Genomic DNA, 57671 nt, shown 5'->3' with positions numbered 1-57671 from the left:
TCAGCGTCTCGCCTTTATGGCTGGTTAGCCATCCATGCCTTGAAGGCGGCTTTCTCTTCAGGTTTCGCTTTGCTGTACCACAATTTAAGTTGCGCCAGCGAATCACCGGTAATTTCCACTTTTCCGTCTTGCCCGACTGCCACAGCCGCTTGCTGTAGATCAACGGCATAGCCCTGTTCAAAGGTGATACCGTGCTGACGGTTATACTCAGACACCAAGGCTTCCATATCACTGAATGCCGCAACGCCATCGCCCTGTAATTCCACAAAAGGCAAAACACGTTTGTTGCCATCGGCCAGCACCAGGGTCCATTCCGGGCCGCGCTGGAAATAAGCCTGAGCCTGGCTGAGAGCAACCATAGCCGGCAGCTCAATGCGTGCATCCTGCGCCGGCATAGTTAACTCAAATAAATAAGGCCGGGTAGTATAAATGGTGTTCTTGCTGCCGTTTTTCAGTTCGGCATCGTAGCGCAACACCACCTGGTGCTTACCCGCAGGCAGCTCTACCTCTGTCGCACGTGACCACAGCGATGTACTCACTTCTTTGCCGTCCACCACCAACAGCTCAATACCGTTGCTTACCGACAGGGTTGCCGCCTGCACATGCGTCGCCAGCAGCGATGCAAATAATAGAATCTTTTTCATAGCCAATCAGTCTTATTGTGTTGTCAACCAAAACAAAAAGCCGCCCAAACGGCGGCTTTTGCAATATCTGTTGTATCAGGTAAGAACCGTTCTTAGAACAGTACTTCCATACCTGCTACGTAGCCCAGATCGTAATCAGTGTTGTCACCGTCAGCCCAACCCAGTTCTGCGTACAGCTTCACGTTGCTGTGCAGTTGGTGAGTTACGTTAGCATAAACGTTGTCAGTAGCTTCGCCACCATCAACATCGCCACGGTTGTAACCAAGTGCGAAGGTATTCTTACCCATAGTGTAAGAACCTGCCAGAGAAATTATGTCTGCGTCCAACGTTGTTTGACCAGCGGCATTCTCTACCTCGCCATTGCCGTACGAACCTGCAACTGCGAATGCACCAAATACATACTCAGCTTCCAAGTTGTAACCTGTGATCTCTTCACCAGCATTATTGACATCTTCAGAAATGTAATAATAACCGCGAACATCCAGACCGGCAAAACGGGCACCCAGACGTGCATCAGTGATGCCGCCATTGTCGTTTGCGTTCACATCGTGAGATGCGCCAAAGTAGAATTGACCGTTATCGTAAACATACTTGATAACTTCACTACCCTGAGTTGCATCAAAGCCCAACTCTTCAGTACCCATCTCGTAGTCTTTACCAATACCTGCATCATCAGAGATCAGGTACTGACGACCGAAAGTCAGAGTACCAAAGCTATTGCCCTGGAAACCAGCGTACAGTTCGTCATTGAAGAAATCAGAAGAGCTGCCGTCTGCATTAGTGTTAGACAGGTCAAAGCTCAGGCCTGCAACCACGTTCAGGTTGTTGTTAACCGGGATAGTGGTGTTCAGCGTGATGTCACCATCATCCAGACGGATGCTTGGATCAGAATCTACATTGTCAGCCACAATCTTTTGGATGAACTGAACTTCAGCAGAACCAGACAAATCGACGATAACGCCGTCTTGGTCCAACAGGTTTACAGAAGCGTTTGCAGAGCCTGCAGCCAGTACAGATAGTGCAATTAGCGTTTTTTTCATGATATCCACTGCCTTTTCTTTTGGATGGAATTCCTATTTCCAGAATCCCTATTGTTTTTTTATATCCCTTCCCGGCAGCCTGTGTTCGGTTCAGAAAAACCTGACCATGCAAAACCATGCCGGGATGGCGTAACTTGCGGAACTCATCCTGACAGAGAAATTATTACCATGTCAAATTCTCACTGTGTAACAATAAATTTTTCATACACCCTTTAATTTCAATAACTTAACAAGATTATTTAGCAGAAATTTAACAAAGACACACTTATCACATGGAATTTAATGGTTACTTAATAGCGTCAAATAAAAGAATTTATAGCCACAAAAGCATTTAAAAACCGATAAAAGCAGAATATTACACTTTATAAGCAAGAATTTTAAGCTAATTGAATTAATCAAGTAGTTAACGACACACCATTCAACTGGGGTTCAATCTTATTTCGTGAGGAGAATCCCATTTCAAGTTAAAAATGCGCGAGGATCAGCGAGAAGCTCCACGACCAGAGCTTCGTGTTATAATGACGGCCCCAATCCAGATTAAGTTTCAATCATGCTTCACAACCAGATAAAAAGTGATATTAAACAGTGCTATACCAACCTGAGTGCACAACTTGAGCATTTTATACCCCGTCGTGCGCAAAACTATCTGGTTGCTGAAATCGCTAAAACGCTATCGGGCGAATACCATGATAAACAGCGAATGCTGGTTGCGGAGGCGGGCACGGGCATCGGCAAGTCCCTGTCGTATCTGATGGGGTGTATCCCGTTTGCACTGTTCAATAACAAAAAAGTACTGATCGCGACGGCAACGGTTGCCTTACAAGAGCAGCTGGTTCATAAGGATTTACCGCTTTTCAGGCAAATTTTTCCGAAAGAATTTAGTTTTATCCTGGCGAAGGGCCGTCAGCGTTACTGTTGCAGTCATCGTCTTGAAGCCAGCAGTGCCGGTCAGGACGACAGTCAGCTGGCGCTCTGGCAGGAGAAGCCGAAAAAGTCTGACCTCAGTATGCTCAAACGCATGCTTGCCGCCTGGCAACAGGGAAAGTGGGATGGCGACAGAGACAGTTGGCCGACTGTGGTGCCGGATCGCGTCTGGCAACAAATCGTATCGGATAAGCACAGTTGCAATTCCGGCATGGCCAAACACCGCAGCTGCCCTTTTGCGAAAGCCAGAGAGCACATGGATAAAGCCGATGTGATTATTGCCAACCATGCGCTGCTGATGGCCGATCTGGAATTAGGCGGCGGCATCATATTGTCAGAGCCTGAACACACCATTTATGCCATTGACGAAGCGCACCACCTGCCACAAGTGGCGAGGGACTTTTCCGCCGCGGCCGCCAGCCTGAAAGGTGCCAGTAACTGGCTGGAAAAGCTCAATCAGTCGGTCAGTAAGCTGGCTGATCTGGCTGATGCCCAAAAGGCTGGCCGTTTTCAGAATACCTTGCAGGAATCCATCCAGCATTTAGTGCCGACGTTACGCCAGCTGGCCGGTCAGGTCGACCCTGCGATATTTAGCAAAGACGGCAGTTACCGTTTTCCGCACGGCGAACTGCCTGCCTGGCTGACAGAAGAGGCTCAGGGATGCCGGGATGCCAGCAAAAAAGCCAGGCAATCTCTGGCAAAAATGCATGACATGATCACTGAGCGCCTGAAAGATGACGAAGTACCGGCACGTAGCGCAGAACCGGCACTGGCAGAATCTGGCCACTATCTGCAGCGCCTTGAAAACCTTGAGAAAGTCTGGTCACTCATGGCGCAGCCCATCAAAGATCAGGGCGCCCCGTTAGCGCGCTGGCTGGAAAAAAATCCGGAACAGGACGGGGATTTTATCGTTCAGGTGTCACCGCTGGAAATCGGCTATCGTCTTGACCAGCTTTTGTGGAGCCGGGCAGCAGGTTCCATTTTAGTGTCGGCGACACTCAGGGCTTTGAATCAATTCAGCTACTTCTGCCGCCAGGCCGGGATCAGCGAGACGGAAGGGACACGCTTTCTTGCCCTCGCCTCCCCGTTTGATTACCAGAATAACGGCCGGTTGGTGATCCCGCAGATGAAATGTGAGCCGCAGGCAGAGCAGTTCACTGATTTGCTGATAGAAACCTTGCCTGAGTATTTTGAAGGCGAAACCGCCAGCCTGGTGCTGTTCTCTTCCTACTGGCAAATGAACAAGGTTGCCGAAGCCTTAAGGCCGCTGTGTCAAAAAAACAGCTGGGAACTGCTGGTACAGGGAGAAGAGTCACGTACAATCCTGCTGGATAAACACAAGAGCAATTGTGAACAAGGAAAAGCCAGCATTCTGTTCGGCACCGGCAGCTTTTCCGAAGGCCTCGATTTACCCGGGCATCTTCTGAGAAATCTGGTGATCACAAAAATACCGTTTGCGGTGCCTACCTCGCCGGTTGAAGAAGCGCATGCGGAATACATTGAAAGTCGGGGTGGTAATCCCTTTTTACAGATTGCCGTACCGGAAGCCAGTAAGAAGCTGATCCAGTCTGCAGGCCGACTGCTGCGCAAAGAGCAGGATTTTGGTAGAGTTGTGCTGCTCGACAGACGGATCATCACACGGCGCTACGGCAAAGCACTGCTCGATTCCTTGCCGCCATTTAAGCGCGTAATTGAACACACCATCAAAGAAAAATGAATAATTAATGATTGAAATGATAGATCCGGGCATGTGGCTCATTCTCGGTCTGGTAGCCCTGGCTGCCGGATTTATTGATGCGGTCGCCGGCGGCGGCGGCATGCTGACAGTCCCGGCCTTGTTGTCGTTAGGATTGCCACCGCACATCGCATTAGGGACCAACAAACTGGCGGCGACGTTTGCCTCCTCCACCGCTGCGCTGACTTACTATAAAAAACAGCTGTTTTCCCCGGCTTTCTGGAAAGCATCATTCGTCGCGACCCTGATTGGCGCCGTGACAGGTACGCTGGTTGTTAACATCATCAGTACCGGCTGGCTGGAGAAAGTGCTCCCGCTGATCATTCTTGCGGCGGCGATTTATACGATCTGGCATCCGCACCCCAAAGCTGACAGTCACAAGCTGCCTGAACCCAACGCCAGCCTGAAGCGTAAACAGTGGCTGCAGGGCACAGGGCTGGGCTTTTATGACGGCTTGGCCGGACCGGGAACCGGCGCGTTCTGGACAGTGTCGAGCATGGCGCTCTATAAACTGGACATTTTGCTGGCATCCGGCCTGGCCAAAGCCATGAACTTCACCAGTAACCTGACCTCACTGATAACCTTTGCCATACTGGGTCATATCAATGTTGCCCTCGGGCTGACCATGGGCGTCTGCCTGATGCTCGGCGCTTATATTGGCGCGCACTCTGCCATCCGCTTTGGCAGTCAGTTCATTCGCCCGGTGTTTGTGACCGTGGTGGTTATTCTGGCCATCCGGCTGGCCTGGCAAGCCTGGTTATAAACCGGTAAGAGGAAAAAACAGCTATGACAAACGACCTTCATCGCCTTTCTGATCTGGTCGACAAGCTGCTCTCTCCTGCCGAAGCGCTGGATCATCAGCGCAGGGAAAGCAGCAAACCCCTTTTTGACAAACAATTATTTCACGGCCAGTCACGCCTGCTGGTTCCCTGTATTCGCGAGATTCAGCAAGAGATAGCGGCACTGAAAAGCGAGCAGGCATCGGGCCGGTTACACGCCACCAGAGCCAGTTATGTCTGCGAAAAAATTCTGGCTCAGATCCAGGCGGTACAGCGGGAAATGGCCACCAAGCAAATTCGTGAGTCCGAGCCGAAATACCAGGTCAAACAACGTAAAAGCCTGCACGAGCTGTACGATGAACTGGCACAGCATCAGGACTGGGAAAGGCGGCTTGCCGCTATGGTGAAGGACAAGGCGTTTGCGCTGGAGCAGGCACCGCAGGCCAGTTCACGTCAGCCTTTGCAACAACAACTGCTCGCGCTGGAAGGCCGGCTTGCCCGCTGCCAGCAGGCAATGGCCCGCCTTGAAAAGGCGATCCTCCAGCTGGAGCGTAAAGGGTAACTATGCTGCCACTTGTCTATCACCCTGTCTACTCTGAGCTGGTTCTGCCAGCAAAGCACAGATACCCTATTACCAAATATCAGCGCTTGTTCCTGCACCTCACTCAGGAAAAACAGATTGAGACATGGGCCGATGTGGCTTTTTTCCAGCCGGAAGCTGTCACGCCCGACGCCCTCAAAACGCTGCATCAGGCCGACTATATTGACAATCTGATCAACAACACCTTACCCGCAGCGAAAATGCGCCGCATCGGCTTTCCCTGGAGTCCGCAGCTGATTGAGCGGACCCTGACATCGGCAGGCGGAACCAGAATGACTGTGGATTTGGCCTGTCAGTACGGTATCAGTCTGCATTTAAGTGGCGGTTATCACCATGCGCACTATGACTTCGGCAGCGGTTTCTGTCTGGTCAATGATCTGGCATTTGCGGCCCGCCATGCCCTGACGCTGCCTGGTATTGATAAAGTCATGATCATTGACTGCGATGTCCACCAGGGTGACGGCACCGCCACCTTGCTGGCCGATGACGACAACATACTGACCTTTTCTGTCCACTGCGACAAAAACTTTCCGGCGCGCAAGCCTGACTCTGACATTGATTTAGCCTTACCGCGCGAAACCGGCACCGATGACTATTTATCGGCCTTTAAGGCTGTGCTGACACTGGCGCTGGCCCAGCACCGGCCTGATCTGGTGATCTATGATGCCGGGGTGGATATCCACCAGCACGACGCACTCGGCTATTTTAACGTCACCACTGAGGGTATTTTTCAGCGGGATCATTTTGTCATCAGCCAGTGCCACGATAACAACATCCCGCTTGCCGCTGTGGTAGGAGGCGGATACCGCGACGATCACCAGCAATTGGTGAATATCCATGCCCAGCTCTTCTGGGCAGCACTGGCCGTCCATCAACCCGATAAACAATTCACCGCGCCAGCTAACACTGCCGACTTTCAGGATGCATGATGAGCAAAAAACAACCGACACCATCAACCGGACAACACACAGTGAAACATGCGCTCACCGACGCCCCGAAAGAAGTTCAGCTGGCAGTGGATTTGATCTATCTGCTGGAAACCAACAAGGTTGACCCCGAACTGGCACTGGCCGCGCTGGAAATAGTGAAAACCGATCTGCAGGCGAAATTGCAGCGAAAAAGCGATGAGCATGTTTGATTCGTCAAAATAATGGCGAATTATTAAATTAAACCCGACGTTTAATGATCCCGCTTTTTATTTATCCTAAAACGTAATATATCAATTCAGATTCATTCTGTTCTTCTCTAAAATACCCGTTCAGATTGATAAAAATAATGAATCAGCCAGTATCAGAACGGATACCTGATGGTGGTTTGCTTTTCCAGGGATAACTAAGAATGACCAAACGATGCAACCTGTCTATTGTTAATGGACTGAAACTCACCAGTATTGCCAGCCTGCTGCTATTAACCGGCTGCGCCTCAGATTCAGCCTCAGTGGCCAGCCCTAAAGCTGAAACCAATGCCAGCGCCACCAGCCTTGCGCCATTAAAAGACATACAAACAAAAATCAAAGCCGCCGAACAAACTTTTGCGCAAAGCCAGGCGCTCACCTGGTTTGCAACTGACGCTATGGAAGAGGCCAGACAAGCACTGGATGATGCCCTGGAATACTTCAGTGAATATGACTTGGATTCAGGTAAAGCAAACGACAGTATCGGGATTTTCTCATCGACAACCTACCTGCAGGCAACACAGGAAGCCTTAACCCAGTTCAATCAGCATATTGAAACCGCCAATCACACGCGTACTGAAGCGATGAAAATACTGAATGAAGCGTTCAGTAACCGCAGTGAGCTAAACAGCATCAATGCTGCTGCTTATTTCCCTCAGGCAATGGCACAAGCGGAGAAAGAGCTGAAAAAGCTCGTTGATGACATCGCTGATAATAACAATGACAGCGCCATTAGCGGTCAGGCGGATTTATTGCGAAAGCAACGCGCTTTAGAAGTTGATACAGTGACGACCATTTATCTGGCTGACAGCCAGAAAGAGCTCAAGCGCCTGCAGACCGAACAAGCCGGTCAACATGCCCCCGAAACACTGAGACATGCCGAGACGACGCTCAAAGCGACAGAAGCTTTCATTACCGCTGAGCCCCGCGCGAAAGACGTTATTCAGGAAAAAGCGGACGCGACAGCCTTTGCACTGGCACACGCCAGACATATCGCGCATGTTGTTAAGCAGCTCAAAGCCATGAAAACCAGTGATTACGAGCGCCACATTCTGAGCTATGAAAACATTCTGCTGGCGATCAGTCAGGAGCTGGGGACGGAAGATCTGCGTAATCAGCCCATTACAGAGCAAGGCAAAACACTGGTGTCCGCAATTCGTGAAACCCTGAATGAACAAGGCGATGAAGCCAGCCTCTTTGTGCAAACCAAAAACCAGTTGGCAGAGCAAACCCAGCGCGGTGATGAACTGGCTGTCTCACTGGTGGCAGCAAAACAGCAAATTGCAGCGCTTCAAAGCCAGCATGCTGTAGAAAAGAACCTGCTGATACAGCAAATTGCCCAATTGACCGTCAATAGCCTGCCGGCAGAAAAAACAGCCCAGACACCACAGTCTCCGGCCGCCGCTATTGCGCCCATTCAGCCGGTAAAACACGCTGAAGCCGCGCCAAATGTGCCGAGTGACACCCGCGCTGAGCCGTCCGCTGAACTTGCTTCGCCAGCAGCGCAACAAGAGCAGCCCGCCGCGTAATCCTTCAGGATTAACGGATAAAGCCGCTCAGCATGAGCGGCTTACCCACAACGAGATGATCGGCTAAGACTGAATAAACTTTTTGTAAATAAACAGGACAATAAATGCCCCTAAGGTCGCGGTGATCAGGCTGCCAATATTCACTCCGGTAACCGGCCCCAGGCCAATTAAGCTGCCCACCCAGCCTCCGACAAAAGCACCGACAATCCCCAGAGCCATAGTCACAATCCAGCCCCCGCCATCGTTACCCGGCATCAGCCATTTGGCCAGTGCACCTGCAATCAGGCCCAGAATAATCCAGGAAAAAATACCCATTTTTCACTCCTCTCGTCGGAATTGACCATATTCAAAAGAAGCTTAGTTGAGTTTGCAAAAGATGATGTATTGGAATTAATGCAGATTGCGAAACGATCCTTTGAACGAATAAAAGCCCGGCAATTTCTTACCGGGCTTTTTCGTTAGTCTCTCAAGGAATACGTTACTCGTAATCAATTACCGGTCAGTTACAAGGACCGAGCAATGTCCAGGGACCACCCTGATCCGGCTGATTATTATTCGTCCACCATTTGGCTTCATAAATATTGCCGCCATAAAGCGCCTGATCGCCTGCGGTATAAATCTGTCCATTAACCCAAGGTGCGGGGCAAGATGAACCTGGTTCAAAGCTCACTACCAGAGTCTGATTTGCCGTCACAGCCGTGAAGGTGTAACTGCTGCTCACAGGTTGTGCGACACCATTAACGACCACAGAGCTGACGGTATAACCGCTGTCAGGTACAAAGTTGACCGTGAAGTCATCGCCCCCTTTCGCTGACAGGACACCGGATGCATCAGGCGCTGGTGAAATCGTACCGCCAATGCCACTGACACTGACGCTGATGTCAAAGTAAACCGGGATATCAATGGTGGCCTCTGTATAACTGCCAGTGAAACCGGCGAAGTTGCTGGCAGACAGCGTAGTCACATCGGTATTGTTGAGCACCAGACGCTTCTGATTGCCCTGAGCAAAGGGATCCAGCAAAGTCATCACAGTATTTGCGCCTTCCTGAGTCAGCTTCACTGCACTGAACGGAATCGCTTCATTGCTGGGCGTAGTGATGACAGTTTTCGCCACATCAAAACTATTTACTACCAGCTCAACATTCCAGCCCCAGGTAACACTATTGATTGGCACAATGTAGCCCAGGCGGTCATAACCTCCTGTCACATTAACAAACATGTCCGGGTTTAGATCAGCCAGGGTCAGTCCCACCAGCTCATAAGAGGCATAAATACCGCCATCTTCGGCCTGAGGCCCGATAACGACAGAGGTTGTTGTCTCAAAAGCTTTCAGGTGCTTAAAGCCGATACCTGCTGTACCTTCAATCTTATCAACCGCCGGATCAAACCCGGTAACCACTTGCTTTCCTGAGTTCCAGGCCAGCGTATAGACATCCGATTTAACAATAACCTGCTCTGTATTGGCCTGCACGTCTGAAGCAGTTACACCATTCAGGATCACAGTCTGGCCGGAGAACTGTAACTCTGTGCCACCAGCAACGGAAGAAACCACCAGGCCAGCCAATGGATCCGCAGCTTGCCAGCCGCGCAGCACGATAATGTCATCACCAACGGTAAAATCGTTCACTGTAGTGACCGCACCAGTTTGCTCATTCAGCAGAATCTGATCTTTACCGCCACCGGTAATCACAGTGTCGTTACCTTCACCGGCAGTCAGAACTTCGTCGTAAGGTGAACCCTCGATGACATCGTTCCCCGGGGTATCAAAAATTGTGTTATAGCCGCCGAACTTATGGACATATTTGGTAATACAAGTCCCCAGCTCGTCACAGGTAATCTGATCATTAGTCAGCAATGCGGCAGTACCCCAGGCGCCACGTAAGTGGGCAGCGGCCAAAATACCGGACATTGTTGCCTGAACCTGAATCGGATTGCCGTCATCGTCTGTACCCGGCCAGCTTTTTGCCAGCGCCTGTCCCCAGGTCATGTTTGCGTCATCAAGTAACTTGCTGATCACTTTCACGTTAAAGTGCATTGCATCGCGCATTACCAATTCTTGCTTTTCAGGCAGACGCAAATCAGCCAGAGAGTTCACACCATTTTTACCAACAAATGTGCCTTCCCAGCGGTTATTGTCTGTCACATAAACCTGATTACCCCCTGAACCCTCGATTTCTGCTAAGGCTTCGGTTTTACAGCCAATCCAGGTTGAATCAGGGACAAACATATAAAAACTGTCGTAATCAGTACCATCAATGTTTACCACATTAGGACTGTAATAACCGGCATCAATCAGAACGGCCTCACCCAGTTGATATCCTATAAAGCCCCACGCATTCATAGAGTTATACTGCATCTGCCGGAACATTTCCGGATCATTCGGTGTGTTCGGGTTATAAATATTATCAATACCCAGTTTGGTAAAGAATTGGCTGATAGTCGTTGGCTCAGAGATCATCACACCTGTAGAGCAATCACGGACCAGACGGCCTGGTTCTGTCACTTGCGCATAGGTATACACAGGATTATCAAGGTTCTGAGCATAAAAATCTGCCAGAGCAGGATTAATACCCGACTCAAAATCACGTAATGAATCCAAGAACCCCTGAATACCGCTTGCTTGTGCCTGTCCACTTAATGCTGAAGCCACCAGCAGAGTGACGAGCCCGTATTTTGTCTTTAACATAATTTCCCTTTCTATTCTTTCCTATTGAGGGGAACCCTCTCCCAAATCTCCCAACCACAAAATACTGGGAGGCCACCCCGCTGGCGCACGCCAGCAGGAAACTTAATATGTGTAAATTCGATTAGACAGTGAGCCGTCAGCTCACCCGGCTCACAGCGCAGCCATGTCCGGCTGCGTGATCGCCTGCCAGTACCCTGGCTGCTGCGGCAGCACTTTCTGGGCGGGACGAGTGCGCACAGAGGTAGTGCGAAACTGTGGGATAACGCAGCAGGTCATAAGGGCTGCGCAGCGCCACAACGATCAGATTGCCAAAATCCTGGCTCAGTTGCTGAACCAGTTGCTGGGCCTGCACCTGATCAAAGTCTTCACCGGGCAGCGGATGGTTTTCTGTGACTACCACCAGGTAACCCTCGCTGCAGCTGTCGGGGAGCTGATCGACAGTGACTTCCTGCCACACGGCCTCGCTCTGGCGCAGGGTTTGAATGAAAGCCTCATAAGCAGGCTGAGACTGGTTAGGCCCGATCCCTCTGGGGTTGGTCAGATTATGATAGCTGGACTCGGGCGTGGCATTGATGACATACAGTTTCTGGCCACTGGTATCTGCACCGCCGCGCACCCAGGTCACCGCCGACTCTGCCGCCTGCCTGGCCACTATCTGACCGGCTGGCATCGAGACTTTGTGGAACAGCGGCATGGGCTGCAGCTTATCCAGTTTAAAGCGCACCACTTTTTGTAACGCGGTATCAATCACTTGCTCGGACAGTTCGCCAGATTTCACGGCATCTATCACACCATGAATCATCGCCAGCTGCTTATCCAGGTACGCCTCAGAGTGATCATAATGCTCTTCGGAGAGCATGATCATGGTAATCCCGGCCTGCATGGCTTTAACAGCGGCCTCAACCGGCGTGTAATGATGCTGGATGGCGCCCATGTTCATGCTGTCGGAAATAATAATGCCCTCAAAGCCCATATCTTTACGCAGCACCTGCTGCAAGATAGTCGCTGACAGTGTCGCCGGATAAGTGTCGTCGAGCTGCGGATAAAGAATGTGGCTGGTCATCACCAGATCCACCCCGGCATTGATTGCCGCCTGAAACGGCGCCAGATCATTGGCTTTCAGCTCATCGTAAGATTTATCGACGCGGGGGATATCCCTGTGGGTGTCTCCCTGCGTGTCACCATGGCCGGGAAAATGCTTGGCGCAGGCGATGATGTCGCCTTGGTGTAAACCGCGAACCGCAGCGGCAGAATGGGCACTGACTTTCTTTGGCTGATCGCCAAACGAGCGGGTATCAATGATCGGCGATTCAGGGTTGAAGTTCACATCACAGCAGGGGCCAAGGATGCAGTTAAAGCCGGCATACCGCATTTCATCACCGATCACTTTATACATGCGTTCCGTCCCCGTCACGGCGTCCGGCACCCCCAGAGCAAGATTACCCGGCCCGGTCGTCGACTCACCCACCAGAACCCCCCAGGCGCCTTCCTGATCCACACCCAGCAACAAAGGCAAACGGTGGTGATGTTTGACTATCACATCCAGCGACTGATTCAGCTGATGCGCTTCGGTGAAAGTTTCCGCGTTATCCTGGCTTAAGTAACAGCCGCCAAGGTTGTACTCTGCAATCATCTGACGCGCCGCCTCGGCAGATTTGCCGGGAAACGCCAGAATAAACAGCTGGCCCACTTTCTCCTTGAGTGTCCAGCCGGCAATCAGCTCTGCCACTTGTGTTTCTGCAGCCATGTTTCTCTCCCCATCATCCTTAATAAAAGTAAAATCGTTATTTCTTACGTAACTGACGAATCTGGCCCATGGTGAAAGTCACCGCCACAATCACAATAATGCCGCGCAGGATCAGCTGCTGATCGACATTCAGCCCCATCAAGATCAGGCCGTTATTCACCATTCCCATGATGAGCGCCCCGATCACCGAGCCGATAACCGCGCCTTTACCGCCAAACAAGTTGGTGCCGCCAATGATCACGGCGGCAATCACCAGCATCAGGTCGTTCTCACCTAAGGTGTAGCGGGCACTGTACAGACGGCCTGAGTACAAAATACCGGCCAGCGCCGCGAGAAAGCCGTTCAGCATCAGCACATACAGTTTGATGCGGTTAACATTGATCCCTGAATACATGGCAGAGACTTTATTGCCGCCGGTCGCCAGTACATGCTTACCAAAAGTGGTATTGCGCAGCACAAAGGCGCCGATGACGGTAACGATAATGGTCCAGATGAACAGGATGGAAAACGGGCCTATGTCGCCGGAGCCAAAGATGAAGGTATAGGTATCATTATCAATCGGAATTGACTGCAGCGAAGTAGACCAGCGGGCAATACCGGTAATGATGCCCGTGGTGCCGAGCGTCACCAGAAAAGAAGGGATACCCACCTGAGTGACAAAAATCCCGTTCACGAAACCTATCATGGTGCCCACCATCAGAGCGGCAGACACCGCGAGCAAAATACTGTCGGTTTCCTGCAGTGTCAGGGCCGACACTATGGCGGCCAGGGCAACCGTGGCGCCAAAAGACAGATCAATCTCGGCGGCACTCAGCACAAAGGTCATCCCCACCGCCATGATCGCGATAGTTGCCGTCTGGCGGGCAATGTTCATCAGGTTCACTGAGGTGAGAAATCCTTTGTCGTGCAGCATCACCGAAAAGAAGATGAAGATGCCGATAAAGACAAAGTAAATGATGTAATCGCGCCAGTTAATGCGGCTTGTACGTGGCGGCTGAAGTGTTTTCTCGTTCATTCGCAATTCCCTTATCCTTACTGCACTGCTGCCAGCAATGCGTCTTCCGTCATACGCTGGCCACTGAAATGGCGAACAATCCGCCCTTTGTTGACCACATAAATTACATCGCAGAAACTGCCGACTTCGGCATATTCACTGGACACAAAAATCACGCCATTACCCTGAGCGACATACTGATTCACAATTTTCATGATTTCGTATTTCGCATTGATATCAATGCCGAAGGTCGGATCATCAAGCAGCAGCACTTTGGCATCGGTTGACAGGCATTTGCCAATCACCACTTTCTGCTGATTACCGCCGGACAAAAACCGCACCGGCTGAGTCACGCCCGTCGTCTTCACCCCCAGTTTCTTAATGGTGGCTTCCACCATGGACTGGCCTTTGGCTTTATCCAGCACCATAGAGCGTGAAATCCGGTCAAACGAGGCCATCAATACGTTGTCTTCGACAGAAAAATCCAGCACCAACCCCTGTGAACGGCGCTCTTCCGGCACCATGTTGATCCCGTTTTCGATTGCCTGCCGGGGGGAGTGAATGTTCACTGCCCGGCCGTTCACCCGCACTTCGCCGCTCTGTATCGGCGTTAAGCCATAAATGGCTTCCAGAATTTCCGTTCTGCCGCTGCCCAGTAACCCTGCCAGGCCTACCACCTGGCCCGGCATCACCTTAAGCGATACCGCATCAAGATCGCAGGTCGTGACATTGCACAACTCTAATAAAGGCACAGTTTCTGCTGTGGATGTCGCCGGGCGGTCCCAGATAAAATCCGTGTCGGTTTTACTGCCCAGCATGGCTTCGACCAAGGCATCAACCGAGGTGTCTGCCGTTTGGGTTTCCAGTACGGTATAGCCATCCCGCAGCACAGTGACCGCATCACAGATACGCATAATGTCACTCATGTAATGCGTAATGTAGATAATTGAGATGCCTCTGCTTTTGAGTTTTTCTATCACAGCGAACAGTGCATTGATCTCATTGTTCGACAAGGAGGCGGTCGGCTCGTCCAGCACCAGAATGCGGGCGTCCATTGCCATGGCTTTGGCAATCTCAATAAACTGCTGCTCACCGACGCTCAAGGTCTCCACCTTCTGCCGGGGGTCTATATCTACCCCTAACGTCGCCAGAATCGGTTCGGCCAGGCGCACCCGTTCACGGTTGGAGATCAGTGCCGAACGCTGTTGCGAGTGAGTCAGAAAAATGTTGTCGGCCACACTCAGGCTGGGGATCAGGCTGAGATCCTGATAGACCATAGCAATCCCTTTCGCCTGCGCGTCTTTCGGGGTGGCGAAATAACTTTCTTCGCCAAAGAGACGGATCTCACCGCCATCGCGCTGATGAAAACCATTGATCAGTTTGACCAGAGTCGATTTACCGGCTCCGTTCTGACCAACCAGAGCATGTACCTCGCCGGTTTTCAGGGTGAAATTGACCTCTTTCAGCACCGGATTACCATCAAAGCCTTTTTTAAGGCGACGGGCTTCAATTGCATTCACTTCCATTGAATACCTCTTCATAGCGGTATGCCGACTGCACACTGGCATACCTGCAAACCGAAATTAATGTTGCAGTGCTTTTTGCACCGAAGCCGGTGCTTCGCGGCGTAGCGCCTGCTGCCAGGCATCAGCCAGATTGTCGCGGGTCACAGCACTGGCACTGACGGTGACAAAAGGTGGCGTGTATTCACCCAGTTTCGCCAGCGCGCCCATGCGCGCCAGTGTCTGTCCCAGGTCATAAGGCAAATCGGTGACTATACCGGCAACGTTTCGGCCTTTGGCCATATCCAGCGCATTGGCAGCGCCGAGATCCATGGTCACCACTTTGATGTCTTTACGTCCCGCGGCACGCGTTGCCGCGACGACACCTTCGGCAATACTGTCCCAGGGGGCATAAATGGCGGTCATGTCCGGGTACTGGGTAATCAGTGCCGAGGCAACCACCTCGCCGTCATTCGCATTGGCGATACCGCGTTTTGCCACAATCTCGATATCCGGGTAGTTTTTCTGCAGGTTGGTCAGGACCGCCTGATCACGCTGATTGGTGACGTAATAATTGGCTTCGTGATAAATAAACCCGACTTTGCCTGTGTTGCCCACTGCCTTGGCGATCATGTCCGCGGCCAGTTTACCCATCTGGAACAAGTCATCCGTCACGATACCGGCATAGTCTTTGCCATGTTCAAAACCACTGGGCAGGTTGCTGATCAGCACCAGTTTGCTGCCCTGCTGTACCGCAGGTTTAAACGCCGCGGCCCCAGACACAGGGTCGACCACCAGCGCAATCAGGATGTCAGGCTTCATGGCCATAGTGGTTTCGACATCGGTTTTTTGCTTATTGGCATCGAATTCCGCATCCGTCACGGCCACCACATCAATATTGAGTTCAGCAAACATGTCTTTTGCACCATCAATCAGCGCGTTTGACCAGTCTGATGTGCTGTGCATCAGAATCGCCGCGGTGTACTCCTTGGTTTTAATCGCATTTGCTTGTGATGCATTTAAAGTCACATCGGTATAAGGCGTTGCTGTTTCTCCGTTAGGCCCTTGTGTTGAAGTCACTTCCGCCATTGAAGGCATGGTCACTGCCAGTAGCGCAGTGAAACCTAAGGTTTGGCATGCCTGAGCGATTTTTTTCAATTTCATTCCCTGTCCCACCTGTTTGGTTAAGTATTACATGAGTATTAATATAGGTGTTTTTTGGGTATTTAATGCGATCAAGATCTCGACACATCATCATTACATAGTGATAACAATCACAACAACGGTTGAAAAAACAACGCGTCACTCATTGATCAGGCAAATAACACCGGTTAAATGCGTAACGAGATGAGATAAAACACCTAACAAATACCTATAAACAAAAAAGCAAGGTGATTGATAGGTAAAAGCTGGGTATCATGGCAGGGTAATACTGACCAAGGCCGCGGTCAGTAGAAAACGAGGTAATCAGGAAACATGAGTCAGCACACCGCCAATCAAAACAGCAGTTCTGCCAAAGTGACTGCCGGCATTTATCAGCAGATACTGGCGCACCACGATATCTACTTCATTGCATTTGATCAGCATGAGCAGGTGATTGCCAGTAACTACCCGGTTGCGACGCTCACTTTAAAGCAACTGGATGATCTTGTTTTCCTGGTCGGCCCGGCCAATATTGCGCAGATCAGATCAGTGCTGTTGCAGCAAACCGGGCAGTGCCGTTTCTCTGTCGCCAATCTGGCCTTCGAGACGCTGTGTCTGCAAGAGGGTAATGCGCCTGCTGTCTATTGCCTGCACATCAAAGCCAGGGACGACAATGCAGCCGAGCCTAAACTGTCTGCCATTGAACAGGATTATAAAATCATCAACGAGCTTGCCAGTTCCCTGAGTTTCCTCACGACGGCATCGGAGCATCATCTGCCTGATCATTTGCAGCAGGAAGTGCGCGATATCCATTTACCGGAAGTGGAAGCTCGCCTGAAACAGGTGCAGGATCCCGGACTGAAAATGTGCCTGGAGATTGTGAAATCCAATATGGACAGCCTGCTGAACGATGCGCCGGGGATGAACAGCCGTTTGCTGGAGGTGCTGACCCCGTCAGAACTGCAGGTTGCAGAATTCATTCGAGGCGGGATGTCGAGTAAAGAAATTGCGAGTACCCTGAATGTGGCGCGCAAGACAGTGGAAAACCACAGAAACAGCTTACGCAATAAACTGGGTATAACAAACAGAGGGGTAAATCTCAGGAATTACCTGTTGAGCCTGGAAAAGAAATAATCATCCCTGATATAGCGTTGTCTGTGTCAAACTTCTGACTTAACACCCGTTAGCGGTACGCAGGCGTTTCGGCCACTGAGCCGTACCGGACGACAACATGACAATCTTCCCTTCCCGTGCTTCCCCCGAATGATGGGAAAGCACATTACCCAGCAGCGGTTCTACTTTCATAGGACTGCGCGAAGCCGGAATCATGTCGATTAAACGGGAGAACTCTTCAAATCCCATTGGTTCCAGATGATTTGCTCGAATTTTCATGTTCATTGCGCTTCTACACTCCTTTCCTTGGCGGTCATCATCGCAACAAAATATGACAATAAAAAATCTCAATGTGACATTTATGTTAAACGTTAATTCCCTGTAAGAAATTGACATATCCCTCAATAATCTGGACGTACCACTTAAATCACCACGAGCAAGGTCACAAATATTAAAGATAGGAAACATAACTAAAATCAATGTATCACCTAATTGCGACTGAAAAGCCGTAAAGATTAGATGATTATTTTTATGTCTTAAGTCTGTCTTAAGTTTCCCTTTCTAAGGTGTGTATACATACCTTAAGGGGAAATATGCGATGGATCAGAATAATTCTAACAAATTAACCTTGGTGCATATTGATAAAGATCATCCTTTACGTGAGAAAACAGAATCTTATGTTGCCTCACGCTATGCTTCTGCCTTTCACGCACGCATCCACACCTTCATGCCCGACTTCCTGGCATTAGTCGATGACCAGAATCAACTCCTGTCCGTATGCGGTTTTCAATCTGCTGACGCCGGACCGCTGTTCCTGGAGCAGTATCTGGATCTGCCCGCTGACCACCTGATGTCTGAGCGATTTGGCCTGCCTGTCTCCCGCTGCGAATTGATTGAATTCGGCCAGCTTGCTGCATTTTCTAAAGGGATGTCATCTTTGCATTTCACCCTGATTGCCCGGCATATGGTCAATCAGGGCTACCACTGGTGCATTTTCACCGCTACCGGGCCATTGCAGGCCATGATGCGCCGGTTCGGATTAGCCCCTCACATACTGGCGGATGCATCAGCCGATCGTATTCCTGATGCTGAAAAAATCTGGGGCACCTATTATTGTCACCAGCCCAGAATCTCAGGAGGCAACCTGGCGGCCGGCCTGCAAACTCTGATGCAGCACCAGCAGACGTCACCGTTCGCGCTCAGCCTGACCCAGGGAGGACAGGCATGAGTAATCTGATCCTTGAGCGGCTGTTTCAGTTCGCGCAAACAGCCCCCCGGCTGACTGCCCTTCAGGGGCGCAATCCGGCTACCGGTGAAAGCATCAGCCTCAGTTTCCATCAACTGGCTGATGAGGTCATACGTGCTGCCGACACCCTTAACCAGCAAGACGTACATTGTCTGGCCCTCAAAGCAGATAACGGGCTGGCCTGGGCGATTGCCGATCTGGCCGCCATGCTCGCCGGAAAAGTGCTGATACCGGTGCCCGTTTTTTTCTCTGATCAACAAATCCGGCACCTGCTCACTGCATCGCAGGTTGATGCGCTGTGGGGAGACTGGTCGGTCGGTGAGCACGCAGGGTCAATGACGATTGCCGATCTGCCTTTCTATCGGTTGTCTTCTCGCAGCCAGCCCGGCCAGTTGCACCCTCAAACCTGTAAAGTCACCTTTACTTCAGGTTCCACCGCCCAGCCCAAAGGGGTATGTCTGAGTCAGCACCATCTGGCAACGACGAGCCAAGCGCTCGCTGAGGCGCTTTCACCTAAAGTCACCCCCGCAAAGCATCTGGTGATGTTGCCGCTTGCCACCTTGCTCGAGAACATCACCGGTCTGTATGTGCCGCTGCTGCTGGGGGCAACTGCGGTGATTTTGCCGGGAGACAATGTTGGCCTGACAGGCTCCAGTGCCTTTGATCCGCGGCGTTTCGCCCAGGCTCTGGCCGAACATCAGCCGGAGAGCCTGGTGCTGACGCCGGCCTTACTGATGGCGCTTTGTCAGATTGCCGCTCAACAGCCGGCACTGACCCGGTCGCTGCAATTTGTGGCGGTCGGTGGCGCACGGGTCGCTCCCGCCCTGCTGGCACAGGCGCATGCACTGAACATTCCCGCTTATGAAGGGTATGGTCTGTCAGAGTGTGGTTCTGTGGTCAGCCTCAATCTGCCCGGTGCCGACAAGCCCGGAAGCTGCGGTCGTCCCCTTTCCCATACCAAGATCAACGTCACGGCCGAGGGTGACATTCAAGTTACCGGAAACAGCATGCTGGGATATCTGGGGCAAGAGGCAAGCCCAGAGACAATACACACAGGTGACATCGGTTATCTGGATGACGACGGATTTCTCCATATTACCGGTCGGCGCAAGAATCAGCTGATCACCAGCTTTGGCCGCAATGTCTCACCCGAATGGATTGAATCAGAAGCCCAGGCGTTTCCCTCGCTGTGTGGCATGGTGGTTATTGGTGACTCACAACTCACACTGAGCGGCATTCTCTTTAGCCAGTCACCGGACTCGGTGCCGCCAGCCATGCAGGCCCTTAACCAACAACTGCCGGATTATGCCCGAATCGGCAATCTGATCATCACCGACCAGCCACTGTCGCATATTCCAGGCTTGATGACGGCCAATGGCCGCCCCAAACGCGATGCTTTGCATCGTTACTTTATGCCAGCCTTGCTCACCGCACAGACAGAGGCAAGTCCTTGGCACAGCAGCCAGACGTCGCTGTCGCTTTACACAGCCAAAACCTTCACTGACCAGCTTGCGCTCACACCTTATACCACTAAAGAGGACACCCCTATGAGTTCGGGATTTTTCCAGACCCTGAGAACAGAAACCGAAGCGGCCCGCAGCCGTATGGCGGACGCCCCCATTTTTACCGCCTGTCAGCAAGGCACGATTGATACTGCAACTTACCTGGCTTTTCTGACTCAGGCTTACCATCACGTTAAACATACTGTGCCCCTGCTGATGGCTTGTGGCAGCAAATTAAGCGAGGACTATGAATGGCTCCGTCAGGCGATCGGGCATTACATTGAAGAGGAAATGGGCCATCAGGCCTGGATACTGAACGACATCGCAGCCTGCGGAGGAAATCCCGCTCCGGTCCGCGACAACCAGGGACCAGGCAAAGTCGGCCTGCCCATAGAGCTGATGGTGTCCTATCTCTATCACCAGATTGACCGCCGTAACCCGATGGGACTGTTCGGCATGGTCTGGGTGCTGGAAGGGACCAGTGTCAGTATCGGCGGTCAGATCGCGCAGCGCATCCAGCAAGTACTCGGCCTGCCTGATAACGCCATGACCTATCTCAAGTCACACAGTGAGCTGGATCAGAGCCATATTCAGACCTTCGAAGGATTAATGAACCGCATTAACGATCCTGCCGATCAACGCGCCATCATAGAGAGTGCCAATACGGTCTACAGCCTTTATGGCCAGATGCTGGCCTCACTGCCGATACCCAGGCTGCACTAACCAGAACGAGCGATACATTTACGTGCACAGGAGATCTTGCATGGATATCAAAAATAAACGCCTGCTGCTGACCGGCGCTTGCGGGGGAATCGGCGCTGAGATTGCCGCAGTATTGGCCGACGCCGGAGCCAGCCTGATTCTGGTCGGCCGTAACGAGAGTAAACTCAGGGCGTTACAGCTTTCACTGAACCAGCCTGACTCACACCTGCTGATAGTGGCAGACCTGAGTACGCCACAAGGCATTGAGACCATTAATCTGGCCTGCCAGCAATGGAAGCAGGCAGGCACGCCCATTCACGGCCTGATCAACAATGCCGGCAGTAATTGCTTTGCCAGTCTGACGCAACGTGAACCGGCCAGTATCAGCAATGAGATTCATCTGAACCTGACAGTGCCGGTGCTCCTTTGTCAGCAGGCGCTGAGCTGGTTGTCCCGTCCGGCTCTGATCCTCAACATAGGCTCGACGTTTTCGGCTATCGGTTATCCCGGCTACACCACTTATTGCGCCAGCAAAGCCGGACTGCACAGATTCAGTGAAGCTCTGCACCGGGAGCTGGACGGAACCGGCGTCCAGGTGCTGTACCTCGCCCCGCGGGCCACGGACACAGCACTGAATTCAACTACAGTGACCGAACTCAATCAGCAACTGGGCAATCATATTGATGCTCCCCGCTGGGTGGCTGAGCAAGTCCTGCACAGCCTTATAAATGAAACACACATTCGCTGGCTGGGATGGCCGGAGAAACTCTGGGTTCGGGTAAACCAGATACTCCCCGGGTCGGTAGCCAGTGCTATCCGGAAACAAAGCAACACAATACGCCAGTACCTCACCAAAGCCGAAGTTATCTGATATTCATGGAGGCATTATGAAAACATTGACCTTTTCACCGGTTACATCCCTGCTGACCTTTGCCTGTATCCTGGGTGCATCCGTCAGTTTCAGCAGCCTGGCTGTCGCGGATGAGCTCAGTGATATCCAGCAACAATGGGCGAAATGCCAGTACGATACCTTTAACAAAGACAACAAAGTGCAGTGCCTCAATCAGGTGATAGCCAACAATCAGCAAGCCCTGCGCCAGGCGCCAACCCGCTCCGACCTGAAAGTCTGGCTGGCCATCAACAAAAGCAGCCTGGCCGGGGCAAAAGGCGGACTGAGTGCCCTGCCGCTGGTAAAAGAAGCTAAGTCGTTGTTAGAAGATGTGATCCGCACCGATCCTAATGTGCTGGACGGCTCTGCCTATACCAGTTTGGGCACGTTATACTATCAGGTACCGGGCTGGCCGATTGGCTTTGGTGATGACGACAAAGCGGAAGCTATGCTGAAAAAGGCACTGGCAATCAACCCGAACGGTATCGATCCTAATTACTTTTATGGCGATTTTCTGGCTCAGAACGGCCGCCGTGATGATGCCATCAGCTATCTGAAAAAAGCCAGCCAGGCCAAGCCTCGCCCCGGTCGCAAACTGGCCGATACAGGAAGACAGCTGGAAATCCGACAAAAACTGAAGGAGCTGCAATAACCGATGCGCATCTTACTAATCGAAGATGATCTGATGCTGGGTGAATCCATGGTGGCCTCACTGAGCCGCCGTGGCTACACCGTTGACTGGTTGCAGCAAGGCCAGGGAGTTGAACTCGCCCTGAAAACCGAGGACTTCCTGGCGGTTATTTTAGATTTAACCCTGCCCGATATCGACGGTCTTCAGGTATTACGGCAGATTCGGCGCGCGGGCCACCAGCTTCCCGTTATGATTCTCACCGCCCGGGACGGGATTGACGATCGCGTCAAAGGGCTGGACGGCGGCGCAGATGATTACCTGGTAAAACCGTTCGCACTGGAAGAATTGCTGGCCCGCTTGCGGGTGATGATACGTCGGCTGTCTGGCAGCTCTGAAACTGAGATTCAGCTGGGCGAGCTGACCCTATCGCTGCTCAACAATGGTGTCAGCTTTCGTGGCAAGCCGGTGAAACTCACCCGCAATGAATTCAAAATTCTCAGTACGCTGGTCGCGCAGGCCGGCCGGGTGATGAGTAAAGACAAACTCCAGCAGGCCCTGCACGGTTGGGATGACACCGCCAGCGATAACGCGATTGAAGTGCATATTCACAATATCCGGAAAAAACTCGGCAGTGCTGTCATAAAAAATATCCGAGGCGTAGGGTACATCATTGAAAACCGCTGAGAGCAAGCCTGTTCTATCGATCAAAAAACGGCTGATCACCCTGACAGTAGCGGCTGCAACTGTGCTGATTGCCATTTCATGGAGCCTGATCTTTGCTGAATCTAAACATGAAATAGATGAGATCTTTGACGCTCGTCTGGGGCAATCGGCCAAACTGCTGGCACTCAGTGCACCGCAACTGCTCAAAATGCCCGCAGAGCAAATGGATCAATTCTATGAAGACTGGTATCAGGGCATCAGCAATCATGCCAGTTTCAGCGATGATGATCCGACCCCTTTCGGTCACCCCTATGAACAGAAGCTGATGTTCCAGCTCTTCGACACTCAGGGCAAGGTTCTGCTGCGCTCTCCCGGCGCACCGTCGCACCCGCTGTCGGCCACCGATAACATTGGTTATCATCCCATTACCTTTGATGATCAGCTTTGGCGTAGTTTTCAGATTCGCCTGCCATTTAGCGACGGCAGCCAAGTTGCCGCATTTCTGGTGGTGGCCGAAAAGCAGGCAATCCGCGATGAACTCATTGATGAAATTGCCTTTTCCACCGGCATTCCGCAATTGCTGCTTATTCCCTGCCTGGCGCTGGCCATTATTCTGCTGGTCAACTATGTTATGCAGCCGGTCGGTGAACTTCAGCAAGCCCTTTCACAAAGAACAATCAATAAGTTGCATGCAATCAGGGTGTCACAGCCCACGGTGGAGCTTAAACCACTCATCGATCAGTTGAATTACCTGCTGTCAGAACTGGATAAAGCCTGGGTGCGTGAAAAACGCTTTACCCACACAGCGGCCCATGAGCTGAAAACACCGCTGGCTGTCCTGCGGCTAAACGCAGAAAATGCCCTGTCCAGCGATAATCCGGCCGATCTGCAGAGCGACCTCAGCCATATTCTCAAAGGGATAGACAGGACTGACCGCCTCATTCAGCAGTTACTGATGCTGGCGAGAGTGGAAAGCGGCAACACCTTTTCGTTCAGCCACCTTGACCTGATGGAATGCCTGCGTGAGGTCATTGCTTCACTGGCTCCTTTAGCGTTAAGACAGGAACAAAATCTGTCTCTGGATGGCCCGTCCTCGCTCACGATTGAGGCCAATCTGCCGCTGCTGCACAGTCTGTTCAGCAATCTCATCGACAATGCCACCCGCTATGCCGGCGAGCATGCGGACATCAACATCAGTGTTCAGACATCGGAACCTGACCAGGTGCTGATTCGTGTCTGTGATTCGGGCCAGCCCATACCTGACGCGATTCGCGAGCGGATGTTTGAGAAATTCTTCCGGGCCAATACAGAACGCGGCGATGGTGCGGGACTGGGCATGTCCATCATCCGCGACATCGCTGAACTGCATGGCGGCACTATTTCACTGGAGCCACAGTCTTCGACAGGCAAAAACTGCTTTCTGGTTACCCTGCCGATCAAAACCGGCCACATTCAATAGTGGCCTAACCATACAAGCTGACTATCTGGCCTGCTACGCTATCGCCACCTATTCATCTGATTAAAAAATAAAAAACCAAACCAACGCACGTCACAATCACACAAACTGCGCCAAATTAAACCCTACCCGCTTCAAATCAGCTGCCATAATTACTTAGATAGCAAAACGTTTTATCTGTAAGGATTGTATAGCGGACCCCCTCATTTATGACTGTAAAAATGGAAGTAAAGAATCTCTACAAGGTGTTTGGCAGTGCCCCTGAAAGGGCGTTTCCACTACTGGAACAGGGATTAGATAAGGATGCCATTTTTGAGAAAACCGGCCTGATTGTCGGCGTCAAAGATGCCACGCTCACCATTAACCAGGGCGAAATTTTCGTGATCATGGGCCTCTCCGGCTCAGGAAAATCGACCCTGGTTCGCCTGCTTAACCGTCTCATCGAACCCACCAGCGGCCAGGTACTGCTTGATAACAAAGACATCGCCAACATCTCAGAGGACGAGTTGCGTACTGTGCGGCGAAACAATATCAGCATGGTGTTTCAGTCATTTGCCCTCATGCCCCATATGACGGTTATCGACAATACCGCCTTCGGCCTGGATCTCGCGGGGGTCGACAAAGCCACCCGTTACGATACCGCAATCCAGGCACTGGCACGGGTTGGACTGGAAGCTTATGCCGCCTCATACCCTGACGAGTTATCAGGGGGTATGAAGCAAAGGGTCGGCCTGGCAAGAGCACTGGCCAATGACCCGGACATTCTGTTGATGGATGAGGCTTTTTCTGCCCTTGACCCGTTGATCCGCACCGAAATGCAAGATGAGCTTATCCGCCTGCAAAGCGATGACAAACGCACTGTGGTTTTTATTTCTCACGACCTTGATGAAGCCATGCGGATTGGCGATCGGATTGCCATTATGCAAAATGGCGAAGTGGTTCAGATTGGCACACCGGATGAAATCCTCCATCACCCGGCGAATGATTATGTGCGATCTTTCTTTAAAGGCGTGGATGTCACCAATGTCTTTACCGCCAAAGACATCGCCCGCAAACAAGCCGTCACTGTGATTAAAAAAACCGAAACGGACGGCCCGCGCGCCGCACTGAAGCTGCTCAATGATAATGACAGGGAGTACGGCATTGTGGTCGACCGCCGCAACCTGTATGTCGGGTTAGTGTCGACAGACACCCTGCAAACGGCCAGCAAAGCAGGCCATACCCTGACTCAGGCGCTGCTGGGCGATACCATCACTTTTCTGCCTGAAACCCCTGTGGGTGAGCTGATCGGTCAGGTTGCCAATCTGCCTTATGGTGTGCCTGTTGTTGATGAAAACCATATTTATCATGGTGTTATTACCAAAGCCCGCCTGTTACAGACACTAGATCGGGAGGCCTGATATGAGCCAGGAAAATAACCCAGAGTCATCTACGCCGGTGGCGGACAACCCGCCGGCACCTGCCTCACAAGACCCCTGGTCCAGCGCAGATACCACTAATACCGACCCCTGGGGCAATTCAGCCACCTCGACGCCCAACTCAGGTTCCGACTGGCTCAATACCTCAGATTCAACGCCCGTTGACCCGTCCATCGACTGGATACATCCGTTTCAGGATGCCCTGATCCCGTTTGATCAATGGGTCGAAGACGGCATCAACTGGCTGGTCGCCAATTTCCGGCCAGCGTTTCAGGCGATCAGTGTACCGATTGATTACATACTCACCGCCTTCCAGACCACGCTGCAGAGCACACCGGCACTCTTGATGATTTTTCTGATCATGATCCTGGCCTGGCAGATAGCCGGTCCACGGATGGGGATTGCCAGTGTGATCTCGCTGCTGCTGATAGGCGCCATAGGTGCCTGGGATCAGGCGATGGTCACGCTGGCGCTGGTTCTGACGTCCGTTTTCTTCTGCCTGCTGATCGGGCTACCGACCGGTATCTGGCTGGCCAGGAGTGAAAAAGCGGCCAGAATTGTCAGGCCGATTCTTGATGCAATGCAAACAACACCCGCTTTTGTCTATCTGGTGCCCATAGTGATGTTATTTGGTATCGGGAATGTGCCAGGGGTCGTGGTGACCATCATCTTTGCCCTGCCTCCGATTATCCGACTGACTATTTTAGGTATCCGCCAGGTGCCTGAAGAACTGATTGAAGCAGCCCACTCTTTTGGCGCGAACCCGAAACAAATGCTCTATAAGGTTCAGTTGCCGCTGGCGATGCCCACCATTATGGCCGGCGTTAACCAAACCCTGATGCTGGCGCTGTCCATGGTGGTGATTGCCTCCATGATAGCCGTTGGCGGGCTGGGTCAGATGGTGCTGCGCGGTATCGGTCGTCTGGATATGGGGCTGGCGGCCATTGGCGGGCTGGGGATCGTCATCCTGGCTATCCTGCTCGACAGGCTGACACAGGCAATGGGGGCATCCGAGCGCGGCCGATCTTACCGTCACTGGTATGAACACGGTCCTATCGGGTTTATTTATCGCCGGTTCAAAAAAGACGAGGCTCCGCATCTGACAACACATTCACAACCCTGAGGAGAAGACAATGACAAGGTCCTGGAAGTCACTCTCACTGAGCACGGCATTATTTGCCGGTGCCATTTCTTTCCCTGCGATGGCCGCAGATTTACCCGGTGAAGGCGTTAGCGTACAGCCTGTACAAAGTACAGTGGCGGAAGAAACCTTCCAGACACTCATCGTTAATAAAGCTCTGGAAGCACTGGGTTACGATGTCCAACCCACCAAAGAGGTGGACTATAACGTGGGCTACACTTCGATTGCCAATGGCGACGCCACCTTCCTGGCCGTCAACTGGGCGCCGCTGCACAAAGATAAATTCATCAAATCAGGCGGGGACGATAAATTCTACCGCAAAGGCTATTACATTACCGGCGCCGCTCAGGGCTACCTGATTGATAAAAAAACCGCCGATCAATACGGCATCACCAATATCAGTCAGCTCAAAGATCCCAAACTGGCCAAGCTGTTTGATGCCAACGGCGACGGCAAAGCGGACATGACAGGCTGTAACCCGGGCTGGGGCTGTGAAGGGGTGATCGAACACCAGCTCGATGCGTTCGGGCTGCGTGACACAGTCACCCATAATCAGGGTAACTACGCCGCTATCATTGCCGACACCATCTCCCGCTACCGTAACGGCTCGCCCATTCTGTACTACACCTGGACCCCTTACTGGGTAAGCGGTGTGCTGGTGCCGGGCAAAGATGTGGTATGGCTGGAAGTGCCGTTCTCGTCATTACCGGGCGAGCGGGAAAACGTTGATACCGCCCTGCCGAACGGCAAAAACTACGGCTTTGAAATGAACAGCATGCGCATTGTTGCCAACAAACAGTTTGCTGAAAACAACCCGGCGGCGGCCAAACTGTTTGAAGTCATGGCACTGGATATCAATGACGTCAGTGCTCAGAATATGCGTATGAGTCAGGGACAAAATTCCCAGAAAGACATAGAAAACCATGTTAACGGCTGGATTCAGTCACACCAGCAACTGTTTAACAGCTGGATTAGTCAGGCAAAAAAAGCCGCTGAAGATGCATCTTAATAGCTGATATATGCAATTAATCTGATACTATGTTTGCCGGGCCAGCATATTGCTGGCCTGATGCAATCTGAATTAAACCTGAAAGACAAAAACCTCATAATTGCTAAGTTTATTTATTAGCTATATTCTTGAGATCATGGTTCAAATTTGACGGTAAATATATGTTTTTGGATTATTTTGCATTGGGATTACTTATTTTTGTAGCCCTTGTTTTATTTTACGGCATCATAGCGATTCACGATATTCCTTACGAGATAGCCAAAGAGCGAGAACATCCCCATCAGGATGCGATTCACTATGCGGGCTGGGTAAGTTTATTCACCTTACATGCTCTGTGGCCATTTTTATGGATCTGGGCCACCTTGTGGCGTAAAGAAAGAGGCTGGGGATTCAAACAGGTTCATGATGAACAAGTCTTACTGCAGACCCAGTTAACCAAAATGGAAATGCAACTCCAGCTACTGCAATCTGAACTCTCCGCATTAAAGCAACAACGCCAACCTGTGAATAGCAATAATGATAACGACGAGGGTAATCAATAATGGAAACGTTACTGGTACTCTCCTATGCAGCCATCTGTATTTTTATCTTCAAAGTTTTCCGGATACCGTTAAATAAATGGACTGTGCCGACTGCCGTACTTGGCGGTATCGTCCTTGTCGGTGCTTTGGTCCTGTTCATGAACTATAACCACCCGCACACCAGCCTGGGCGGTGAATATTTCGTCTCCACCCCTATCATGCCGAACGTGCGCGGTAAGGTCATTGAGGTGCCCGTCACCCCGAACTCCCCGCTCAAGCAAGGTGATGTACTGTTCAAAATTGATCCCACGCCTTTCCAGGCGGAAGTTGACAGGCTGGAAGCCCAGCTGGCAGAAACCAGACAAAACGTACTCGGACAGGAAGCCAGCTACAAAGCAGCAATGGCAACCCGCATTAAAGCGCAGGCAGAACGCGATCGCACCTATCAGCAGTACCAGCGTTATGCCACAGGGTATAAACGCGGCGCCTTCACCAAAGCCGATGTCGATAACCGTGAGCAATTCTACCGCAGCGCCGAAGCCGCACAGGAAGCCGCGCAAGCTGATGAACGCCGGGCAAAACTGGCTTACGAGTCTAACATCAATGGCGAGAACACGGCTGTGGCTCAAATCCAGGCGCAGCTGGTCAAAGCCCGATTTGACCTGGATTCCACTATCGTTCGTGCGCCTACCGATGGCTTTGTGACTCAGGTGCTGCTACGCCCCGGCATGATGGCAGTGCCACTGCCGCTGCGTCCTGTGATGACCTTTATCAACACCAACGATGACTTCATCATAGGTGCGTTCCGTCAGAACTCGCTGTTGCGCCTCAAAGCCGGCTATGAAGCCGATATCATTTTCCGTGCCATTCCGGGGAAAACCTTCAAAGCCGAAATTATCGACGTCTTACCCGCGATTGGTGAAGGTCAGGCGCAGGCGCAAGGCACGCTGATTGGCACAGATATGTTAATGCGCCAGGGCCGCCCGCTGGTCAGGTTCAGGATGCTTGACGATCTCAGTGAGTACCAGCTGCCTTTAGGGGCCAATATGGAAATTGCCGTGTATTCAGATCACGCGCACCATCTGGCGGTGATGCGTAAAATCTTGATTCGCATGAAGAGCTGGCAGAACTTCCTGTATCTGGATCATTAATCCCTTCCCGGCATGCCTGCAATACGCAGGCATGCTTCACTCTTGCGTTTTCACTGCCGACTGAATCTGGGTCTGGGTCACTATCTGGCGCACACAATCCAGGATCAAAAAGAGTACTGCGATCCAGATAAAGAGATAGGTCGGCCACTCTCCTTCGGCAATGCTTTCCCCGAGCAGCAAAGACACCACCACCAGCAATACAGGTTCCACATAGCTCAATAATCCGAACAGGCTGAAACTCAGCAGTTTGCTCGCCACAATGTAGCTGCCGACCGCAAAAGCACTAATGATGCCCAGCCCCATAATGAGCCAGCTAAGATGAGGATGCTGAGCAAAAACGCTCAGGCTTTCGTGCTCGACAAATAGCCACCAGATGGCCGGGGGAATCATGATCGCCATATCAAACCACAGACCACCCAGACTGTCTGTGCCGAGTTTACGCCGCAGCATAAAATAGCCGGGGTAGCCTATCGCCACCACCAGTGTTTCCCAATACAGACCTCCCGAAAGCCAAAGCTTGTGGGCAACGCCGACCGCCGCAAAGGCCACCGCGATTTTTTGCAGCCCGCTCAGTCTGTCCTGATAAACGAAACGGCCCAGCACCACCATGACCAGCGGCATCATGAAATAGCCCAGAGAAACCGGCAGCGCACGGCCATTGATCGGCGCCCACATGAACAGCCAGAACTGGACGCCCAGCAACAATGCCGACAAGGGCAAGCCCAGCCATAGCAGGGGGCGCTGACGGACTGCAGACACAATAGCCTTCACTTGCGGCCATGCTTTGCTGAGCAGCAGAAAAGCAGTGAGAAACGGTAAGGTCAGTAACAGCCGCCAGCTAAAGATGGCTTCGCCATTGAGCGGTGCCAGCAGGGTCGAGTAGTAATACAGCGCCCCGAACAGACACGACGACATCACTGACAGAAAAACGCCTTTACCCACATTACCCCCCTGACATCTGATCCATTTGGCGACAAGCTTAAACGCACAGGATGATATCAGCCCGTTGTCGCCAATGGCGATGTAATTTTCCGCCAGGGATGCAGGACGTTGTGAAGATGGGATCCGGGTCAGTCCAGTGTTTTCTTAAAGCGCCAGGAAGCTAACAGCAACCCGAGCAAGGTAAAGCCCAGCAACCAGAGTGCGTCTTTCCACAGCACTGCCACATCGGCGCCGCGCAGCACTATGCCCCGTATCATGCGCATAAAATGGGTTGCAGGCAGGACTTCTGCAATCCATTGGGCAATCACAGGCATACCTTCATACGGGAACATAAAGCCGGACAGCAAGATAGAAGGTAACAGAATAAACACCGTCATCTGCATGGCTTGCAGCTGAGTCTGTGCAATTGTCGAGATCACCAGCCCCAGAGTCAGGCTGGCAGCAATAAACAGCAAGGTGCCGAACAGAATCTGACTGACCGGGCCATTAATCGGCACCGCAAAAATGTAATGGCCCAGCCCCAGAATGATCACCACCTGAATCAGACCAATGACGATATAAGGCGCGATCTTTGCCAGCATGAGCTCAAGGGAATGCACCGGGGTGGTGATCAGCAACTCCAGGTTGCCCCTTTCCCGCTCGCGGACTATCGCCGCAGAGGTGAACAGTATCATGGTCATGGTGAGTATGACGCCGAGCAGGCCCGGCACAATATTGACAGCTGTTCGCCGCTCCGGGTTAAAGTACAGCGCAACTTCAAAGGTCGGCGTCATCACACTCGACTGCTGCGCTTTGTAATCCGAGACCAGGTTATCGACCGGCATATTCTGTAATTGCAGCAAGGCAGAACTGACCATAGTATCTGAGCCATCCACCAGCCATTGCCCGGCTTTTCTGTGCTGTGCCAGTCGTTGGTCCAGATCCCTTGGCAGAACCAGCACACCCCGTACTGTCCCGGCAGTAATGGCTTGCTCGCCTTCTCTGGGCGTGGCGTAGGTAGCCACCACGGTGACCACCTGAGTGGCTTTCACCGCTTCGGTAATGATCCGGCCATACTGAGACTGGCTTTGATCCACAATCGCCACGGGAATATTGCGCACATCCGTATTGATGGCAAAGCCAAACAACAACAGCTGTATCAGCGGGATCATCACTACCATGCCGAAGGTAATTCTGTCGCGGGACAGCTGGCGAAACTCTTTCATCAGAATCGCTTTCATTCTGATCAGGCTGGATGTTACGGCATTCATCATTTGCTCCCTGTGCTGGTGACAAAGACGTCTTCCAGACTGGGGCGAACCACATCGAACTCGGCCTGAGCCAGGGCCGGTAGCTGACGTTTCAGCCAGGCCACAGGGTCAGATTCTTCGGCACGCACCAAAACACGCAGACGAATACCTAACTGCGCGGCTGACACCACGGCCGGTATGGCCAGCAAACTGTCTTTGATCTGCCTGAGCCCCGGCGCTTTGATTTCAACCACACTGACGCCCATCTGCTTCATCAGGGAATCAGGCGGGCCGTCTGCCTTGATTTCACCGGCTTCCATAATCGCCAGCCCATGGCAGCGCTCGGCTTCATCCATGTAATGGGTGGTCACCAGAATGGTGGTGCCTGAATCAGACAAGTCAAAAAGCTGCTCCCAGAAATCACGCCGCGACTGGGGATCCACCGCTGAGGTCGGTTCGTCCAGAAACAGTAAATCAGGTTTGTGCATCACAGCCGCCGCCAGGGCGAGCCGCTGTTTCTGCCCGCCGCTCATGCTGCCAACCCGTTGTTTCATCAATTCATTAAGGTTATAAGTGCTGCCGAGCTCTGCCACCCTGGGTTTCAGCTCCCGGCCTGGCAAACCATAAATCTGGCCGATAAACTGCAGGTTTTCTTTGACTGACAAATCTTCATACAAGGAAAACTTCTGCGTCATGTAGCCAATTTTCATCCGCAGCGCTTCCGCCTGTTCGGGAATGCGCAGGCCAAGTACTTCAATCTCTCCCTCACTGGGGCTCAGCAGTCCGGTTAACATACGCAGCGTGGTGGATTTACCGCAGCCATTCGGCCCCAGAAAGCCGTAGATGTGGCCCCTGGGGACTTGCAGATTGAGTTTGTTGACTGCGGTGAAATCGCCGAACCGCCGCGTCAGGCCAGTGGCCTTGATTGCCAGCTCACTCAAAAGGCATCTCCACCTGAACCGGTACGCCGGAAGGCAAAGACTCGGCATCCGACAAATCGAACTCGGCCAGGTAAACCAGCCGCGCCCTGTCATCTTCATTCAGTGCGTAATAAGGGGTAAAGGCCGGCTCAGTCGCTATCCAACGCAAAGTGCCTTCAAATGGTTCTGAAACGCCATCGACATACACCTTTGCCACACTGCCCGGCTGCAAAGCAACTCGGTAAGGCTCAGGGACATACACTCTGGCGTAAGGCTGGCTACTGGCCTGAATGACAGCAACAACAGCACTCATGGGCACTCGCTCGCCCAGGTTATACGGCAGGCTGTCCAAAATGCCGTCGCGGGTTGCCACGACAGTGAGATCATTGAAAATACGCTGCTGCAGAGCCACATTGGCTGTTGCCGCTTCCAGTTCCGCCTGCGCCTGCTGAATATCTTCAATTCTTTCGCCCCGGGTCAGCTTGATGAAATTCTCCCGCGCCTCGGCTACCTGCGCCCTTGCACTGTCACGCTCGGCTTTTGCGGTATCCCGCTCGGCCACGCTGATCAGTTTCTGCCGCACCAGGCTCTCTCGGCGCAGATAGGTTTTTTCCGCATCGGTCAAACGGGCATTCGCCTGTTCAAGCTGTGCCTTAGCCGCGGCAATATCTTCCACCCGCTCGCCGTTAGTGAGCCGGAGCAGATAAGCCGCCGCTCTGGCCTGCTCGGCTTTCACCTGCGCCAGGGTAGCGCCTTGCCGTGTGGTATCCAGCCGGACCAGCACTTCTCCGGCTTGCACTGGCTGACCTTCGGCTACCGGCATGTCGCGGATAATTTCATTTGCCGTCGCCGTCAAGGTTATGCGATCGCGCTCAAGAGTGCCCAGAGCCAGTGAAGACGAACGATTGTCGCACCCGGCCAGTAACAAGAGTGTCAGCACCAAAAATTGCAATGACCCGGCAGATTTCATTTAGCGCTACTCCAAGACAGACTGTAAGGTAAACCTAGCTAAGATGAGGTGAAATTCAATGTGTTAGCGCAAGCATGCCGTAATTTCTTGCTCATTACTGCTGCGTGTTTCTCACTTCGCAACAGAGGTGGACTATGCCAAAGAGGCATTGATCACGGTCCAATCCTGACGGCCAGCTCATCACTCCCCCTTGTACTGCCAACAAAAGCCATTAGAATGGCGCGCAATGAAAAGCACTTCATTATCAAGTAAAAGTAAAATTTTTCTCTGACTTTTAAGGGAGTACCATGTCACTGTTGGGATATTTGCGCTGGATGACCTTTTCTCTTTTCCTTTTCACCAGCCCCACAGCTTTTTCTACGACCATCACTGACAGTCTTGGGAATCCGTTTACCCAGGACACACCACCTCAACGTATTATCACACTGGAATATGCCTTCGCTGATGCACTGGCCGCCATTGATATCAGTCCTGTGGGTATTGCCGATGATAATGATCCGCTCAATCTGCACCCTGCGGTATTGGCGAAGCTGGAAGGTTGGGTATCGGTCGGTGAAAGAGCGACCCCCGATCTTGAACAGATCGCGGCGCTGAAACCGGATTTGATTATCGCCGATGTTAACCGGCATCAGGCGATGTATACCGCGCTCAGCCAGATTGCCCCGACCGTACTGCTGGCATCCCGCGGTGAAACCTATCAGGAGAACCTTGACGTTGCCCTGAAGATTGGCGATATCGCAGGCCATCCGGAGCTCATGCAGGCGCGGATCCTGCAACACAAAAACACCATGCAGGGTGCGGCAGACGCGCTCAGCCGCTTTCACGGCCACAGCGTGCTTTTCGCTGTGGCATCCGAAAATGGCTTATATGCCTATTCCGGGGCCGCCTACCCTGGCGGCGTATTGAAAGCGCTCAAACTGACGGTGCCCGAGAAAGTCGGCGAAGAAGACAGAGCGCTGAGACAGCTGACTTTTGACGATATCGCCAGCATGAATCCCGACATTCTGCTTTCCGGCAACATGGCACCTGACAGTATTCTTGCTCAGTGGCAGCAGCAGCCAGCCTGGCAATCGCTGAAGGCCGTGTCCAGCGGGCAGCTCATTGGTGTCGACGGCAATCACTGGGCCAACTGCCGCGGCATGCTGGCTTCTGAAGCCATGGCAGACAATCTGCAGCAAGCCTTGGCGGTGACGCCAGCGCCGCCATCCGAAGTCTTACCAAGCGAGCGGGATCTCGGCATAGAGCCGGAATAAGACATTCTCGTCCCAGGGCAGGATAGGCGCTTTACCCTGGACACGGTAAGGCGCCAGATTATAGCGGGTGTATGACACCGAGACATTCAGGCTGTTCATAACGGGATGAACAACCGGATAGTGGATCGCCAGAAAAAGTCGATTTTCCAGCCAGTTATCCTGATCGCGCCACTGCTGCCAGTATCCGTCCCAGCTGAGTGCCGTTTTGACCGAGCGCTGAAAAAACAGCTTCCAGGCTAATGCGTCACTGCTGCGTTGCAGCGCTTCCCGGCTATAACCTCTGGCCTCAGGGACATCGTCATCGAATTCCAGCCCGTAGTAGCCGCCGCCCATCGCCAGCCCGACAGCGTCAGCCTGGCGCTGATAATCCAATACGATCCCCAATTGTGCCTGCAGCGCCTCTTCCACGCCGGACACCGTATTCTGAAGCCAGCTGACCTCTGCCTGCCAACCGAGGGTTACGCCAGCGTGGTCCAGGCTAACGATGGGCTGGGAGAGCGAGCCGTTTGCCATAACCCAGAAAGGGTCATGATCAGGGTCCAGCTGATCAATATCGTTATCATAATGCGCGATGATCCCGGTTTGCCCGCTCAGGTTCGCCGCACCGGCATAAAACAGGCCGAGGCCAAGGTTAACGCCCAGGGTATCTGAGTCTGCCTCGGCAACCCGGGTATCATGCAATCCTGCTGAGGCAACTGTGCGCCATGCCGCGTGAGTCGCAGGCGCAGTAATACATACCGGCACTAAGGCCAGTAAGGCCCACTGAGCTCTGACACTACGCCCGATACCTGTCATTTGTCTGCATACCAGCGACACAATATTGACAGTGTAGTGGCTTACTGGTGACTCAGTCGTTGCAATAGTTAGCCATAGGGGAAATACCCGTTACCAGGGAAAATATCAGGCATCAGATAAATAGCGACAAAAGAAAAAAGCTATTAGCACGACGTTAATTTCTGGTAATTTCCGCCTCCGCCTGATGACACACTGATTTAAATCGCTATTTTTATTTTCCAGCAATATATTAGGTATCGCTAAAACAGAATAAACAAACCCATTCGGCTATTGTTAATGGCAAGCTTATATCAGCCTAACACCAATCACCTTTCGTTAGCATTCATCACAAGGCATCAACCGGCGTTTCATTTGACTCACTTTGTTCACATCAACGGCATTCAGATAAAAATTATGCGCGAACGAAAATTAGATAGACTTTATTTTTTCATTTTGATAATTTCAATGACAGAATAAAAAACAGCGCTCAATACGCTGCAACATCAACAAAGTAAAATAGAAACCCCTTTATTAGATCAGGTAAATATACATATCCGGCGAATAGTTCATTTATTTGTCACAAACACTATCAGTCAGATAATTACAGCATTAGATAATAATAAATTAGCGGAAACATACTTTTTCATTTTTCACTGTTTAAAGGTATCCACCACGTTCGTGTATTTCAGTAAAACCTCAAGATGCGTTAACACTCCTCTTTTATAAGGAAACCTTTATGGCCAAATTTAAGCAATTAGCGCTCATCGCTTTACCCTTATTCAGCCTGACTCCGGTTGCTCACGCCTCATTGTATGGCGACTGTATTGCCTCTGGTGAGGCGCTTGTCGACGCCCGCTTCGGCGGCTCCTACACCAAAGATGTGGATGATTCCTCACAGGATCTGGCCTCTTCTACCATCAAAGGCTACCTGAACGTACAAGGCCGCAGCAGCTGCCTGCGTGTTGAAGGTGTGGCCGGTATTGATGGCAAATTACTGAATAATGATATTCAGGTGGCGTCTGTCACCGCGGGGGCCACGGCAACCAATACCGCGCAATTCGGTGTTGACGGGCGCGTCAATGTCATGGGGACCGATATCCTTTCTCAGGAATACACGATGTCCGCTGAAGAAGGGCCATCACTGAAGAAAGACCTGCCGATCCTGCCGATTCCGGATCTGGGCCTGTATGCGGGTATCCCGCTGGGACCTGTCATTCTGGATGTCGGTGTCGGTGTAAGAACCAAGCTCAACGTGGCACTGGAAGCGGGTTATGACAACCTGGCACTGACTGCCAAAGCCGTGCCCAGTGCCGATGTGACAGGATTCACTGAAGCCTCCGCCCGCATTTTGCTCAATAAAATCTCTCTCGGCGGTGAAGTGTCCATTATCTCGGATGATCTGGCCTTTGAAACCTATGGTCGCTGGGATGCGCCGCAAAACGGCTTTGCGTTTGGTTACGGCATTACCAACACCGCCAACCTGGCCGGTGGCAATATCTACGGCTCAGTGAACGATAAGTACAAACTGACCATCTATGAATGGCCTGGCTACACCTTTGAGAAAACGTTAGCGGAAGGAAGCACTTTCCTGCCCGTTCAATAATCTCAGCGCCCTTCCTCCCCGCATCCAAAGTGCGGGGAGCATCTCTGTGTCATGAGTCAATATTCTATGAAGAACAAATTACTTTTTATTCTGGTGCTGGTCAGCTGCGTAGCCGCAGGCGCCGCGCTGTTTCATCGTTCAGGCTCGCCCACTTCCGCCCTGGCTGACCATGAATCCGCTTCTGCCTCAGCCCTGCCACCCGCCACGCAAACAGGCACGAACAGCAATACGCCGGCTTTTCAGGACACCGGCACGCCGTCTCCACACACTGACAACACCGCCTCCGAGACATTTGCCAAACACGTCTTTGCGCTGCAATACAGTGCCGATATCGCTTTTTCAGCCCCTGGCACTACCGTCGAGCAAACGATCCGTTTTGATATTAGCGGCGACATGATCCAGTACCGGCAAATCCGCGATGATCACATCTATAAACTGATCAGAATACCGTCACCGGACATTACAGCCGTGGTCAATCAGCAGGCCAATCCCGAGATTGTGGCGGCAATTCGTCAGCAGGTACAGGAAGGCGTAGAGTTCATCAGCTCCCCGGAAGGAGAGATCCTGGAAGTCTACCTGTCGCAGCCTCATCCGTCGCTGAAGTCCATGGAAACGATCGCCTTCATGATGCAGCACATTATTCCGGAAACGGTCAGCGGCAACGCGCAATGGCAACGCTCCGAACAGGATTACAACGGCGAGTTCACCGCTTTCTACAGCCTGCAGCCGGACACAGCGCCGACGCCGGCAACCGACAGTTACGCCTTATTCAAGCGTCGTGAACTGCAAAAATCCGTCTATGATCAGGCGAGTGGAGATCAGGCCCGCGGACTGGCAAACCAGCTCAAGCCTGTCTACTCCTTCAGTCATCAGGCCCGCTGGGATCAACACAACCGAATGCTGCAATCGCTGTCTGTCGATGAAAGCGTCGAGCATCTGCTCAACGGCCAGCCGCTGGCAAGCAGTAACAACCGCCTGGTTCTGAACCTGACGTCATGGACTCAGGGCATCAGCCAGAGCGAACTAGCCCTGATCCAACAGGTTCAATCGCAGCGTCAGATCGAGTTAACCGCCGCTGAGGTGTTTCTCTCCAACGGGGGCAAAGCCAGTCAACGTACAGGGGCTCAAGGAGAAGAGACTGCCGAACAGCAAAAGTCAGATCAGAACGCTCAGGGTATCAACACTTCTGCGGAAGAGGCTTATCAGGAAATCAAAGATCTTTATGATGCCATGCTGTCGCTGGACGGCCTGGAAAGGGTCAAAGCAGAAAGTCAGCTGAGCGCGCTGCTGCAGAACTTTGCCCGCACCTATCCCGGCGAGCTGGATCTGCTGACCGATGATCTGGCCAAGTTTGGCACTCATGAGCCAGGGTTCAGCCTGTATCTGAGTGCACTGAGTACGGTGGCCAGCCATGCTTCGCAACAAGCTATGCTGACCACACTGAATGCCCGGATGAACGAGAATCAGGCAGCAGCCTCAATCATGGCGTCGCTGGCGCTGTCGCCGCAGGGCAATACGCAAACCTTTGAACGCTTCTCCAATATGGTCGGCAACAGCCCGCTGGCGGCGTCGATGCCAGCCAATGTCGATCTGGCCAAAAGTGCCATGGTTCAGCGTATGGGCGTGGAAGATAGCACCACAGCCAACGCTTATGTCTCTGATCAATTGCGGGAACTCAAGTCTGCGGCCGATACCTCAGCAACCCTTCATCATCTGACCGTGCTGGGCAATATGGGGCAATACCTGAGCTACGAGGATTTGCAAACGTATACCGAACAATCCAATACCGACGTTCGTCAGCGGGCCACCCATGCCCTGCGCTTTGTCCCCGGCTCGGATGCCACCGACTATTTGTTGCAGACGCTCAAAGATGACGCGAATACCGCCACCCGCGAAGTGGCCGCCAATTCTCTCAGTTACCGCGCGCTGGACAACACGACGCTGGATCAGCTCCGGCAGCAGATTGAGACTGAATCCAGCCAGCAGATCAAAGACAGATTGCAGGGTATAGTTGATAAGTACGCGCAAGATCAGAGTGAAACAGCTCAGTAGCTCTCAATACCAGTAGATCACAATATCAGTCACTCCTGATATCAGTCGCTCTCGGTATCAACCAGAGAGCGACTGATCCCAGCCTGCTGCGTGTAGTGGCAAAGCAACAAGCTTTTCTTTTGCCACTACACACAGCAGGCTGGACGGGATTTCATAGCCCGCAGCCGTTCGATATCCTGTTGGTATTGCCCCTTCAGACAGTTAGAGTCAACCAGCCCCTGAATTTGCTTTTTCATCCAGCCCGGCAGGTTGTCAGAAAGACGGTAAAACACCCATTGCCCCTGCCTGATATCGGTGACCACACCACTGGAACGCAGCATCGCAAGGTGACGCGAGACTTTTGGCTGACTGTGCTGCAAAGATTCTGTCAGCTCTGCCACACACACCTGCTCCTCGCGCGAAATGATCAGCAGACAGCGAACCCGGGTTTCATCGGACAGTAATTTAAAAAACTGATGGGGCAATAGCATGGGGCACCTCATAGTCGGAGAGGCGGATATCTTACGTTCAACACCACCAAGGTCAATGCTGAAGGCGCCGCTTCATCAAACATTCACAAAAAAGATCAGATTAACTGCCATACAGAAAACGGCTGATGAAGAAGTCGGCCTGTTGCTTTAAATGCACTGTGGCTTCTGAGCTGGCTTCAACTTCCCAATACACGTGCCGACACCGAGCAATCACTGGCAGCTGAGATCGATACGAGGCGTAATTGATATCGATGACATAATCAAATGGTTTGGCCAGGCTATGGGTGGGCTCTACCGCGATGCAATCGTAGTAGCCCAGCTCTTCCAGGCTGTGATCACTGCCCGATGCGTCATCCGTTGCATAGTAACAGACCTGATAGTAGCCACCGGCGAGTCTGTTCAGTAACTCTCCGGCAATCATTGCCATAGCCACACTGGGGTATCCCAGAATAATCACTGTTTTCTTATTCATAGCCACAGCTCAGGTTTATCTGGATCTCAGAAAAATGGGGGCATGACAAAGAAGCCGCAAGCCTTGAAATTCAAAATACAGACTTACATCCACATAGCCATATATACAAATAAATCTTCATTTAATTGTCACAAAGAGCTTGTAGCTTTTATTGAGTAATCAAACCAATGCCAAATCAAACGGAGTGAAATGTCATGAACATCACCCTTCCAACTGTTTTGCTAGGTACTTGTATTGCCACTCTTGCTACCAGTGCACACGCACGTGAACTGGTTAAAATCGATGGTTCGAGCACGGTTTTCCCTATCGCCGAAGCCATGGCAGAAGAATTTCAGATAGAGGAAAAAGGAAAAACCATGGTGACTGTGGGTATCTCTGGTACCGGCGGTGGCTTTAAAAAATTCTGCCGCGGAGAGACAGACATCTCGAATGCATCTCGCCCGATTAAAGACTCAGAGCGTAAGATTTGTGCTGAGAATGGCATCGAATTTATCGAACTGCCTGCTGCATTAGATGCACTTACCATAGTGATCAATCCCAATAATGACTGGGTGACACACCTCAACATTGAAGATCTGAAAAAAGCCTGGGAGCCGGCGGCTCAGGGAAAAATTACCAGCTGGAAGCAAGTCAACGCCTCTTTCCCGGATCGCCCGTTAAAACTCTTCGGCCCGGGTACAGACTCCGGCACCTATGACTATTTTGTTGAAGCGGTTGTGGAAGGTAAATCCAGCCGCGGCGACTACACCGCCAGTGAAGATGACAATGTCATTGTTCAGGGGGTCGCCAATGACGTCAATGCCCTGGGTTTCTTTGGTCTGGCCTACTATGAAGAAAACAAAAACAAACTCAAAGCAGCGCCCATCTCCTGGAATGGCAGCAAAGCCGTTTCACCCAGCGTAGAAACGGCTAAAAACGGAACTTACCAGCCGCTTTCCCGCCCTATTTTCATCTACGTCAACAAGCAGTCTGCTGACAATAAACCGCATGTAGAGCGTTTCGTTAACTTCTTTATGAGTGAAGAACATGCGCCGCAACTGGTGAAAGAAGTGGGCTATGTACCACTGCCAGAAAAGGCGTATAAGCTGGCTCAGGACAACTTCAAAGCCCGCCGTACCGGCAGTGTGTTCCATGGTGCTGAAGTCGGTATTGGGATTGAAGAGCTGCTTGCCCGTACCCCCAAATAATTCACATCAATTCACAGGAGTGGACCTGACAGGTCCGCTCCTTTGTGTTTAAAGGTTGTCGAATGAACCCACTAACTTCCTCTGCGACTCCCGTTTCACAGGCCTTTTTAAGACGAAGGGCATTGTGGAATAACATCAGTCGGTATGTGCTAATGCTGGCAGCGTTAACCTCTGTGCTGGTGACCGTCGGGATTGTTTATGTACTGATTTCAGAATCCCTGCCCTTCTTCCAGCATGTGTCAATCACAGACTTTTTAACCGATACCCAGTGGACACCCATGTTTGAAAACGCCCATTTTGGTGTCATGACGCTGGTTTCAGCCACATTGACAGTGGCCGGCATTGCGCTGGCGGTCGCTATTCCGGCGGGTCTGGGACTGGCTATTTACCTCAGTGAATACGCGAATGACAAAGTGCGTGAAACGGTTAAACCCTTTCTGGAACTGTTAGAAGGTGTTCCGACGGTTGTTTACGGTTTCTTTGCCCTGTTGTTTGTCACCCCATTACTGCAAACCGTCCTGCCCGGATTATCCGGTTTTAACCTGCTTGCGCCCGGGATTGTCATGGGCATCATGATTTTGCCCTATACCGCGTCAGTCAGTGAAGATGCCATGCGTTCAGTTCCCATGCAGTTAAGAGAAGCAGGTTATGCGCTGGGTTATTCACGTTTTCGGGTTGCCACCCATGTTGTGATCCCCGCGGCTTTGTCCGGGATTACCGCCGCCTGCATTCTCGGCATGTCCAGGGCGGTAGGCGAAACCATGGTGGTCGCCATCGCAGCCGGACAAAACCCGCGCTTCGGGTTTGACCCGACAGAAGGCGCGGCCACCATCACTTCATTTATCGTACAAATGGCAATGGGGGATCTGCCACACGGTACTATCGCCTATCAATCGGTGTTTGCGGCAGGCCTGGTGCTTTTCCTGATCACACTGCTGTTCAACATTATTGGTTTCTACCTCCGCCGTCGCTTCAGGGAGGCATACTGATGAGCCAGGTTTTAACACTCAATGCCATCGTCGAACGAAACAAAAGAACCGACTTGATCATTGCCAGTATTGGCATTGCTATTTTATTGATAGCAATGTCGCTTCTGGTCAGCGTTTTTATAGATTTACTGCATTCAGGCTGGCCACGCCTCTTTGACGCCTCTTTTTACACCAACTTTCCTTCACGCCACCCTGAACGGGCAGGCATTTTATCTGCCTGGGTCGGTACCAGTCTGGTGATGCTGGTCACAGCCGCGATTGCCATTCCGTTTGGCGTTGCCGCAGGCCTCTATCTCGAGGAGTATGCACCGAAAAACTGGCTGACGAACATTATCGAAATCAACGTGAGCAACCTGGCCGGTGTCCCTTCCATCATCTACGGTTTACTGGCTTTAGGGCTCTTTATTTACGGCTTTGGTCTGGGCGAAAGCATTCTGACTGCCGGACTGGTACTGGCGCTGCTCATTCTTCCCGTGATCATAGTGGCAACGCGTGAATCTATCCGCAGTATCCCGCAGGAATTGCGCGAAGCCGCTTACGGGCTGGGCGCCGATCAATGGCAAACGGTCCGGCTGTATGTACTGCCTGCCGCCAGACCCGGCATTCTCACCGGCACCATTGTCGGCCTGGCCCGGGCGATTGGGGAAGCCGCGCCAGTTATCACTATAGGTGCACTGACCTTTATCGCTTTTCTCCCTGAGTCCCCTTTTCAGGCAGAGCCGCCATTCATTAATTTTGACTGGCTTTCCAGCCCTTTCACATTAATGCCCATTCAGCTATTTAACTGGGTATCACGTCCTCAGGCCGATTTTCACATCAACGCCGCGGCGACCGGTGTGGTGCTCATGGCAATGACCATACTGATGAACGGTATCGCCATTTATATCCGTTACCGACTGCGTCGTAACCTGAAGTGACAGAGAGGTTTTTTATGTTCAAGCAAGTGATATCGTCAGTGACCCCTAAGTCAGATTCTCCCCAGACCGCTGACCGCCAGCAGCCTGGTGCTTCCGCGCAATCGACGCAGACCCCGGATCCATTACGGGCCGAAGTCAGGAATCTGCAATTTTGGTACGGCGGTAAAGTCCAGGCCCTGAAAGGAGTCAGCCTGCCGATTGCGGATAAAAAGATTACCGCCCTTATCGGTCCATCCGGTTGTGGTAAGAGCACGTTGCTGAGATGCATTAACCGGATGCACGATCTCTATCCGGGCAACCGCTACGAAGGGGAGATTATTCTCCATCCAGACGGTCACAACCTGATCACCATGGCTCCCGAGCTGGTGCGACTGACTGTAGGAATGGTGTTCCAGAAACCGAATCCGTTTCCCAAATCCATTTATGAAAATGTCGTGGCGGGTCTGCGCATCCGCGGTATACGCAATAAAGCGGAATTAGAAGAAAGAGCCGAATACTCTCTGCGCAGCGCCGCATTGTGGGATGAAGTCAAAGACAGATTACACACTTCTGCCTACGGTCTTTCCGGGGGGCAGCAGCAACGGCTGTGTATCGCTCGGGCGCTGGCCCCCAAACCGGACTTACTGCTGCTTGACGAACCCACCTCGGCGCTTGATCCCATCGCTACCGCCAAAATCGAAGACTTGCTCAGTGATTTGCACAAAGAGATCACTGTCGTGATAGTTACCCATAACATGCAGCAAGCCGCCCGAATATCACATTATACGGCTTACATGCACATGGGTGAGATGGTGGAATTCTCTGAAACCAGCAAGCTGTTCAGTGCACCGGAGAATGAAAAAACCCGAGACTATATCACCGGCCGGTTTGGTTAAGGAAAATGATGACAGCACATACGTTAAAAGCCTTTGACAGAGACTTGGCACAGATTCAGCGCCAGATAAACGAGCTGGGCAACATTGTCCTGCATGAGCTGGAGCAAGCACTGGTGATCTTTGATGCGCCAGACCCTCAACTTGCCCAAGATGTTATTGAAAACGATCGTCTGGCCAATGAATACATGGCAAATATTGAGTTTCACGGTGCGCAAGTGCTGGCCAGGCAGCATGCAGTTGCCGACGATCTGCGCTTTATTCTGTGTTCAATGCGGATGGCGTCCCATCTTGAGCGAGTGGGTGATTACGCTAAATCCATGGCAGTCAAATCCGGCCACTTCAAGCGTCGGCTTGATCATGATCTGAACCATCAGTTTCATGCGATGCACACCCAGATCGTTGCCATGCTGAAAAATGTGTTGGAAGCCTACAATAACCGCAATGTTATCCAGGCCGATGTGGTCTGGGAGGGTGATGAAACCTTAGACGCCACGTATAAAAGCCTTTATACCGCTTTAATTGATGGCTTCAGTGATATCGACAGCAACACACAGGAGCAGGTCGATTTGTTATTCATTGCCAAAGGGCTGGAGAGAGCCGGGGATCACATCAGTGATATCGCCAGAGATGTCCACTTCATGGTCAAAGGTGCCATTCACCGGTAAATTCCACCATTAAATATCGGACTCACGCTGAGTGATTAAGCGTGAGTCCGATGCTTGAAACGCAACCAGACCTAATAATACTTACGCTTCATTTTCAGCGCGACATTCACCAAGGCAATCAGAACCGGCACTTCCACTAACGGGCCAATCACACCGACAAAAGCCTGATCAGAATTCAGACCAAAAACCGCAATCGACACCGCGATAGCCAGCTCAAAGTTATTGCCGGATGAGGTAAAAGCAATCGAGGTGTTCTGATCGTAAGGTAAGCCCATTTTTTTGCCGATAAAGAAACTGGCAAAAAACATGATCAGGAAATAAATCACCAGCGGTATCGCTACCCGTACTACATCCATTGGCAGTTCGATGAGCATTTCGCCTTTCAGGCTGAACATCAGCACTATGGTCGCCAGCAAAGCAATTAGGGTGATCGGTGAAATGCGCGGAATAAAGACCTGGTTGTACCAATCCTCACCCTTGGCGGCGACCAGCCATTTACGGCTCAGAAAGCCCGCAAGGAAAGGGATACCAAGATAAATCAACACACTCTCAGCGATGTCGATAATGGTAATATCAACCGCAAATCCCTGCAGCCCGAACAGTGGCGGCAGTACCGTAATAAACAGCCAGGCCATTAAGCTGTAGGTCAAAATCTGAAAAGCACTGTTCAGGGCAACCAGGGTGGCCCCGTACTCTTTGTTACCACCACTGATATCATTCCACACCAGCACCATGGCAATGCAACGTGCCAGACCAATCAAAATCAGCCCGACCATGTATCCCGGCTGATCACGCAGGAAAATCACCGCGAGTGAAAACATCAGAACCGGGCCGACAATCCAGTTCATGATCAGCGACAGAGTGATGGCGCGCTTATCCCGGGTCACCTCGCCCAGCAGGCTGTAATTCACCTTCGCCAGCGGCGGGTACATCATCAGAATCAGGCCAATCGCCAGCGGAATATTGGTGCTTCCCACTGACATCGATTCATTCCATTGCGCCACCCCGGGAAAGGTCACTCCCAGACCGACACCTACCGCCATGGCTAAGAAAATCCAGACGGTTAAATACCTGTCCAGAAAATTCATTTTATGCGATACAGACTCATCCGCGCAGGCTGGTATATTTGTCATGTTTTTCATTCCCGATATCAGTTAGAAACGCGGCTGTTGGTGCCACTCAGGTATTGTGCTTTCTCATTTTCACACTGACTGTCATGAAGTTTGCTCAGCTCTCTGACAACCAGCGCTTCATTGTTTTCCAGTGTGTGAGTCAAAATCTCTTGCATCCATGCAGGGAGTTCGTCATTCAGCCGGTAATAGACCCATTTGCCACGACGTTGATCTGTCACCAGGCCATTTTTCCTGAGTTCCGCCAGATGGCGCGACACTTTAGGCTGACTCAGATCCAGCGATGACATCAGATCGCACACGCATAACTCGCCCTTAGACACCAACAATAACAATGATTTAAGCCGAGTTTCCTCGGCCAGTGATTTGTAAAACGTTAATGCATCACACATGGCTTTTTCATATATGAAATTTCGAATATGAAAAAGTCTATTGGCTTGCGCACCCTAAGTCAATTCAGTTTGAAGCCTTCTGAGCCAAACGTTCAGCGTCATGATCAGCCGCCAGTCTGGTATCCAGTTCTGTGGCATACGCAAAACAGGGCCGTGTGGTGACCCGCGCCAGGTATTGCATAATCACAGGATCTGGCTCAACCGATCCAAATGCGGTGCAATATTTCAGTGCGGTTGCCCATAACAGATCAGCCGCCGTCAAACGCTCTCCCAGCAAATAAGGGCCTGCCCTGAGTTGCTCAATGAGTATCCCGAGCACAGTGTCGTAGTCTCCGTAAGGGCTGACCTTTTGCTCATTGGGCACCCACCCCATGGCTTTGTCGCAGACGGCAGGTTCAAAGCAGGCTGAGTAATAGAGCATCCAACGCAAATAGGGACCACGCAGCGGATCGCTCAGGCCGGGAGCCAGGCCGCCGGAGGAAAATAAGTCAGCCAGATACAAATAGATTGCCACCTGATCAGTAATCAAGGCACCGTCATCAAGTAAAGCCGGCACCTTACCCAGCGGGTTAACCGCCAGATAGGCCGGTTGTCTGTTCTCCTCCACCTGCATATTCAGCACATGCAGTTTAAAAGGCACATTCAGCTCGTTAAGCAGTATCAGAACGCTGGACGAGCGCGTATGCGGTGAATGGAAGAGTACCAGTTCGTTACCCATTGCTTTATCGGACATTGTTATTTCCTGTTGTTGTTATCAGTCCGGGTCACTATATTGGCCATACCTGTCAGATTTTGTCAGGTTTCAACACTATCCTGACTCTTTGTGATTGCTTTCTTTAACGGTGGAAAAGCTGATGCGCGCCAGTCGACTCCTGACCATTCTGATGACACTGCAATCCCGCGATCTGGTCAGCGCGGCAGAGCTCGCCCGCGATTGTCAGGTTTCTGTCCGCAGTATCTACCGCGACATCGACAGCCTGAGTGCGCTGGGTATCCCTGTATACAGCGAACAGGGCGTCAATGGGGGTTACCGGTTGCTGGAAGGCTACCGAACACAGCTCAATGGTTTCTCTAAACAGGAAATCGAAACACTTTTCATGCTCGGTTTGTCCGGGCCGATGCAGGAACTGGGACTCGCGCCCGCCATGTCGGAAGCCAGACTGAAGTTACTGGCTGCCATTCCGGTCAGTCTCCGCACTCACGCCGAACGATTTCAGTCCAGTTTTCTACTGGATACCCCAGGCTGGTTTACAGAAAAGGAAACCGTTGGCGACCTGCCGCAGCTGTTCAACGCAATCTGGCAGAAAAACCAGATCAAGTTTGATTATCAAAGCTGGCGTGGCAGCAGCCAGCGGGTCGTGAATCCGCTGGGTATGGTGTTAAAGGCTGGCACCTGGTATTTGGTGGCTCAGTCTCAGATGCAGGTCAAAACTTACCGGGTTGCCCGCATTCAGGATCTGAGTATCCTGAATCACTCTTTTGAATCACCGGTGCCCTTTGACTTATCCGCATACTGGCAGCAAAGCACCCGCCAGATGGAGACTGAACTCTACCCCTACACAGCAGAGATCAAACTCACCGCCATAGGGCTCAAGATGTTACATAGCCTGAGTCCCCCTTATGTCCGGCAACACACACAAATTACTCACACAGATAATACGGGCTGGACAAGCGTCACCTTACCCTCAGGCAAAACCGAACAGGCGGTGGTAGAAATGCTGAGATTCGGACCGGAAGTTCAGGTTGTCAGGCCGGAGGCATTACGTCAGGCAATGAAAGACGTCATAGAAGAGATGGGGCGATATTATGGCGAGTCACGCACTGAATGATTGGAATAACATGCCGGGTTGTTCTGACCTCTTCTCTGTTGCCAGGCCAGATAAACAGCGGGCTTGATTTTCCGAGCTTGCCCGCTGCCGGTCATGGTTTATTTCGTGGTATAGCCACCATTGACCAAAATCGTCTGACCTGTCATCCACCACCCGTCTGAGACCATGAATACGATCCAGGGAGCGATATCGTCGATATCAGTCAGACCGGTTTTTGAGAATGGCGAAAGTGCCGCAGCCGTTTTATGGTATTCAACCGCTTCTTTCTCTTCTGCCGGATAAAAGAAAGGCGTATCCATCGGACCAGGACCGATCGCCGTTACTGAAATTCCTCTCGCCCCAAACTCTTTCGACGCCGAGCGGGTAAAGTGCTCAACAGGGGCTTTCAAACCTTCATAAGCCGCATAGAAAGGCGTATAAGCACCAAGCAGTGACGTAACAATCGTGCAGATTTTGCCGTTGTCGTTCACATGCTTTCCTGCTTCTTTAAGGAAGAAAAAGGCCGTTTTCACATTGACTGCGCAAGATTGATCAAAAACAGCTTCAGTCACCTCCATGATCGGTTGTTTCACAACCATACCTACAGTATTAATTGCAATGTCAGGCCGCCCCACGGAAGCAACAACATCGCTGAACAGTTTCTCCATTGCCGCCGCCTTGGTTAAATCGGCCTGAAACGCGACGGCCTCGGCGCCGGTAGCCCGGACTGCCGCAACGGTTTCCTCTGCAGCAGCTTGGGTCGCATCGCTGTTATAGTGAATCGCCACAGCTTTCGCGCCTTGCCGGGCAAATTCGCGAGCCAGTAATCCTCCCAGGTTTTTGGCCCCGCCTGCAATCAGCACAACTTTACCTTCAATACTATTTCTAGACATGCTCTCTCTCCCTATATCCATTTTCTTAACAGCACTGAGTGACTATAGTGAGTGTTCTACACTAGATAAATCCGAATTCCTGACAGAACCTGTCAGCGTTTACGAACAATGGCAGAGACAAGATGGACAGAATCCAGCAAATAGAAGTTTTTATTCAGGTCTTGGAAAGTGGCAGTTTCACCAGAGCTGCGGAAGCGTTAAATATGCCCAGATCGACGGTTTCAACTGTGATACAAACATTAGAAAACCGGCTGGGTGTTCAGTTATTACACCGTACCACACGCAAACTGACGCCAACTCAGGACGGGCTTCGCTATCTGGACACAGCCAGCCATGTTGTGCAGACATTTAACGCTTCGGAGCGAATGTTTCATACTGCCCCCCATCAGGTACAAGGACGACTGCGTATCGACATGCCCAGCCGGATTGCCCGCCGTATCGTGATCCCTGCTCTCCCTGATTTTTTATCCCGATATCCCAAGATTAATATCGAACTCAGCATGAAAGACCGGCTGGCTGATCTGGTGGCTGAAGGGGTTGATTGTGTTATCCGGGTCGGTGAATTATCCGACTCAGAGCTGATCTGCAAAAAACTCGGCGATCTGGCAATCATTTACTGCGCCAGTCCGGCGTACTTAGCTAAATTTGGCATGCCGGAAAACATTGAAGCCTTAAGTCAGCACCATCTCATCCATTACGCCATCCAGATGCCAGCCCAGCAGGCATGTCTTGAATACCATTCAGATGGGGAAACCGTCTCGGTGCCCATGCAAAGCCGGGTCACGGTCGACAATGCAGAAGCCTATATCGCCAGCGCCATAGCTGGCATAGGCATTATTGAAATCCCGAAATATGATGTACTGCATTTATTAGAAAACAATACATTGCAGGAAGTCTTGCCCGACTACCAACCCAGCCCCATCCCGCTTTCGTTCCTGTATCCGAGCCGGAAAAACCTCTCTTTACGGGTAAACGTGTTTCAGGAATGGATCAGCCAGCTGCTGGCGGAAGCCTGTCTGATCAGCGAAAAAACTCAAGCCCGGCATCGCTGCTCATACTGAGGTGCTGCTCGCTTCATTGGCACAGGCGAGCAACCACTGTTTAAAATTAATCTGCGCCTGACTCTCTTTCTGCGCATGCAGCTTGGTGAGCCAGTAAGACCCCTTATGCAGATAAATATCAAACGGCTGCACCAGCTTTTCTTCCATCAACAGCCTTTCAAACATGACAGGTGGAGCCAGTGCCACACCATAGCCCTGAATAGCCGTTTCGATCATGGCGATTGAAGAATCAAACACTATGGCACTCAGTTTTGCTTTCGGCACTGCCACTTTGGCTTCGTTCAGCCACAGTTGCCATTCATCGGGTTGATAGGATCGCAACAAGGTGTAGTTCAACACATCTCTCGGTGAGGACAATGCCTGGCCGATTCCCGGCGGACACAGAACAGTAAACGGCGCGGGAAAAAGCTCAGTCGCCTCCGTGGCATGCCAGCTGCCTTTCCCGAAACGGATCAGATAATCCAGCCCTTCCGCCACCGGATCGGCCGTGTTGTTATTGGTCGAGATGCGCAGGTCAATCAGGGGATACCGCGCCTGAAAATCAGCAATTCGGGGAAGCAGCCAGTTCACCGCGAATGTACCGACCACACCCACAGTGACCACTTCCCGATGAATGCCCTGCGCCAGCATGTCCAGCACATCAGACAGATTATCAAACGCCCCTTGCACCACAGGCAGCAGCAGCATGCCTTCTTCCGATAAATTTAAACCCCGGGACTGGCGTATAAATAAAGATACGCCCAGCTGAGACTCCAGCATTTTCACCTGCTGACTGACAGCAGCCTGAGTGACACACAGTTCGACCGCCGCCTTGGTAAAATTCAGATGTTTTGCCGACACTAAGAAAGCACGAATCGCGTTCAGCGGCAGGTGAGTAATATTCATTCCTGTGACCTCAGGCTATCTGACCCTAGATTTTCTTATTGCTCTTATTAGATTTCGCACATTGTGCATCAAATTGACTCACTTTACTATCCGCCCTGTCTCCATGGGGTTTCGATAATCAACATTCACCTTATACTCATTAAGAAGTCACAATGAAAAGCATTATCTGCAATACTAGATCATTGATTTTATTTGCCTCATTCCTAGCCTCAGCCGCTTCGCCAGTCCATGGCCAAACAGCCGGCAAGGAGGAAACGCTCAGAAAGACTGTGGATCAGCAAGCTGAACGATTAATGGAAACCTACCAGATTCCGGGTATAACCTTTGGTATCACGATCAAGGGCGAAACCTATTACTATAACTATGGTCTGGCAGATGTTCAGCGACAGCAGCCCGTGTCGGAGAACACTATTTTTGAACTGGGTTCGGTCAGTAAAACCTTTGCCGCGACACTGGCCAGCTATGCCCGGCAGCAAGGAAAACTATCGTTCGATGATCAGGTATCGAAGTATTTACCTGCGCTAAAAGGCAGTGCGATTGGAAACACGCCGTTAATTCAGTTAGCCACTTATTCCGCAGGAGGATTGCCGCTTCAGTTTCCTGACAGCGTCACGAACCACGCGAGCATGCTGAACTATTACCGCGATTGGCAACCTGCCTTTCCGGCGGGCACTCACAGGCTGTATTCTAATCCGAGCATTGGCCTGTTTGGCTATATTGCCGCTCAGAGTCTGGGAGATGCCTACCCGGCGCTGATAGAAAACCTCGTCCTGCCGGAACTTGGGATGTCCAGCACCTTTGTCAATGTGCCGGAAGCCAAGATGCACGACTACGCCTTTGGTTACAACGCCGCAGGCGACGCTGTCAGAGTCACCCCCGGCGTTCTGGATGCCGAAGCCTACGGCGTTAAATCGACCAGTGCAGATATGGTGCGCTATATCGAAGCCAATATCGGGACAGCATCTGTCCGGCCTCTGATGAAGCAAGCGCTGGCAAATACCAAGACAGGTTATTATCAAGCCAGCCCCCTGACGCAAGGGCTGGGCTGGGAAATGTATGCGTATCCGGTGACGCTGGACACCTTGCTTGCGGGTAATTCCACCGAGACCATTCTCAACCCGATGCCCATTGATGCAATCGCATCACCCAAGCCTCTGTCAGAGCACATCTGGGTGAACAAAACAGGCTCAACCGGCGGCTTCGGCGCTTATGTGGCGTATGTCCCTGCCGAGCAAACCGGCATAGTGATTCTGGCCAACAAGAATTACCCCAACGACGAACGCATCAAAGCGGCCTATGCGATTTTGAATGCTGCCCTGAAATAGTTCGCCAACGCTTTCATGTCGATTTCCGTGTGCTCCGCTGTCAGTCAATCCGACAGGGAGCACACTGATTTCTTCTTTACTGCTGGCGTAAGCGATAAATCGCAACTTCTGCCATATTTTTATGGATTCAGGCATACATCCCAAAAACTAACAGACCAATACCTTTTTTTGCTGAAATGCAGTGGAAACATCCTTCCATTCATAACGATGTTGGTAACACGCTCTAGCATTCTCTGCGTTGTTTGCCTCAATTAATACTGGCGCTAATACAAACCCCTGCCTGAATAAACTCAAGATGATATCCGATGCGCTTTCCGCATGGATCTCTTCAAAAACCAGCACATCTTCTTTTACCAGCACACAATATTGCATATTAAACCCATTCATCAGTGTTCGATATCAGAATTATCTACGTTTATGCTATAGTGCATAGTGATTTTATTTTAATGGCGATAACTTAAAGTTATGAAGGTTAATCCAAAACATTTACGCTCTATTGAAATCCTTGCAAGAGTGAAGAACTTCAGGGTTGCATCACAGATACTTTGTATTTCTCAACCCGCACTGTCAAAACAGATTAAAAATTTTGAAGATACCTATGAGATTGAAATGTTTGTCAGAGATAGCCAGGGTGTGGTCCTGTCAGATACAGGTAAACTCGTCATTGATGAAATCACAGCGTTAAATCGGCATATTAAGAAAACAGATGAATTAATATCCAGCATCTCGCAGAATAACCTGACACCTTTATCTATTGGTTTTGGTAAATCAAGTAATGATTTCCTGCCGGTTTTTATTCGTGACTTCCAGAAAAAACAAAGTAATATTTCTATTTCCCTGTCAGATATATGCTCACAAGATCAAGAAGATCAATTGCTTTCAGGTTCCTTAGATATTGGCTTCATGAGAAAACCAGCCTCGCAGTCACTCAGCAGCATTCGTGTTTCAAGTGATGAATTTGTTCTAGCTGTTTCAAAAAACCAATATATCAATGACAATATTGACTACTACTTTCAGAAATATAACTTACTGATGATGAGTAATCACAGCAAATCTCAGATCAATTTGAATACTATGGCTCTGTTAAAAAACAGAACATACAAGATCACCAATATTTCAGCAGATTTGCAAACCATTATTACATTGATCTTATCCAATACGGGTGTTGCTATTTTACCGAAAAAATCAATTCTCGGAATTTATGACGCCATTCAATTAATCCCGTTTCAAGAAGAGACAAGTTGGGATATTCATATGGTATGGAATCCAAACAGGCTATCCCGATCGGTCGAGCTTTTCATTGATCACGTCAAAAAACAAATATCAAAACCTGCTTCTGCATAACGCCAGAAGTATATTGCCCTACCTTGTTGAAACTCACTCTATGCATAGTGAACCCTGGCAGTCAGATGGATAGCAGTACTTGAAGCATCAGCCGTACCGCTCATGCTGATGTTCAGGATCACTACCCATCGACAGCAATATACCTTTGGTAGTACTGCCATCAATCTAAGAGGAGGTCTTCTTTTGTACCTCAGCGAGCATAAAGGTTAACTCATCCACTGAGCCGACCGGATAGGACACCATCTCTTCAGCATGGATAGTCTGACCGGTTTGCTCTGAAACAAACCTGGCGAGCTGTTCTGGCTGGATCTGTCCATCTACTGTCCTTAGCCTGTTCAGTTCTTCTTCATTTAAGGTTTTGGCTGTTCCCGGTAAGTAAATCGTGCCGTAATACAAATCCACCCCGAAAGCGATCAACCCGGGCACAACAAACAGGAGCAAGCCCGCCGCATTCAAAACGGCAATAGCCGGATCCACCTGACCGCCCCGCTGGCCTTTTCGTTCCGGGTGTAACAACACACCGCACCCCGACAGCTGAATGGTTAATATCGCCGTCAAACACATCCCCAATGCCTGCTGCTTCATTTGGCCTCCCTACCCCAGTTAGTCCGAAAAATGTGTTGCCGTTTTTTTATGACTGCTAGGTCTAATTATGGCGATAAATGAGCAAGTTGCAGAAAATGTTGGGAATATTTGCCCATCAACGCCTGACCGATGTACTGGCCGGAATGCGTTGACCGCTTCCCGACCAGCACAGATCACACTAGCCGATAGCCAGTCTGGTTTCAGGGTAGCGAATTTTTTTCTTTCTGGGGCTGGCTAAAAAGTATGCCAGCGTCAGCGGGCCTAACCTGCCCATGAACATCATAAAGATAATGATAAATTCCCCTGCAGCGGAAAGATTGCCGGTTAACCCTCTGGACAGGCCCACCGTACCCAGCGCAGACACGGCTTCAAAGACAATATCCAGCATGGGCGCGTTTTCACTGAGCAACAGGGCAAAAATGGCCAGCCAGGTCACGCCGGCAGAGATTAAGGTCAGCGCCAGCGCCTTGCTGATGGTTTCTTTGGTGATTTCGCGTTTAAACACATCCACCGCTTCATCGCGCCGTAAATAGGCGTATGTCGCTAGAATGAGCACGATAAAAGTCACCACTTTGATCCCGCTTGCCGTGCTTAGCGAACCGCCACCAATAAACATCAGCACTAACATAATTGAAGTGGTCGCATCTTCTAACTGATCAATGGCCAGGGTATTGAAACCTGCCGTACGCGGCGTCACCGCCTGAAACCAGGATGCCAGCCACTTGCCGGACTCACTCAAAGGGGCCAGCGTATTCGGGTTATCGTACTCAATCAGATAAATGGCGATTAATGCCAGCAGATTAATGATGACTGTGCCTGAGATCATCATCCGGCTGTACACCGTCAGGCGCGACCAGCAGCGATGGCGCTTGAGATCCATCCAGACCGAAAAGCCCAGGCCACCAATAATGAACAAGCCGGTAATCGTGATATTCACAACAGGATCATCCACATAAGGCATTAAGCTGTCTGCACTTAACGCAAATCCGGCGTTATTGAAGGCGCTGATGGTATAGAAAAACCCGTGAAACAAGCTCGTCTGCCAGCCTAACTCTTCCTGCCAGTACAGGGTTAACACAGTGATACCTATCAGTTCGACGACCAAAGCAAACCACATTACGGATTTGGCGGTGGTGGCCAGCGTCGATGAGTCGGTCTGGTTAAAGGCTTCCCGGGCGACCGTGCGTTCTAAAAAGCCGATTTTCCCCCCCAGCGCAATTAAGGTCACTATCGCAAAGGTCATCAAGCCAAGCCCTCCGCACTGGATAAGCAAGGCAATCACGGTTTGGCCAAACAATGTAAACACTGTGCCCGTGTCGACCACCACCAGCCCGGTGACCGTCACCGCTGATGTTGCAGTGAACAGGCTTTGCACCCAACTGATAGGCTCGTGAGTGGCAATGGGCAGTTTCAGCAGCCCGGCACCAATAAGAATTAACAGTAAAAAGCTGCCACTGAGTATGAAGGGCGGTGCGCCCAGCAGCTTTTTCCCCGCCTTGGGTTTTCGCTCTATGGGAGAGACGGACGGATGCCACAACACCATGTTACACCAACCTTGGCGCGATATACTTCAGCTCCGCCCGGGTGCCACAGAGCAGGAGTATATCGTTTTCTTTAAGTAAGAAGTTCGCGTTAATGTCGGTGAACACATCCTGTTCCCGCTTAATCAGAACAGCCTGCACACTGCCTCTGGCATCGCCTAACACCCGGGAAACCAGTGCATCATGCAGCGCTGGCTTGACATGAATTTCCACCACGTATAAGCCATGCCCGATCGCCAGATAATTATTGACCATAGGATAATTGAGCGACTGTGCAACGCGGATCCCCATTTCTTCTTCCGGATGAATAATGCGCTGCACGCCCAGCTTCGACACTATGGTGTGATGCGCTTTGGTACTCGCTTTGACCCAGATTTCCTTCACCCCGAGGTTCTTCAGCGCCAAAGTACACAGCAGACTCGATTGCATATCTTCGCCAATCGCCACCAGCACAGCTTCACTGTTGGCCAGGTCCAGTTCCCTTAACGCACTTTCATCGGAGGAGTCGCATATCACGGCTTGCGTGAACTCTTCGACATACTTCTCGACAATCTTCGGGTCTCTGTCTACCCCTGTCACCGTATGCCCTAGGTGGATCAATTCCAGGCTGGCAGCCACACCAAAGCGCCCTAAGCCAATGACTGTAAAATGTGCCATTACAATACCTTAGTTATTTTTTCCAAAATGAGGGAGTAAGTTCGCCAATTCCGCAAAGCACGCGAAATGGCAGAAATGTCAGCGATTAACCGCTATCCGATTGGCCAAGAACCAAACGATAACCCAGCCCGGATTCCGTTTTAATCAACTGTTGCTCGTCTGCACTGTCATTGAGTTTCTTGCGCAGCTGGCTGACCAAAATACGCAGATAATGTGTATCATCGCGATGGCTTTTTCCCCAGATCACATCGAGCAGATACGATTGTTTCACCAGTTTGCCCGGTTGCAGAATAAGCTGTTCAACAAAGGCAAATTCCTTCTTTGTTAACGGTATTTCATGACTGTCCAGCCAGAATTGATGGGTGCTTTTTACTATTTTCAGCCTGCCGCAGAGAATTTCATCATTGGTCACCTGATCATCAACCAAATCTCTGACCAGCACTTTGATACGCGCGATCAGCTCCTTGATACCAAAGGGTTTGCTCAGATAATCGTTCGCACCGGCTTCGAGTAAACGGATCTTTTCTTCTTCCTGATCGCGGGCGGTCAGAATCAGTACCGGGGTTTTATGTGTTTGACGAAGGCTGGCCAAAAAAGCTGCGCCATCGCCATCAGGCAAACCGAGATCCAGAACGACCACATGGGGAGCATGCGCCTGAAAGCACGCTGTGGCGGACTGAATACTGTCAGCCCCCAGATAGTCAAATCCCTCAGCGGCAAGCGAAATTCGAATAAAGGTGTGGATCTGAGGCTCGTCATCCACTACTAAAATTTTATAGCTCACGATTTTTC

57 protein-coding genes and 1 pseudogene (1 of these 58 only partly in view) are annotated in these 57671 nt (G+C 51.4%); 31 read left to right on the top strand and 27 right to left on the bottom strand.

Going from position 1 to position 57671, the window contains the following annotated elements; translation table 11 throughout:
- Window positions 1-14: 14 nt before the first annotated feature.
- Entirely contained in the window at window positions 15-644 is a 630-nt protein-coding gene (locus P0Y67_RS01750; RefSeq protein WP_342390481.1) for a YccT family protein, read from the bottom strand.
- Window positions 645-736: 92 nt separating this feature from the next.
- A complete protein-coding gene (locus P0Y67_RS01745; protein WP_342390480.1) occupies window positions 737-1684 on the bottom strand; it encodes a porin in 948 nt (315 codons plus the stop codon).
- Between the two features lie 550 nt (window positions 1685-2234).
- On the opposite strand from P0Y67_RS01745, the gene dinG reads away from it, so the two are divergent.
- From dinG to P0Y67_RS01715, 6 genes are all read left to right on the top strand, one after another.
- Complete coding sequence (gene dinG / locus P0Y67_RS01740) at window positions 2235-4325, top strand: ATP-dependent DNA helicase DinG (protein WP_342390479.1); 2091 nt, start codon at window positions 2235-2237, stop codon at window positions 4323-4325.
- A gap of 7 nt (window positions 4326-4332) precedes the next feature.
- Complete coding sequence (locus tag P0Y67_RS01735) at window positions 4333-5106, top strand: sulfite exporter TauE/SafE family protein (RefSeq protein ID WP_192014816.1); 774 nt, start codon at window positions 4333-4335, stop codon at window positions 5104-5106.
- A 23-nt stretch (window positions 5107-5129) separates the two neighbouring features.
- Window positions 5130-5684: a primosomal replication protein gene (locus P0Y67_RS01730; RefSeq protein ID WP_342390478.1), complete on the top strand. Its 555-nt coding sequence runs from the start codon at window positions 5130-5132 to the stop codon at window positions 5682-5684.
- Window positions 5685-5686: 2 nt separating this feature from the next.
- A complete protein-coding gene (locus P0Y67_RS01725; protein WP_342390477.1) occupies window positions 5687-6652 on the top strand; it encodes a histone deacetylase family protein in 966 nt (321 codons plus the stop codon).
- Window positions 6652-6861, top strand: a complete 210-nt coding sequence (gene rsmS / locus P0Y67_RS01720; RefSeq protein WP_342390476.1) for a pleiotropic regulatory protein RsmS — start codon at window positions 6652-6654, stop codon at window positions 6859-6861. The genes P0Y67_RS01725 and rsmS overlap by 1 nt, the downstream gene beginning before the upstream one ends.
- A 200-nt stretch (window positions 6862-7061) precedes the next feature.
- Entirely contained in the window at window positions 7062-8426 is a 1365-nt protein-coding gene (locus P0Y67_RS01715; protein ID WP_342390475.1) for a hypothetical protein, read from the top strand.
- A gap of 63 nt (window positions 8427-8489) precedes the next feature.
- Here P0Y67_RS01715 and P0Y67_RS01710 read toward each other — a convergent pair whose 3' ends face one another.
- The 6 genes from P0Y67_RS01710 to P0Y67_RS01685 form a co-directional block, all read right to left on the bottom strand.
- Window positions 8490-8741 (bottom strand): GlsB/YeaQ/YmgE family stress response membrane protein, encoded by a 252-nt coding sequence (locus P0Y67_RS01710; protein ID WP_342390474.1) that lies wholly within the window; start codon window positions 8739-8741, stop codon window positions 8490-8492.
- A gap of 184 nt (window positions 8742-8925) precedes the next feature.
- Window positions 8926-11112: a carbohydrate-binding protein gene (locus P0Y67_RS01705; protein WP_342390473.1), complete on the bottom strand. Its 2187-nt coding sequence runs from the start codon at window positions 11110-11112 to the stop codon at window positions 8926-8928.
- Between the two features lie 136 nt (window positions 11113-11248).
- Window positions 11249-12859 (bottom strand): glycoside hydrolase family 3 N-terminal domain-containing protein, encoded by a 1611-nt coding sequence (locus P0Y67_RS01700; protein ID WP_342390472.1) that lies wholly within the window; start codon window positions 12857-12859, stop codon window positions 11249-11251.
- 37 nt (window positions 12860-12896) lie between these two features.
- Window positions 12897-13874 carry an ABC transporter permease gene (locus P0Y67_RS01695; protein WP_027252677.1) on the bottom strand — a complete coding sequence of 326 codons (978 nt, stop codon included), beginning with the start codon at window positions 13872-13874 and terminating at the stop codon, window positions 12897-12899.
- Between the two features lie 17 nt (window positions 13875-13891).
- A complete protein-coding gene (locus tag P0Y67_RS01690) occupies window positions 13892-15379 on the bottom strand; it encodes a sugar ABC transporter ATP-binding protein (RefSeq protein ID WP_342390471.1) in 1488 nt (495 codons plus the stop codon).
- A 57-nt stretch (window positions 15380-15436) separates the two neighbouring features.
- Entirely contained in the window at window positions 15437-16453 is a 1017-nt protein-coding gene (locus P0Y67_RS01685) for a substrate-binding domain-containing protein (RefSeq protein WP_446728788.1), read from the bottom strand.
- A 378-nt stretch (window positions 16454-16831) separates the two neighbouring features.
- On the opposite strand from P0Y67_RS01685, the gene P0Y67_RS01680 reads away from it, so the two are divergent.
- Window positions 16832-17632, top strand: a complete 801-nt coding sequence (locus P0Y67_RS01680; protein ID WP_342390469.1) for a response regulator transcription factor — start codon at window positions 16832-16834, stop codon at window positions 17630-17632.
- Between the two features lie 39 nt (window positions 17633-17671).
- Here the strand turns inward: P0Y67_RS01680 and P0Y67_RS01675 are convergent, their stop codons facing one another.
- Window positions 17672-17890: a hypothetical protein gene (locus tag P0Y67_RS01675; protein WP_342390468.1), complete on the bottom strand. Its 219-nt coding sequence runs from the start codon at window positions 17888-17890 to the stop codon at window positions 17672-17674.
- Window positions 17891-18209: 319 nt separating this feature from the next.
- On the opposite strand from P0Y67_RS01675, the gene P0Y67_RS01670 reads away from it, so the two are divergent.
- The 12 genes and pseudogenes from P0Y67_RS01670 to P0Y67_RS01615 all read left to right on the top strand — a co-directional run bounded on the left by P0Y67_RS01670 (window position 18210) and on the right by P0Y67_RS01615 (window position 29940).
- Window positions 18210-18839 (top strand): thermostable hemolysin, encoded by a 630-nt coding sequence (locus P0Y67_RS01670; protein WP_342390467.1) that lies wholly within the window; start codon window positions 18210-18212, stop codon window positions 18837-18839.
- Window positions 18836-19822 (top strand): annotated as a pseudogene (locus P0Y67_RS01665) (AMP-binding protein); the annotation flags it as partial. The gene P0Y67_RS01670 and the pseudogene P0Y67_RS01665, both read left to right, overlap by 4 nt.
- A gap of 582 nt (window positions 19823-20404) precedes the next feature.
- Window positions 20405-21082, top strand: a complete 678-nt coding sequence (locus P0Y67_RS01660) for a TenA family transcriptional regulator (RefSeq protein ID WP_342390495.1) — start codon at window positions 20405-20407, stop codon at window positions 21080-21082.
- Window positions 21083-21122: 40 nt separating this feature from the next.
- Complete coding sequence (locus tag P0Y67_RS01655) at window positions 21123-21932, top strand: SDR family oxidoreductase (RefSeq protein ID WP_342390466.1); 810 nt, start codon at window positions 21123-21125, stop codon at window positions 21930-21932.
- 16 nt (window positions 21933-21948) lie between these two features.
- The gene (locus P0Y67_RS01650) at window positions 21949-22602 is read left to right on the top strand and encodes a tetratricopeptide repeat protein (RefSeq protein ID WP_342390465.1); all 654 of its coding nucleotides are present in this window, start codon (window positions 21949-21951) and stop codon (window positions 22600-22602) included.
- 3 nt (window positions 22603-22605) lie between these two features.
- Window positions 22606-23265 carry a response regulator gene (locus P0Y67_RS01645; protein WP_161459670.1) on the top strand — a complete coding sequence of 220 codons (660 nt, stop codon included), beginning with the start codon at window positions 22606-22608 and terminating at the stop codon, window positions 23263-23265.
- Entirely contained in the window at window positions 23252-24703 is a 1452-nt protein-coding gene (locus tag P0Y67_RS01640; protein WP_342390464.1) for a sensor histidine kinase, read from the top strand. Before P0Y67_RS01645 ends, P0Y67_RS01640 begins: the two co-directional genes overlap by 14 nt.
- 206 nt (window positions 24704-24909) lie before the next feature.
- Entirely contained in the window at window positions 24910-26100 is a 1191-nt protein-coding gene (gene proV / locus P0Y67_RS01635) for a glycine betaine/L-proline ABC transporter ATP-binding protein ProV (protein ID WP_342390463.1), read from the top strand.
- A 1-nt stretch (window position 26101) separates the two neighbouring features.
- Window positions 26102-27241 (top strand): glycine betaine/L-proline ABC transporter permease ProW, encoded by a 1140-nt coding sequence (gene proW / locus P0Y67_RS01630; protein ID WP_342390462.1) that lies wholly within the window; start codon window positions 26102-26104, stop codon window positions 27239-27241.
- 10 nt (window positions 27242-27251) lie between these two features.
- Entirely contained in the window at window positions 27252-28268 is a 1017-nt protein-coding gene (gene proX, locus P0Y67_RS01625) for a glycine betaine/L-proline ABC transporter substrate-binding protein ProX (RefSeq protein WP_342390461.1), read from the top strand.
- Window positions 28269-28429: 161 nt separating this feature from the next.
- A complete protein-coding gene (locus P0Y67_RS01620; RefSeq protein WP_342390460.1) occupies window positions 28430-28810 on the top strand; it encodes a DUF3302 domain-containing protein in 381 nt (126 codons plus the stop codon).
- A complete protein-coding gene (locus P0Y67_RS01615) occupies window positions 28810-29940 on the top strand; it encodes an HlyD family secretion protein (RefSeq protein ID WP_342390459.1) in 1131 nt (376 codons plus the stop codon). Before P0Y67_RS01620 ends, P0Y67_RS01615 begins: the two co-directional genes overlap by 1 nt.
- 36 nt (window positions 29941-29976) lie before the next feature.
- Here P0Y67_RS01615 and rarD read toward each other — a convergent pair whose 3' ends face one another.
- From rarD to P0Y67_RS01595, 4 genes are all read right to left on the bottom strand, one after another.
- Window positions 29977-30882 carry an EamA family transporter RarD gene (rarD, locus tag P0Y67_RS01610; RefSeq protein WP_342390458.1) on the bottom strand — a complete coding sequence of 302 codons (906 nt, stop codon included), beginning with the start codon at window positions 30880-30882 and terminating at the stop codon, window positions 29977-29979.
- A 128-nt stretch (window positions 30883-31010) separates the two neighbouring features.
- Window positions 31011-32132, bottom strand: coding sequence for an ABC transporter permease (locus P0Y67_RS01605; RefSeq protein ID WP_342390457.1), 1122 nt, complete (start codon window positions 32130-32132; stop codon window positions 31011-31013).
- A complete protein-coding gene (locus tag P0Y67_RS01600) occupies window positions 32132-33052 on the bottom strand; it encodes an ABC transporter ATP-binding protein (protein WP_342390456.1) in 921 nt (306 codons plus the stop codon). Before P0Y67_RS01600 ends, P0Y67_RS01605 begins: the two co-directional genes overlap by 1 nt.
- Entirely contained in the window at window positions 33045-34001 is a 957-nt protein-coding gene (locus P0Y67_RS01595) for an HlyD family secretion protein (RefSeq protein ID WP_342390455.1), read from the bottom strand. Before P0Y67_RS01595 ends, P0Y67_RS01600 begins: the two co-directional genes overlap by 8 nt.
- A 287-nt stretch (window positions 34002-34288) precedes the next feature.
- Here P0Y67_RS01595 and P0Y67_RS01590 point away from each other — a divergent pair, with 287 nt between their 5' ends.
- Entirely contained in the window at window positions 34289-35254 is a 966-nt protein-coding gene (locus tag P0Y67_RS01590; RefSeq protein ID WP_342390454.1) for an ABC transporter substrate-binding protein, read from the top strand.
- Here P0Y67_RS01590 and P0Y67_RS01585 read toward each other — a convergent pair.
- A complete protein-coding gene (locus tag P0Y67_RS01585; protein WP_342390453.1) occupies window positions 35216-36049 on the bottom strand; it encodes a hypothetical protein in 834 nt (277 codons plus the stop codon). The genes P0Y67_RS01590 and P0Y67_RS01585 overlap by 39 nt on opposite strands.
- Before the next feature lie 715 nt (window positions 36050-36764).
- Between P0Y67_RS01585 and P0Y67_RS01580 the strand changes: the two genes are divergently transcribed.
- A complete protein-coding gene (locus P0Y67_RS01580; protein WP_342390452.1) occupies window positions 36765-37631 on the top strand; it encodes a hypothetical protein in 867 nt (288 codons plus the stop codon).
- Between the two features lie 66 nt (window positions 37632-37697).
- Window positions 37698-39683: a HEAT repeat domain-containing protein gene (locus P0Y67_RS01575; protein WP_342390451.1), complete on the top strand. Its 1986-nt coding sequence runs from the start codon at window positions 37698-37700 to the stop codon at window positions 39681-39683.
- A gap of 125 nt (window positions 39684-39808) precedes the next feature.
- Here the strand turns inward: P0Y67_RS01575 and P0Y67_RS01570 are convergent, their stop codons facing one another.
- A complete protein-coding gene (locus P0Y67_RS01570; protein WP_342390450.1) occupies window positions 39809-40153 on the bottom strand; it encodes a metalloregulator ArsR/SmtB family transcription factor in 345 nt (114 codons plus the stop codon).
- A gap of 100 nt (window positions 40154-40253) precedes the next feature.
- Window positions 40254-40625, bottom strand: a complete 372-nt coding sequence (locus tag P0Y67_RS01565; RefSeq protein ID WP_342390449.1) for a hypothetical protein — start codon at window positions 40623-40625, stop codon at window positions 40254-40256.
- A 194-nt stretch (window positions 40626-40819) separates the two neighbouring features.
- On the opposite strand from P0Y67_RS01565, the gene P0Y67_RS01560 reads away from it, so the two are divergent.
- The 5 genes from P0Y67_RS01560 (at window position 40820) to phoU (ending at window position 45258) form a co-directional block, all read left to right on the top strand.
- Window positions 40820-41812, top strand: a complete 993-nt coding sequence (locus P0Y67_RS01560; RefSeq protein ID WP_342390448.1) for a PstS family phosphate ABC transporter substrate-binding protein — start codon at window positions 40820-40822, stop codon at window positions 41810-41812.
- Between the two features lie 62 nt (window positions 41813-41874).
- Window positions 41875-42801, top strand: a complete 927-nt coding sequence (gene pstC / locus P0Y67_RS01555) for a phosphate ABC transporter permease subunit PstC (protein WP_342390447.1) — start codon at window positions 41875-41877, stop codon at window positions 42799-42801.
- Window positions 42801-43718: a phosphate ABC transporter permease PstA gene (pstA, locus tag P0Y67_RS01550; protein WP_342390446.1), complete on the top strand. Its 918-nt coding sequence runs from the start codon at window positions 42801-42803 to the stop codon at window positions 43716-43718. The genes pstC and pstA overlap by 1 nt, the downstream gene beginning before the upstream one ends.
- Before the next feature lie 14 nt (window positions 43719-43732).
- Window positions 43733-44593, top strand: coding sequence for a phosphate ABC transporter ATP-binding protein PstB (gene pstB / locus P0Y67_RS01545; protein WP_342390445.1), 861 nt, complete (start codon window positions 43733-43735; stop codon window positions 44591-44593).
- 8 nt (window positions 44594-44601) lie between these two features.
- Window positions 44602-45258, top strand: a complete 657-nt coding sequence (gene phoU, locus P0Y67_RS01540; protein ID WP_342390444.1) for a phosphate signaling complex protein PhoU — start codon at window positions 44602-44604, stop codon at window positions 45256-45258.
- 71 nt (window positions 45259-45329) lie between these two features.
- Here phoU and arsB read toward each other — a convergent pair whose 3' ends face one another.
- From arsB to P0Y67_RS01525, 3 genes are all read right to left on the bottom strand, one after another.
- Window positions 45330-46391, bottom strand: a complete 1062-nt coding sequence (gene arsB / locus P0Y67_RS01535; protein WP_342390443.1) for an ACR3 family arsenite efflux transporter — start codon at window positions 46389-46391, stop codon at window positions 45330-45332.
- A gap of 17 nt (window positions 46392-46408) precedes the next feature.
- Window positions 46409-46780, bottom strand: coding sequence for a metalloregulator ArsR/SmtB family transcription factor (locus P0Y67_RS01530; RefSeq protein ID WP_342390442.1), 372 nt, complete (start codon window positions 46778-46780; stop codon window positions 46409-46411).
- Window positions 46781-46844: 64 nt separating this feature from the next.
- Entirely contained in the window at window positions 46845-47513 is a 669-nt protein-coding gene (locus tag P0Y67_RS01525; RefSeq protein ID WP_342390441.1) for a glutathione S-transferase family protein, read from the bottom strand.
- Between the two features lie 121 nt (window positions 47514-47634).
- On the opposite strand from P0Y67_RS01525, the gene P0Y67_RS01520 reads away from it, so the two are divergent.
- Window positions 47635-48609 (top strand): helix-turn-helix transcriptional regulator, encoded by a 975-nt coding sequence (locus P0Y67_RS01520; protein ID WP_342390440.1) that lies wholly within the window; start codon window positions 47635-47637, stop codon window positions 48607-48609.
- Window positions 48610-48707: 98 nt separating this feature from the next.
- On the opposite strand, the gene P0Y67_RS01515 is transcribed toward P0Y67_RS01520, so the two are convergent.
- On the bottom strand, window positions 48708-49481 hold the full coding sequence (locus tag P0Y67_RS01515; protein WP_342390439.1) for an SDR family oxidoreductase: 774 nt from the start codon (window positions 49479-49481) through the stop codon (window positions 48708-48710).
- Between the two features lie 122 nt (window positions 49482-49603).
- Here P0Y67_RS01515 and P0Y67_RS01510 point away from each other — a divergent pair, with 122 nt between their 5' ends.
- Window positions 49604-50542, top strand: a complete 939-nt coding sequence (locus P0Y67_RS01510) for a LysR family transcriptional regulator (RefSeq protein WP_342390438.1) — start codon at window positions 49604-49606, stop codon at window positions 50540-50542.
- Here P0Y67_RS01510 and P0Y67_RS01505 read toward each other — a convergent pair.
- Window positions 50534-51427, bottom strand: coding sequence for a LysR family transcriptional regulator (locus P0Y67_RS01505; RefSeq protein ID WP_342390437.1), 894 nt, complete (start codon window positions 51425-51427; stop codon window positions 50534-50536). The genes P0Y67_RS01510 and P0Y67_RS01505 overlap by 9 nt on opposite strands.
- A 152-nt stretch (window positions 51428-51579) precedes the next feature.
- Here P0Y67_RS01505 and ampC point away from each other — a divergent pair, with 152 nt between their 5' ends.
- Window positions 51580-52752, top strand: coding sequence for a class C beta-lactamase (gene ampC, locus P0Y67_RS01500; RefSeq protein ID WP_446728785.1), 1173 nt, complete (start codon window positions 51580-51582; stop codon window positions 52750-52752).
- 147 nt (window positions 52753-52899) lie between these two features.
- On the opposite strand, the gene P0Y67_RS01495 is transcribed toward ampC, so the two are convergent.
- Window positions 52900-53139 carry a hypothetical protein gene (locus tag P0Y67_RS01495; RefSeq protein WP_342390436.1) on the bottom strand — a complete coding sequence of 80 codons (240 nt, stop codon included), beginning with the start codon at window positions 53137-53139 and terminating at the stop codon, window positions 52900-52902.
- A 78-nt stretch (window positions 53140-53217) separates the two neighbouring features.
- Here P0Y67_RS01495 and P0Y67_RS01490 point away from each other — a divergent pair, with 78 nt between their 5' ends.
- Window positions 53218-54096, top strand: a complete 879-nt coding sequence (locus P0Y67_RS01490) for a LysR family transcriptional regulator (protein WP_342390435.1) — start codon at window positions 53218-53220, stop codon at window positions 54094-54096.
- A 165-nt stretch (window positions 54097-54261) separates the two neighbouring features.
- Here the strand turns inward: P0Y67_RS01490 and P0Y67_RS01485 are convergent, their stop codons facing one another.
- The 5 genes from P0Y67_RS01485 to P0Y67_RS01465 all read right to left on the bottom strand — a co-directional run.
- Window positions 54262-54681, bottom strand: coding sequence for a hypothetical protein (locus P0Y67_RS01485; protein ID WP_342390434.1), 420 nt, complete (start codon window positions 54679-54681; stop codon window positions 54262-54264).
- A 178-nt stretch (window positions 54682-54859) separates the two neighbouring features.
- Window positions 54860-56224 (bottom strand): TrkH family potassium uptake protein, encoded by a 1365-nt coding sequence (locus P0Y67_RS01480; protein WP_342390433.1) that lies wholly within the window; start codon window positions 56222-56224, stop codon window positions 54860-54862.
- Window position 56225: 1 nt separating this feature from the next.
- Window positions 56226-56879: a potassium channel family protein gene (locus tag P0Y67_RS01475; protein ID WP_342390432.1), complete on the bottom strand. Its 654-nt coding sequence runs from the start codon at window positions 56877-56879 to the stop codon at window positions 56226-56228.
- Between the two features lie 85 nt (window positions 56880-56964).
- Window positions 56965-57663 carry a response regulator transcription factor gene (locus P0Y67_RS01470; protein ID WP_342390431.1) on the bottom strand — a complete coding sequence of 233 codons (699 nt, stop codon included), beginning with the start codon at window positions 57661-57663 and terminating at the stop codon, window positions 56965-56967.
- On the bottom strand, window positions 57660-57671 hold the 3' portion of the coding sequence (locus P0Y67_RS01465) for a sensor histidine kinase (RefSeq protein ID WP_342390430.1). It continues 1038 nt past the right edge of the window; 12 of the gene's 1050 nt are visible here — the last part of the coding sequence; its start codon lies off the right edge, out of view; the stop codon is at window positions 57660-57662. The genes P0Y67_RS01470 and P0Y67_RS01465 overlap by 4 nt, the downstream gene beginning before the upstream one ends.

Origin of the sequence: Photobacterium sp. SP02, from assembly GCF_038519165.1 — a bacterium.
GTDB classification, from domain to species: Bacteria; Pseudomonadota; Gammaproteobacteria; order Enterobacterales; family Vibrionaceae; genus Photobacterium; species Photobacterium halotolerans.
Note: the sequence above shows the minus strand (reverse complement) of the source record. Positions and strands in the feature narration are given on the sequence as shown.

What these genes read in the sequence shown, in the direction of transcription:
- P0Y67_RS01750 (WP_342390481.1), bottom strand. Translation starts at nt 644, where the DNA reads ATGAAAAAGATTCTATTATTTGCATCGCTGCTGGCGACGCATGTGCAG.
- P0Y67_RS01745 (WP_342390480.1), bottom strand. Translation starts at nt 1,684, where the DNA reads ATGAAAAAAACGCTAATTGCACTATCTGTACTGGCTGCAGGCTCTGCA.
- dinG (WP_342390479.1), top strand. Translation starts at nt 2,235, where the DNA reads ATGCTTCACAACCAGATAAAAAGTGATATTAAACAGTGCTATACCAAC.
- P0Y67_RS01735 (WP_192014816.1), top strand. Translation starts at nt 4,333, where the DNA reads ATGATTGAAATGATAGATCCGGGCATGTGGCTCATTCTCGGTCTGGTA.
- P0Y67_RS01730 (WP_342390478.1), top strand. Translation starts at nt 5,130, where the DNA reads ATGACAAACGACCTTCATCGCCTTTCTGATCTGGTCGACAAGCTGCTC.
- P0Y67_RS01725 (WP_342390477.1), top strand. Translation starts at nt 5,687, where the DNA reads ATGCTGCCACTTGTCTATCACCCTGTCTACTCTGAGCTGGTTCTGCCA.
- rsmS (WP_342390476.1), top strand. Translation starts at nt 6,652, where the DNA reads ATGAGCAAAAAACAACCGACACCATCAACCGGACAACACACAGTGAAA.
- P0Y67_RS01715 (WP_342390475.1), top strand. Translation starts at nt 7,062, where the DNA reads ATGACCAAACGATGCAACCTGTCTATTGTTAATGGACTGAAACTCACC.
- P0Y67_RS01710 (WP_342390474.1), bottom strand. Translation starts at nt 8,741, where the DNA reads ATGGGTATTTTTTCCTGGATTATTCTGGGCCTGATTGCAGGTGCACTG.
- P0Y67_RS01705 (WP_342390473.1), bottom strand. Translation starts at nt 11,112, where the DNA reads ATGTTAAAGACAAAATACGGGCTCGTCACTCTGCTGGTGGCTTCAGCA.
- P0Y67_RS01700 (WP_342390472.1), bottom strand. Translation starts at nt 12,859, where the DNA reads ATGGCTGCAGAAACACAAGTGGCAGAGCTGATTGCCGGCTGGACACTC.
- P0Y67_RS01695 (WP_027252677.1), bottom strand. Translation starts at nt 13,874, where the DNA reads ATGAACGAGAAAACACTTCAGCCGCCACGTACAAGCCGCATTAACTGG.
- P0Y67_RS01690 (WP_342390471.1), bottom strand. Translation starts at nt 15,379, where the DNA reads ATGGAAGTGAATGCAATTGAAGCCCGTCGCCTTAAAAAAGGCTTTGAT.
- P0Y67_RS01685 (WP_446728788.1), bottom strand. Translation starts at nt 16,453, where the DNA reads ATGCCTTCAATGGCGGAAGTGACTTCAACACAAGGGCCTAACGGAGAA.
- P0Y67_RS01680 (WP_342390469.1), top strand. Translation starts at nt 16,832, where the DNA reads ATGAGTCAGCACACCGCCAATCAAAACAGCAGTTCTGCCAAAGTGACT.
- P0Y67_RS01675 (WP_342390468.1), bottom strand. Translation starts at nt 17,890, where the DNA reads ATGAAAATTCGAGCAAATCATCTGGAACCAATGGGATTTGAAGAGTTC.
- P0Y67_RS01670 (WP_342390467.1), top strand. Translation starts at nt 18,210, where the DNA reads ATGGATCAGAATAATTCTAACAAATTAACCTTGGTGCATATTGATAAA.
- P0Y67_RS01660 (WP_342390495.1), top strand. Translation starts at nt 20,405, where the DNA reads ATGAGTTCGGGATTTTTCCAGACCCTGAGAACAGAAACCGAAGCGGCC.
- P0Y67_RS01655 (WP_342390466.1), top strand. Translation starts at nt 21,123, where the DNA reads ATGGATATCAAAAATAAACGCCTGCTGCTGACCGGCGCTTGCGGGGGA.
- P0Y67_RS01650 (WP_342390465.1), top strand. Translation starts at nt 21,949, where the DNA reads ATGAAAACATTGACCTTTTCACCGGTTACATCCCTGCTGACCTTTGCC.
- P0Y67_RS01645 (WP_161459670.1), top strand. Translation starts at nt 22,606, where the DNA reads ATGCGCATCTTACTAATCGAAGATGATCTGATGCTGGGTGAATCCATG.
- proV (WP_342390463.1), top strand. Translation starts at nt 24,910, where the DNA reads ATGACTGTAAAAATGGAAGTAAAGAATCTCTACAAGGTGTTTGGCAGT.
- proW (WP_342390462.1), top strand. Translation starts at nt 26,102, where the DNA reads ATGAGCCAGGAAAATAACCCAGAGTCATCTACGCCGGTGGCGGACAAC.
- proX (WP_342390461.1), top strand. Translation starts at nt 27,252, where the DNA reads ATGACAAGGTCCTGGAAGTCACTCTCACTGAGCACGGCATTATTTGCC.
- P0Y67_RS01620 (WP_342390460.1), top strand. Translation starts at nt 28,430, where the DNA reads ATGTTTTTGGATTATTTTGCATTGGGATTACTTATTTTTGTAGCCCTT.
- P0Y67_RS01615 (WP_342390459.1), top strand. Translation starts at nt 28,810, where the DNA reads ATGGAAACGTTACTGGTACTCTCCTATGCAGCCATCTGTATTTTTATC.
- P0Y67_RS01605 (WP_342390457.1), bottom strand. Translation starts at nt 32,132, where the DNA reads ATGAATGCCGTAACATCCAGCCTGATCAGAATGAAAGCGATTCTGATG.
- P0Y67_RS01595 (WP_342390455.1), bottom strand. Translation starts at nt 34,001, where the DNA reads ATGAAATCTGCCGGGTCATTGCAATTTTTGGTGCTGACACTCTTGTTA.
- P0Y67_RS01590 (WP_342390454.1), top strand. Translation starts at nt 34,289, where the DNA reads ATGTCACTGTTGGGATATTTGCGCTGGATGACCTTTTCTCTTTTCCTT.
- P0Y67_RS01585 (WP_342390453.1), bottom strand. Translation starts at nt 36,049, where the DNA reads ATGACAGGTATCGGGCGTAGTGTCAGAGCTCAGTGGGCCTTACTGGCC.
- P0Y67_RS01580 (WP_342390452.1), top strand. Translation starts at nt 36,765, where the DNA reads ATGGCCAAATTTAAGCAATTAGCGCTCATCGCTTTACCCTTATTCAGC.
- P0Y67_RS01575 (WP_342390451.1), top strand. Translation starts at nt 37,698, where the DNA reads ATGAAGAACAAATTACTTTTTATTCTGGTGCTGGTCAGCTGCGTAGCC.
- P0Y67_RS01570 (WP_342390450.1), bottom strand. Translation starts at nt 40,153, where the DNA reads ATGCTATTGCCCCATCAGTTTTTTAAATTACTGTCCGATGAAACCCGG.
- P0Y67_RS01565 (WP_342390449.1), bottom strand. Translation starts at nt 40,625, where the DNA reads ATGAATAAGAAAACAGTGATTATTCTGGGATACCCCAGTGTGGCTATG.
- P0Y67_RS01560 (WP_342390448.1), top strand. Translation starts at nt 40,820, where the DNA reads ATGAACATCACCCTTCCAACTGTTTTGCTAGGTACTTGTATTGCCACT.
- pstC (WP_342390447.1), top strand. Translation starts at nt 41,875, where the DNA reads ATGAACCCACTAACTTCCTCTGCGACTCCCGTTTCACAGGCCTTTTTA.
- pstA (WP_342390446.1), top strand. Translation starts at nt 42,801, where the DNA reads ATGAGCCAGGTTTTAACACTCAATGCCATCGTCGAACGAAACAAAAGA.
- pstB (WP_342390445.1), top strand. Translation starts at nt 43,733, where the DNA reads ATGTTCAAGCAAGTGATATCGTCAGTGACCCCTAAGTCAGATTCTCCC.
- phoU (WP_342390444.1), top strand. Translation starts at nt 44,602, where the DNA reads ATGACAGCACATACGTTAAAAGCCTTTGACAGAGACTTGGCACAGATT.
- arsB (WP_342390443.1), bottom strand. Translation starts at nt 46,391, where the DNA reads ATGACAAATATACCAGCCTGCGCGGATGAGTCTGTATCGCATAAAATG.
- P0Y67_RS01530 (WP_342390442.1), bottom strand. Translation starts at nt 46,780, where the DNA reads ATGTGTGATGCATTAACGTTTTACAAATCACTGGCCGAGGAAACTCGG.
- P0Y67_RS01525 (WP_342390441.1), bottom strand. Translation starts at nt 47,513, where the DNA reads ATGTCCGATAAAGCAATGGGTAACGAACTGGTACTCTTCCATTCACCG.
- P0Y67_RS01520 (WP_342390440.1), top strand. Translation starts at nt 47,635, where the DNA reads ATGCGCGCCAGTCGACTCCTGACCATTCTGATGACACTGCAATCCCGC.
- P0Y67_RS01515 (WP_342390439.1), bottom strand. Translation starts at nt 49,481, where the DNA reads ATGTCTAGAAATAGTATTGAAGGTAAAGTTGTGCTGATTGCAGGCGGG.
- P0Y67_RS01510 (WP_342390438.1), top strand. Translation starts at nt 49,604, where the DNA reads ATGGACAGAATCCAGCAAATAGAAGTTTTTATTCAGGTCTTGGAAAGT.
- P0Y67_RS01505 (WP_342390437.1), bottom strand. Translation starts at nt 51,427, where the DNA reads ATGAATATTACTCACCTGCCGCTGAACGCGATTCGTGCTTTCTTAGTG.
- ampC (WP_446728785.1), top strand. Translation starts at nt 51,580, where the DNA reads ATGAAAAGCATTATCTGCAATACTAGATCATTGATTTTATTTGCCTCA.
- P0Y67_RS01495 (WP_342390436.1), bottom strand. Translation starts at nt 53,139, where the DNA reads ATGAATGGGTTTAATATGCAATATTGTGTGCTGGTAAAAGAAGATGTG.
- P0Y67_RS01490 (WP_342390435.1), top strand. Translation starts at nt 53,218, where the DNA reads ATGAAGGTTAATCCAAAACATTTACGCTCTATTGAAATCCTTGCAAGA.
- P0Y67_RS01485 (WP_342390434.1), bottom strand. Translation starts at nt 54,681, where the DNA reads ATGAAGCAGCAGGCATTGGGGATGTGTTTGACGGCGATATTAACCATT.
- P0Y67_RS01480 (WP_342390433.1), bottom strand. Translation starts at nt 56,224, where the DNA reads ATGGTGTTGTGGCATCCGTCCGTCTCTCCCATAGAGCGAAAACCCAAG.
- P0Y67_RS01475 (WP_342390432.1), bottom strand. Translation starts at nt 56,879, where the DNA reads ATGGCACATTTTACAGTCATTGGCTTAGGGCGCTTTGGTGTGGCTGCC.